Genomic DNA, 57671 nt, shown 5'->3' with positions numbered 1-57671 from the left:
AACGAGCAACAGGTTGCGAAAATCCTGGGCATCGCGGCGAAAGGCTAAATAGTCGGCATCATGGCCCTGGCCTTCCAGTTCAGCAGCATAGTCCAGCCAGTTGCGTGCCTGACCGAAGAGGTCGAGACCCACGTTCATTAAGGCCAGCTCCTCTTCCAGCGCTGGTGCTTTGCCGCACAGTTGTGCGTGGCGCTGGCCGAGTACCAAGGCGTTGTCGCCAAGGCGCAGTAGGTAATCGATCAACGGGGTTTGTTTCTTTTGAGCCATGTTTTGCATCACAGCCTCCCTTACATGTGGCCGACTTCTTTCGGCAGTTTGTAGAAGGATGCGTGGCGATAGACCTTATCGTTAGACGGATCGAACAGCGGCTCTTTCTCATCGGGAGAGGAGGCGGTGATTTCGCTGGCCGGAACCACCCAGATGCTCACCCCTTCATTGCGACGGGTGTACAGCTCACGGGCGTTTTCGATTGCCATGCGGCGATCGGCTGCGTGCACACTGCCGACGTGCTTGTGATTAAGGCCGTGTTTGCTGCGTATAAAAACTTCGAAGAGGGGCCAGTCAGCCATGAGGAAAGCCTCTGTGGTCAAAGGAGCCCCGCGTCGCAGGGCTCTCGATTGTTTTAAGAATCAGGCTGCTCGGTGTTGACGCTTGGCGGCGTGGGCCACGGCGGCTTCACGTACCCAGGCGCCGTTATCGATGGCGCTGCGGCGTGCTTCGATGCGCTCGCGGTTGCAGGGGCCGTTACCCTTCACTACGTCGAAAAATTCCTGCCAATCGATTTCACCGAACTCGTAGTGGCCGGTCTCTTGGTTATATTTGAGATCCGGATCAGGGGCGGTGCAGCCCAGCAGCTCTAGCTGCGGTACGGTTTGGTCGAGGAAGCGCTGTCGCAGCTCATCGTTGCTATGGCGCTTGATCTTCCAGGCCATCGACTGAGCGCTGTTGGGAGAATTTTCGTCGGATGGCCCGAACATCATTAGCGAGGGCCACCAGAAGCGGTTAATGGAGTCCTGCACCATGGCTTTCTGGTCGTCGGTGCCCTCTTGCATCATGGTCAGCAGAATCTGATACCCCTGGCGCTGATGGAAGCTCTCTTCCTTGCATACGCGAATCATGGCGCGCGCATAGGGGCCGTAGGAGGTGCGTTGAAGCGGCACCTGGTTGACGATGGCTGCGCCGTCGACTAACCAGCCGACGGTACCCATGTCTGCCCAGTTGAGTGTTGGGTAGTTGAAGATACTGGAGTACTTGGCGCGACCGTCGTGGAGCTTGTCGATCTCTTCATCGCGGTCGACACCCAGGGTTTCCATGGCGCTATAAAGGTATAAGCCGTGACCCGCCTCATCCTGAATCTTGGCCATTAGCTGCAACTTGCGCTTAAGGGTTGGCGCACGTGTCAGCCAGTTGCCTTCCGGCAGCATACCGACGATCTCGGAGTGGGCGTGTTGAGAGATCTGACGGATCAACGTCTTGCGGTAGGCGTCCGGCATCCAATTTTTGGGTTCTATTTTAATTTCATCATTGATGCGCTCCTGGAACTGGCGTTCCTCAGGGCTCATCTCATCAAGCGTTTTGAGTTTGTTAGAACCGGTTTCAACGAGCTGCGCGTACATAGAGACCTCCGCGGCGTCGATATATCAGGGAGTGTGGCTTATTTTTCCTAAAGTATAGTGATACGAAATATTTTATCAATAGGTATTTTTATGTGTCACTTTAATACTTTGTGATAACAGATGTAGATAGGGCTTGGCCTTAAAAGGAAAAAAATAGCTAAAACAAGTGATTCAAAAATGCCTGCAGAGGGAAAAATTATTTACGCTAATATGCAGAACCTCTTTTGTGGACGCTAGGTGCGGCCTGAACAGTCGGATCGAAAGTAAGGCTCTAACAAGGGCTGGCGCTGCCGTTACTTGTGGCGCTAAATTTCAGTGGAATACTTGCCTGGCTGCTTTGAATTTCCAGCCCTTTAACGTGGGGGACGGCGTAGACTCGTGATCAATTCACGGCGGTGGGAGCCTGGTATCGTCAGGTCTATAGTGGTTGCCAGGATGTTGCATGCTGTGTCTCTTCTGTTGGTAAAACAGAAAGTGAGTCAGCGCTGCTAACCTGTTGTGAAATGCTCTTCGCCGATGCGGGTCATTGCAATGAGAAAAACAAGGTAGCTGTATGCTCGAAACACAACAAGATATTAAGAAATTCTTTAAACATGATTTGAAGCTCAGACACCTCCGGATCATTGCCATGCTTGCCCAGTTGGGGCAGGTCAGTCATGTGGCGAAAGCAATGAACGTGACTCAACCGGCGATTTCTAAGCAAATCGGTGAGATTGAGCGTTCCCTGAACAGCCCAATCATTCAAAGGCAAGGTAACCGCGTTGTTTTCACCCCTATCGGCGAAAGGTTGGCAGCCCATGCGACTGAAATCGTACAATTAATTGAAAGGGCTGAATTTGATGTCGATGCTGTCCACCGGGGGTTAGGAGGCCACGTTGTAGTGGGTGTGGTCGCCTCACTTGCACCGACACTGTTGCCAGAGGCCATTAAGCGGCTCAAGGTAATTGCTCCTTCTGCAGTCGTTTCTATCACTGAAGGCCACTTTAATCAGCTATTACCTCTGCTGGAAAATGGCAATCTAGATATCTTGATAGCTCGGGCATGGGAGCCTTTCTTTCGCGAGGGTATCAGTAAAACCTCGATATTAAAGGAACCTATCCTGGTGGTAGCCGGCTCTCAGCACCCGCTTGCGGTGCGAGCAACAATCGAATGGAAAGACGTTGTAGCTTGGCCATGGATTAGCCCCGCAGAAGGGTCATTAGCGAGGCAGGCCGTTGACACATGCCTTGCCAAAGCCGGTTTAGCATTCCCTTCCAGTTATATCGAATCTACATCACTACTGCTCAACTTTGAGCTGATGCGGATCGCTCCGTTCATCAGCCTCATGCCTGAGTGGTTGGCCAGACATCATGCGGGAAAGGGAGATCTAAGTATCCTGCCGTTGCAATTTGATGAAATTCTTTCGGAAGCCTACTGCTATTGGAGAAGCAATTCATCTAATGCAACTAGCAAGCTATTTCAAGAATGCCTGGAGCAGGCAAGCCACCAGTCTCGTTTTACTTCCCATTGAGTCAGAATAAAGTGAAGCGCTCTCTTCGTATTACTGTTTGGTTATACGAAGAGAGTAATTTGTCATTTGTCTGCCTTCACATCACTGAGTATTCTCAAATAAAGACAAGTATAAGTTCTGTTAGTAGCAACGCCTTCGGAGCCTTGTATGGCCTATGCTATCGTAGCTTTTTGTGTATTCCTGTTTTCGGGTACAGCATTCGCTTATCTAGTAGGTGCCACTGCGGTCATCGCATTTTTGACGACTGGCTATCCGCAATACATAGCGATACTTCCTCAACGTATCTTTGCTCAGTTAGATGTCTTTGCTTTTATGGCTATGCCCTTGTTCATACTCACCGGAGAGCTGATGAATCGTGCTGGTGTGATGGGGTCTCTGATCGATTTTGCTATGGCTCTGCTTGGTCGTTTCAAAGGTGGTCTGGGGCATGTCAATATTATGACGAGCCTATTCTTTTCTGGTATATCAGGTTCCGCGGTGGCCGATTCAGCAGCTGTATCCAACTCTTTGATTCCAGCTATGCGCGAACGTGGTTATCCACCATATTATGCAGGAGCACTAACCGCCGCTTCATCAATGATTGGGCCGATTATTCCGCCTAGCATCATTATGATCATTTACGGAGGGCTAACAGGCACCTCCGTAGCAGCGCTTTTTGTGGCTGGCATTTTGCCTGGTTTGCTACTGGCCTGTTTGCTCTTCGCATTTAATGCCTGGATAGCACATCGAGACGATCATCCCGGTGGTAGCACTATTGATATTCCTCCACTGTTCGCTAGCTTTAAAAGAGCGTGGCCTGCTTTATCTATACCCATCATTATCCTTGGCAGTATCGTCTTTGGGCTTACAACTCCAACTGAAGGCGCAGCACTTGCTGTTATTGCGGCTATATTAGTAGGTTGGTCGATGGGAGGGATGTCTTGGAAAGTGCTCTATTCAGCCGTGGAGGCGACAGCACGTTTAACAGGCTCTATCTTTATTATCATTTGCTCTATCGCAGTACTTAGTTATCTTGCAGGACTGCTGGGTTGGCCTCAATTATTGGCAGGCTGGATAGCCTCAATGGGGCTTGCCGGAAATAATTACCTTTTGTTACTTATTTTTGTGCTTCTTGTTGCCGGTATGTTCATGGACACACCTGTGGCACTCACATTACTCGTACCATTGCTTGTGCCTACAGCGCTGTTACAAGGTTTCAATCCGGTACATCTAGGTATTATGGTTTGCTTCAACCTTTGTATTGGATTGATAACACCTCCTTTTGGGAAATGTTTAATTGTGGTTTCGGGGATTGCGAAAATAAATTACTGGAACCTTGCTAAAGCAACACTACCCTTTATTGGAATACAGTTAGTAATATTGTTGATAATTGCCTTTTTTCCGAATATTAGTCTCTTGCTTCCACGGATATTCGGGTTCAACGTGCTCTAGATTAAAAAATCACAACTTCTATCGATAACAAGCATAATGGAGACACTGTATGAAATTGCTAAAGATTCTCGCAATGGCGTCAGCCCTAATTGCATTTCCTATGTCGGTTCTTGGTAGCGAAATCAAGGTTGCTCTGGATAGTCCAACGGACTTAGAAAGGTCAGGCTCCTATGTTTGGGCACATAATTTTACTGAAGCTCTCAAAGAGCGCGGCTTAAATGCTCGAGAAATACCTCGAGATGCTATGGGGGGAGAGGCAGAAAAACTCGACCAACTTTCAATGGGCCTACTAGAAGTATCTTTGTCGGACGTAAATTCAGTCGCACGCATCGATCCGTTTATTTTCGGCGTACGTTTGCCTTATCTTTTTGATGGAGTGAGCCACATGGATCGAGCTCTCACTGAAGGTGATGTTCTGTCACGCATCAATGAAAATATTAAGCATGCTGGGGTTCGTTTATTGACGCTCGCACCGCTTGGCCCTCCCTCCGGTATTATCACAACACGCAAGGCTGTCACTCAGCCTGAAGACATGGCCGACCTGCGGATGCGTGCCATCGACGATGTACAAAACGCGCTCTATAGAGCTTGGGGCGGAAGCGGAACAATTGTTGCTTGGGGAGAGGTGGCGGCAGCAATGCAGACAGGTATTGTCGATGGCTATATTAATACTTCACTTGTCCCAATTATGTTTGGACAAACGGACATCATAAGCTATTACACTGATACTAATGTTATGAACGCTTTACGTGCGGTTCTGGTTTCTGACGACTGGTACCAGGGTCTGAGTGAGCAGGAAAGAAGTATTGTCGATGAATCCGTTGGTATTGCTAATCAGGCCAACCGGGCATGGCTTCAAGATATTACACCCAAGGTTTTAAACGAGCTTAGGGAAAATGGTGTGGAAGTAACAACATTGTCGGCAGAATCGCGTGATAGATTTCGTGAGTTATCTCGCTCGGTTTACGATCAGACGGAGCTGACACCCGCACAAGTCGAGACGTGGACTGATCTTGCCGAAAAGACGCGCTAAATCCAGTTGTTAGTTGCCCTATCCAGTTATATTAACCTGGGTGCAGGGGGGGGCTTTTCTAGTGATTATGCTGAGCGTAAGGTGTATACAATATGTGCCGTTCAATAGTTATCCTCAGTGATTGTCTAGATTGGCTTGCTCGCCGAGTATCAGTATTGTGCTTAGTGTTGATGCTGCTATTCGTAGCAATCCAAGTGGTGGCTCGATACGCTTTTAACGCACCGCCATCATGGACAGAAGAAATGGCTCGTTACATGATGGTGTGGGGCGGGCTGCTCGGAGCTACGCTTTCTTTTAAGTCGAAAGATGACCCTGCGCTTTTTCAGGGGGCCATGCACTTTAAGAGCTTTCCATTGAGGCTGTTTTCGGCACTGTTGCGCGGTGTGGCAGTGCTCATCTTTTTTGTTCCTATTATCTATTTCAGTATCTTGGGGTCTGGAATGGATCCGTCACGTGGTTTTATCGCACGTCAGTCACAGATTAGTGCAGATACGTTGGGATTTCCGATGTCATGGGTGGTGTTATCTGTGCCAATTTGTGCAGCTATTATTTTGGTGCATCTGCTTGCTCGTGCTTGTGAATCGAAAATTAGCAAGGAAGGATCTACTTTCTATCATTAATGATTTTCTATTAATTGTTAAGTGGAATTGTGGTTTTTTTAACTTTATTACCCATGTTTTAAATGATCGTTGAGATAGTATTTTGATGTCAGTCATGCTGAAAAAGATAAAAGTGACGTTCTATTGGTGATTGTTTTATGTGTCGTAAAGATTTTTGTCATTGTTAATGATGGTGACTATTGTTTTTAATAAAAACCTGGTTATATCGGGTGTTTCTTTTAATAAGTTACATAAAGGAAGATGTTTGAATGATACCTTGTGATTTGAGTGCTACTCAGGCTCGTCGCCTGCTTTCTTCAAAACAGCTCTCTGTTGTCGAGCTTGCTGAGAGCTGTATTGCCCGAGCGGAAGCTGTGAACCCGGCAGTAAATGCTTTAGTTAGCTATAATCACGACTTAATGCTTACTCAAGCTCGCGATGCTCAAAGGGAAATCGACCAAGGTAAGCCTCTTGGTGTACTGCACGGTCTGCCATTGTGTGTAAAGGATATGGTCGATGTAGTTGGTTTTCCTACAACTTATGGTAGTGAGTTATATGCCGATAATATAGCTACGTCAGATGACCCGATGATCACCCAGCTACGCCAAGCAGGTGTCGTCATTATGGGTAAGACAAATAACCCTGAGTGGAGTGCTGGAGGAAATACTCGAAATGCGGTGTATGGCGTCACTGCGAATCCCTTTGATTTATCTCGTTCTGCAGGTGGTTCATCGGGAGGCTCGGCCGTGGCTGTTGCCTGCGGCATGGCACCTTTGGCGACTGGTTCGGATACCGGCGGTAGCCTGCGAAGCCCAGCGGCATTCAATGGTGTTGTTGGCTTTCGTCCCTCGCCTGGCGTAGTTCCTGGATCGCAGCGTTCATTAGCACTGCTTCCTTTATCTACCAGCGGGCCAATGGCACGGACTGTAGCTGACACCGCACTCATGCTATCAGCCATGATTAGACCTGACCGAAGAGATCCATGGGTATCGGTAGTTGAGGAAAAAAGCCACCATAACCCTGACTCTTACACGCATTTACCCTCTTCTGATCTGAGTAGTGCTAGAGTTGCGGTTACCCATGATTTTGGTTTTGCGATAACAGAGTCGCTTATTGCTGAAACCTTCCTTGATAAATTACATCGGTTCGGTCATGTATTTGCTTCCTTAGAGCACACCCACCCGGATTGCCATGGTGCAGATAGGGCTTTTTCAGTTTTAAGAGGATTGTTGTTTTCCGGCCATCATCGTGAGTTGGTTAGAAACCATCCAAGTAAAGTGGGCCCGAATATCAAGGCCAATGTTAAAGAGGGGGCTTCATTCTCTGCGTTAGATGTCGTGGAGGCCATGAATTTGCAGACCCAAATATACCGGCGCTGGCAAACATTTTTCGAACGGCATGATTTTATTATTGCGCCGACTACGACTATTAGTCCACGAAACTGGCATGAGCTTTACCCCAGTGAGATAGACGGAAAACCGATGGAAAGCTATTACCATTGGCTTTCAATGGCTTATGCGTCGACGTTGGTTGGCCACCCATCTATTACGTTACCTGCCGGACGGGATCTAAATGGTCTTCCTTTTGGTTTGCAGATCATTGGCCGCCGTGGCGAAGACCTGGCTACGCTTGCTTTTGCTCAGGAACTAGAAGCCTTGTTCAATACTGTTCCAGAGCTCTCACGTCCTCAGGTCGATACTAAATCGCTTTGCAATGCCCAGCCACTGAGCTTCTCTGAAGGCTTCCTCGGCTTCGGTTAATTGATTTTCAATAAGTATCAGGAGATACGCTATGAACATGCCATTTTCTAAGTTTCGCGAAGTCAATGATCTAATCGTGCTTTCCGGAGAAGTTCCTTTAGATGAAGAAGGAAGAATACCGGAGGGAATTGTTGCGCAAACTGATCTAGTAATGAAGCGCATTTCTTCAACACTGGCCCAGAGTGGTCTGGGGTTAAGTGAGATTGTATCAGTCACTGCCTATCTCACTGATAAAAGTGATTTTGAGCTTTTCAACAGTACTTATAAGAACTATTTTTCTGCGCCTCTGCCGGTTCGTACTACTGTATGTTGTGAGCTTTTTATCGATGCTAAGGTAGAGCTAACAGTGGTGGCCGCTCGTTCACTTTCAGCTTCACAAGCCTAAAGCTTAAAAGCCATGAATAATAAGTATTCGGGGGCTGATATCATTGCCCTAGGCTCTGTCTGAAAAGAGTTAACGCACGTCTTTGACCCGCTTGGCCTTACCCATCGAACGCATAACACTTTCTACCGGGCACACCTCGACCTTGGTGCTGATACCAATGTGCGTCTTGATGGCATGCTGGAGCTGTTTCGCGGCTTCTTCACAAGCCACGGGGTCGCGGGCGATGTCATGATGATTCGCCTCTACACGAACAAGCACCATGTCCATATTGCCTTGGCGGCTGACTTCGATCTCGTAGTGGGGAGAAAGCGACGCGATTTTGAGCAGTTGTTCTTCGATCTGGGTGGGGAACACATTCACCCCGCGAATGATCAGCATGTCGTCGCTGCGGCCAGTGATCTTGTCGATGCGTCGCATGGGGCGCGCGGTGCCCGGTAGTAGGCGGGTCAGGTCACGGGTGCGGTAGCGAATCACCGGTAGGCCTTCTTTGGTTAAGGTGGTGAACACCAGCTCGCCGTATTCGCCGTCTGGCAGGACGTCACCACTGACCGGGTCGATGATCTCGGGGTAGAAATGATCTTCCCAGATGGTCGGGCCATCTTTGGTCTCCAGGCACTCCATGCCTACGCCCGGGCCCATTACCTCAGAGAGACCGTAAATATCGAGGGCGTCGATGCCCAGGCGCTGCTCTAAGGCTGTGCGCATGCTGTCGGTCCAAGGTTCGGCGCCGAAGATGCCAGTACGCAAGGGCAGCGTATGCGGGTCGATGCCTTGGCGCTCCATTTCGTCCGCGATGTTGAGCATATACGAGGGGGTGACCATGATGATGTCCGGCTCGAAATCACGGATCAACTGAACCTGTTTCTCGGTCTGGCCGCCCGACATGGGAATCACCGCGCAACCCAGGCGTTCAGCACCATAATGCGCGCCCAGCCCACCGGTGAACAGACCATAGCCATACGCCACATGCACCTTGTCGTTGCGGCTGCCGCCGGCGGCGCGGATCGAGCGCGCCATCACATCAGACCACACATCAATATCGTTCTGGGTGTAGCCGACCACCGTCGGTTGCCCGGTGGTGCCGCTGGAGGCATGGATGCGAACGATCTCGCTCATCGGTGTGGCCAACATGCCGAACGGGTAGTTGTCGCGCAAATCGGCCTTGGTGGTAAAAGGTAGTTTGGCGAGATCCGCCAGCGTCTGGATATCGTCGGGATGCGCCCCAGCCTTGTCGAAGGAGTGGCGGTAGAAGGGCACATTGTCGTAGGCGTGCTTCAGGCTCCACTTCAGGCGCTTGACCTGAGTGGCGCGCAGCTCGTCGACGCTGGCGGTTTCCAAGGGGTCGAGAGTCGCGGTGTTGATACGCGTTGCGGGCTGATTCATCAGGGGTCTCCGATCAAGCTAGTTGTTATTGGACTAGTTTCTAAATGCACCATGGTCTATGGAATGGCTTTAGTAATGGGCTTATAAGCGCTCAATGATCAACGCGCCTTTCATTGGCTATCTCCAGCAGCGGTGTCTTCCAGGCGGAGTACGCTGCCGCGAATTTTGTAGGAACGCCCGCGGAACAAGGCAACGGTATCTCCGTGCTGATTGCGCAACGTAATGTCGTAAATGCCGGTACGCCCGCGGCGGCTGCGCTCTTCGGCGGTGGCGGTGATCTCGTCGCCCAGCTGGCCGGGGCCGAGGTAGTCGATACTGCAGCCAGCGGCCACGGTGGCTTCATCGTAGCTGTTGCAGGCAAACGCAAAGGCGGAATCGGCGAGGGCAAACAGAAACCCGCCATGGCAGTTGCCGTGCCCCTGCACCATGTCCTGGCGCACGGTCATGGTCAGTTCGGCGAAGCCGGGGGCCACGCGAGTAATACGCATGCCCAGCCCTTGGCTGGCGTGGTCACGGGAAAACATTGCCTCGGCGCAGGCTTCCGCCAGTTGCTGCGGGTTCAGTTGGGAATCACGCATGAAAGCTTTCCTCGTATAGGGCTTCGAGCCGAGCAAACACCTGACGCTTGGCCTCAAGGTTCTCGACGATAGCCTCGATAACCAAACGGCTATCGGTCAAGGCATTAATGGCGCCTGTGCTGATGATGCTAATAGTGGCGGTAGAGAGAAGGGTTGGCATATCACTCTCCCTTGAAGGTGGGGCGACGTTTTTCCATAAAAGCACTGACGCCTTCGCGGTAATCTTCGCTGCGCCCAGCAAGGCGTTGCAGGTCGCGTTCCAGGTCGAGCTGCTCGTTGAAGCTGTTATCGCTGCTGGCATGTAGGGCGCGTTTAATCAGCGCTAGGCCATGAGTGGGTTGAGTGGCCAGGTGGCGAGCCATGCTCATGGCTTCTTCTTGAAGCGCCTCATCGTCGACGCAGCGCCAGATCATGCCCCACTGTTCGGCGGTCTCGGCGGGCAGCTTGTCGCCCAGCATCGCCAGGCCCTTGGCGCGGGCCATGCCCACTAAGTTAGGCAATGTCCAGGTGCCGCCGGAGTCTGGAATCAAGCCGATCTTACAGAAGGCCTGAATAAAGCTTGCCGAGCGCGCGGCCAATACGATGTCGCAGGCCAGGGCGATGTTGGCACCGGCACCTGCGGCCACGCCGTTCACCGCACAAATGGTGGGGAACGGCATGTCTTTAAGGGCGCGCAGCATGGGGTTGTAACGTTTCTCAAGCGACTCGCCGAGGTCGGGGGCTTCTGCGTCGGGCGCGACGCTACGGTCGGAAAGATCCTGGCCGGCGCAGAAACCTCGACCGCTGCCGGTCAGCAGCAAAGCGCGAACGCTTGAATCCTGGCGCACGGCTTTTAGCACCTTGCGCATCTCGGCATGCATTTCGGTATTGAAGCTGTTCAAGCTTTCGGGGCGGTTCAGCGTGATGCAGGCGACGCCGTCTTCCACGCTGTAAAGCAGGGGCGCTTGGCTCATGGGTAATGTCCTTGTGTCAGTGCCCTTGAAAAGTGGCAGGTCGTTTTTATTGGAAGGCGCATGCCCTTTTCGCGGTCGGCGGTGCCCGCCAGTGACCGTTCGGCCTGTGATCCACAGGATGAATCTCTGCCGAGTATAGATTTATTTTGATACACATCAATATTATATGGGTGATTATAATGTGTCGCTTGTTGGTGTTGTTGGTAGTTTGTTATTTATTAACAATAACTTGTGTGACTTTTTTGCGAATATAAGATAATTGTTAGACGATGGTATAAAAAAACCAAGGTCGTCTAAAAAACTGACTTACAGCAGGGTGCGTCGAGTTTTTAGATAGCGGTGTGCCCATTCTTCAGTAGACGGCGACAGGTAAAGTGTTTGATGTTTTGTTACGCAAAATATAGTCTTTGTTTATATGGTGTATCAAAAAAGAGTGAGTGGAGGAGCGCCCCATGACGCAATCAGTGCAGCAAAGGCGCGATAACTCTAGGTGGCTACACAACTAATAAAGCAGTGGCCGAGCAGTTCGAAGAACTGGCGGTGGGGGCAACACCCCACACGGCCAATCAAGCTAACGGAGAGTGTTATGCCTTACTATCGACTTGAAGGGGTGACGCCGGTGGTACACCCGACGGCTTATGTCCACCCAACGGCAGTGTTGATCGGGGATGTGATCGTGGGCCCCAACTGTTATGTAGGCCCTGGCGCGGTGATGCGCGGCGATTTCGGCCGTCTTGTGCTGGAAGAGGGATCCAACCTTCAGGATACCTGTGTTATGCACGGCTTTCCTGGCTGCGTCACCAAAGTTGAGAAGGATGGCCATATCGGCCATGGCGCGGTACTGCATGGGTGCGTGATTGGGCGTGATGCCATGGTGGGTATGAACGCCGTGGTGATGGATGGCGCCAACATTGCTGAGAGGTCTATCGTTGCGGCAGCAGCGTTCGTTAAGGCGGGCTTCGAGTGTGAGCCCCAGTCGCTGGTGATGGGGGAACCCGCAAAGGTTAAGCGCGCGCTGAGTGATGAAGAGTTCGCCTGGAAACAGCAGGGTACCCAGGAGTATCAGCGCTTAGTGGGCCGTTGTCGGGACAGCCTGGAGCCCTGTGAGCCGCTGGCAGAACTCGATGCTGATCGTCCAACCTTGCTGGCTGGTGATACTCAACCCAAGCAGCAGACGCTGGATCAGTCGCCACAGCCATAAGGTGCGTTATGCCCGATGTGACGGCTGATTAAGCAGTCTCGTTAGGCGTTCAATCCAGCCCGCCGAAGCGCTGGTAGAAGCTGGGGCCAGGGGCGGGTAGTGGGCCCTCGGCGGTTTCCAAATGTTGATCCAACCAGCGTTCTGCACGTTCGTAGAGCAAACGATAAAGGTTGCGGCAGAGCTGATGGGCGTAGCGTCCTTCCCACGCCGTGGGGAGTAGTTCTTCAGGCAGGAGGGGGTCGCGTAATTGAACCTTGCGATACTCGTGAATAAGCAAAGTTCGGGCAATGAAGCACTCTTCTTGGCCTAAATGGTTCTCTGTGTTGAGCGCGTTCCAAAGGGGGCGAAACTTAACCAGAAAACGTTGGTAGAGCTCGGCTAATTCGTCGAGGTTCCAGCTCTCTCTGACCTGGAGACGCAGCGGCTTACTGGTCATGGGCTCCATGGTCTGCGTTTGCATTACAATCGTATCGTCTGCTGCATCTAGTTCTTGCAAAGCCGCCATGGTCTCTGCACATGACAGCGTGGGATGCGCCAGCACACCCTGAGCAAAACTACCAAAGCCTAGCCATTCGAGCTCGTCACGAATCTGCTGGCGCCGGTCTGGGGGAAGCTGTGTCAGCAATACCAATGTCCACTGTCCCGACCAAGCTGGCTGGGTGCCGTGATAGACACGCTTGAAGGCTTGTTCGAAACGACGCCGACCAGGGCCACTCAACCGATAGTAGCTGCGACGACCAATCTTCTCTCCCCGTAGCCAGGTTTCATTGGTCAGCCGGTAAACCGATGTACGCACCAGCCGCTCATTGATACCGATGGGCTCCACCAGTTTCGATAGACTGCCTAACCACACAGTGCCGCCCCGCGGAACGATAGAGTCGCCATAGACGGTAATAATCAATGAACCGGCGCGAATTGGCCGACGCTTCTGGAAGTCATCAATAAGCGTAGCGACGCAGTCTTTAGCTGACGACATGGTGAAAGTTGATTCCCTTTGCGGTGAGGTTGTCGCTAAAAACGACAGAAAATATGACGAATACAAAAGATTATCGTATCACGTTTTTTTTGTCGTTTGGCCTGAGACGATCCTCTCTTGATAGGAAGTCGCTGCGTCCACTTCCTGGCGTAATGGCGTCTATGAGCGCTGTAATGCTTTGCCAATTCAGGTTTTAAGGTAACCGTCCAATGTGTACATTATCACTGGAAGAATTGTGAAAAGTACCATGGCTATGACTAATAGCAGGGACGGTGTGTTTAATGCGATAAAGAGCCGCTTAGTTATAGTCTTCCGAAGGGGGTATGTGAAAGCTGAGGGCGCCCTGAATAGACCCTCTTTATGTGGATTAAGTGGGCGAAGAAAATAGCTGACTTAATCATGAGCTAGCGGAGCCAGCTCACTCTTTATCGCGTCTTATCGGTGGAATTGCTTTTCGCGTTCGGGCTGCCAATAAATAGCATCGATGCGGAGTCGTGCCTCGGTATTATTGGGTAACGGCCATTCGATGATGTCGCCCACTTTGAGGCCGATCAATGCAGCACCAATAGGTGCCATGACCGAAATGCCGTCCGCTACGCTTTCCAGGGAGTGCGGATAGACGAGGGTACGAATCATCTTAAGCCCTCGGGTAAGGTCGGTGAAGCGAACCTGGCTATTCATGCTGACCACGTCATCCGGAATATCCTCGGGATCGCAGACTTCACCTCGTGCTAGCTCTTCCTCAAGTAGCTGAGCCACGGCCATGTCTTTCTCGGATGCATTGTCGATCAAGCGCTGGAGGCGTTCGGCATCAAGACGGTTAATAATAATAGCAGGACGTTGTCCCATGATTACTCTCCTTAGAAAGCAATAAGTTTAAACCAATAAAAAACAGCCCTTCCCCAATAAAGGAAGGACTGCGTGCTTTTTATAGTATAAGCGATTTATAAAATAAAGACGATCAGGTGACCCCTTGTTCAATCATAGCATCAGCCACCTTTCTGAAACCTGCAATATTGGCGCCTAGTACCAAATTGGTTTTATCACCAAACTCTTCGGCTGTATCGGCGCACTGGCGGTGAATATTGGCCATAATCTGTTTTAATTTTTGGTCGACTTTCTCCAGTGGCCACTGCTCCATGCTGCTATTTTGTGCCATTTCTAACTGACTGGTAGCAACGCCACCTGCATTGGCCGCCTTGCCGGGCCCATAGGCAATTTTAGCGTCTAGAAAAAGGTCGACGGCCTCTTTGGTAGAAGGCATGTTGGCCCCTTCACTGATACACGTTATGCCATTAGCGAGCAGAATTTCCGCATCGCTTTCGGTCAGCTCATTCTGCGTCGCGCAGGGGAACGCAACATCGGCTTGAATACGCCATACGGCATTCCCGCCCTGAGGATAGTCACGGGCAGAAATGTAGTGCGCGTCAGGGTGCTCATGTAAGTAGGCTTCTAAAGAGGTGCGCTGCACTTCTTTGAGCTGTTTGAGTAAGCCTAAATCAATACCGTTTTCATCGTGAATGGTGCCACGTGAATCGCTGCAGGTGACTGGTTTAGCACCCAGTTCGTATAGCTTCTCAATGGTATAGATGGCTACATTGCCAGCGCCGGAAACTAGGCAGGTCTTATCGCGCAGTTCTTCTCCCCGGGCAGCCAGCATGTTTTGTGCAAAGTACACCGCACCGTAGCCGGTGGCCTCTTTACGGCCTAGCGAGCCTCCCCAATTTAGCCCCTTACCTGTTAGCACGCCCTCATAGTGGCCAGTGAGTCGTTTGTACTGGCCAAAGAGATAGCCAATTTCACGCGTGCCGACACCGATATCGCCTGCAGGTACATCGCAGTGAGGACCAATATGGCGGTAGAGCTCGCTCATAAACGCCTGACAAAAGCGCATGATCTCGTTATCTGATTTTCCTTTGGGGTCAAAATCGGCGCCGCCTTTACCGCCGCCGATTGGCAAACCGGTTAACGCATTTTTGAAAATTTGCTCAAAGCCGAGAAATTTGATGGTGCCCGAGGTAACGCTGGGATGGAATCGTAAGCCACCCTTGTAAGGGCCAAGGGCAGAGTTGAACTGAACGCGATAGCCTTTGTTGACCCGCACTTTCCCAGCATCATCTACCCAGCTTATCCGGAACATGATTTGTCGTTCGGGCTCGACTATTCGCTCAATAATGCTGTGGTGATGATAGTAATCACTTTGCTCAAGTAGCGGGCGCAGGCATTCGAGCACTTCTTCAGTGGCTTGATAAAATTCTGACTGTGCAGGGCTGCTTTTATTAAGGCGTGTCAGCGTATCGTGAACGTAGGGCATCGGAGCATATCATCATAGTTATTCAACAGAGTATTGGCTGGCCAGAGCGTTAGAATATTTAACTGGCAGCATGCTTCTGTGCATAGCCTATGCCGGTTCGGTATGGGCAAATATGATGGGGGGTTTAGACTAAAGTATGCGTTTGAAAGGTTCGCCTCGCTTATTTTACACAATCTAATAAACGATGGATAAACGTTTTGAATTGGTTGAGGTTTTTGTATAGCGTCTAGATAGATGTGCTACCGGCCGGAAACTTGGTCAATCCCCATTTCTTCGCTGCAGCCTTCTATCGAAATAGCTATCAACAGCAGTGTAGACTCTTTTCGAGCTATAATTAATTTAATAGAAGCGCTTTATCTATTGCTATAAACCCACTGGCCGCATTTATTAGCGACGCTGCCGTCAGTTGGGGAACGCCATAAACTTCGACTTTTTTGCCATGCTTAGCACGGATTTTTTGGACTAGTAGATCAAAGTCGCCATCGCCGGATACCAGCACGATTACATCTGCCTGTTCTGCGTACTCCATGGCGTCAAGCGCGATGCCTACATCCCAATCGCCTTTTGCGGAACCGTCTGACCGCTGAATAAAAGGCTTTAATTTCACCTCAAAACCAATCGCTCTGAGTATGTTTTGAAACTCTCGCTGCTTTTGGTCACCTCGATCGATGGCATAGCAAACAGCTTTAATAACCTCTCTGTTAGCGGTTACTCGTGCCCAGAATTTGTTGTAATCAAAGTTTTTGCCATATGCTTCGCGCACGGTGTAATAGACGTTTTGAATATCAACAAATACGGCAACGGTGGTCATCAATTCGCCTTTTCAGGAACATATTAGAAGAAGCCGGGTTAGCTAACACCAGTCTAACACTCAGCCGGTTGTCGCCCTTCATCCGTTGGGCGCAAGGCTATAGAAGATCATTTTTGTACAATTATCGGTAGCTTTTGTATGAATTTTTGATTTTGAATGTCGTCATATGTTGACCTATGCCAACCTCTACCTCGTATGCGCTAATGCGGCTTTGTCTCATTTAGTGAGATGAACTCGTGAATTTGTCTTGTTATGTTTTAGCTCACATAGACAAATAACGATAAACATAATGCCGGTAAATGAAAGCATCACCTCATCAGGCCCTACCACTCTCGTTCATGCCATGCAGATATTGCAGGTTACTGCACGTGGCGGCCACCGGGGTGCAAGTGTAGACGATTATCTGAATGAATTGAGTTTCAGCCGTCCTACTCTCTATCGGTTGTTAAAAGGTCTCAAGCAGCAGGGATTTTTACGATCTTCTCCCATTCGTGGGCGTTACCTGCTGGGTTATGAGCTGCTGGTGCTTGGCGCCCAAGCGGGAAATGGTGCTGGGTTGCGTGATTTGGCCCGGCCAAGGTTGCTGACACTCGCGCAGCGCTGGGGAGACAGCTTCTATCTGTTCGCTCGCGATGGCGTCAATGCCGTTTGCCTGGAAGTGCAGAACGGCGCTTATCCCGTGGGCAGCTTCGTTAGGGCGACGGGTGGACGTTTGCCGCTAGGCGTTGGCCAAGCGTCGATTGCCTTACTTGCCTACCTGGGGGCTGATGAGCGAAGCGAAATACTCAACCATAACGCTGAGCGTCTGATAGACGAATACTCGATTGCCATCGCTGACATCGAAGCCGAAATTGCCCATCAACTGAAACATGGTTACGCCCGTGGAGTAGAAGGTTCTTTACTTCCGGAATACAGCGGCCTGGCCATTCCTATCCTCGATCATAGCGGCCACCCCCTGGGTGCCATGAGTTGTTCGATGCTCAAATCGCGTATGACGAAGCGCCATAAGCTGGACGTACTCCAAGGCATGCAGGAAGAAGTGGCTGCCATGGTCAATCAGGCCCATGGCCTGCTGTATCTGGATTAACTCTCTATGCCACACACTACGCACCCAAGCCATCAACGCCCTTGCGGCTGGAACGCTTGGCTAACCGAGCGCCAGCCGCGCCCCGCCTTAAGTGGTCAATCTGAGGCAGATGTCGTCATCATCGGGGCTGGTTATACCGGTTTTGCGGCAGCCTCGGCCTGGCAGCAGGCGCGCCCTGAAGACCGCATCAAAATCCTCGAAGCTGACCAGGTAGGTGAAGGGAGTCCAGGGCGTAACTCCGGCTTTATGCTGGAAATTGCTCTAGCCAACGATGCTCGCCCCGAAGAGCTTGAGCGCATGGAGAAGCTGAACGCGTTAAGCCGACAAACCATGGCGTTACTGCGCGAGCGTGTCGAACGCCTAGGCATTGACTGCCAACTCGAGCGTAGCGGCACCTATCGCGCTGCCCGTAGCACGATAGGCCAACGTGCCTTGAGCCAGTATGAGGAGTTTCTGAAAGCTGCCGGTCTGTCTTGCCAGACCTTGAACGGCAGCCAACTCGCTGAGCGAATCGGTACGCGCTACTACACACAGGGTATTTATTCACCGGACTGCTATCTCGTCCAGCCTGCAGCATTGATTGTTGGCTTAGCGGATTCATTGGAAGCCGGCATCGAGCTGCATGAACACTCGCCCGCGACTCAAATAGTGCCAGATGGCAAGAAGTGGCGCGTTACGACACCCGAAGGTGAAGTGACGGCTGGTCAGGTGATTCTGGCCAATAACGCTTTCTCTAGGGCTTTGGGTGCAGACAGTTCGCGGCTAACCGCTATTTATACCTATGCCGCTATTACCGATCCTTTACCGCAGCCCGAGCGCCAACGCATCGCCGAGACGACGTGGGGGCTGCTACCTGCACACCGCTTAGGTTGTACGCTGCGCACCACCGCTGACGGACGTTTGATGATCCGCTCGCGTTACAGCTATGAGCGCGAAGCGGATAACGCCCGTATCGAGGCCGAACTGAAAGCGAGCCTTGAGGCCCGCTACCCCGAACTTACCCCAGTGCGCTTCGACAAGGTTTGGGGAGGTACCACCGGGCTGACTTATAACGGCGCTCCGCTCTGGGGCGAGATCCAGCCCGGATTATATGTATCAGCGGGGTGCAATGGCGGCGGTATCGTCAAGGGTACCTTTCTGGGTGATGCTTTGGCTCGCCACGCGCTCGGCCAACCGGTTGAGGATATTGCGTCTTTATTCGGCAAAGCGAGCTGGATGCCGCCCGATCCCGTACGTCGGTTGGGTTTCTACCTGACCAGTGAAATGGAGCGCCGTAAGGCAAAAAACGAAACCTGACTCCACCCACCACTATAAAAAAAGAGAGATGACAATGGATCCTCAAGATCATATCGGGCTGCTGTCCGTCATGCCGGCGGCATTGGCCATCGTGCTGGCATTTGTCACCCGTAATACGGTTTTCTCGCTGGCTGTTGCTTGTTTCGTTGGGGTGATTACCCTGGGCAATGGATTGATGGGGTTTCCGACGCTGCTCAAGGAAACCCTGGGCACCACCAGCTTCTCCTGGATACTGCTGTTGGAGCTATTCATTGGCACGGTGATCGCTTTTTTCCAGCGCACCGGGGCGATTCAGAACTTTACCGCCTGGGTGGAACGCCGTGCCTTATCGCGGGTGCGGGTTCAATTGGTTGCCTGGGTGATGGGCATGTTCGTTTTTTTCAGCGACTACTTCAGCCCTCTGTTTGTCGGCAGTACTATGCGTGGACTGACGGATCGTTACCGGGTCTCGCGGGAAAAGCTGGCGTATATCGCTGACTCCACCTCGGCTCCGGTGAGTGTAATGGTGCCTATCACTGGCTGGGCAGTGTTTATCTCCGGTTTGTTGATCGGCATGGGCCCCATCGAAAATGCTGCCCAGGCGATGGGGGTATTTCTGCATGCCATACCTTTCAATCTCTATGCATGGCTATCGGTGTTGGTGGTCGGGCTGGTGATCGTGGGCGTCATTCCGCTCTTCGGGCCGATGCGTGAAGCTGAGCGTCGGGCTCAGGAAGAGGGCAAAGTGCTACGCGATGGGGCAGAACCGCTGGTGGGTGAGGAACTGACGGAAATTCCGCCTTATGAAGGAGCACGTACCAGCCTGTTTTGGAATTTTTTCGCCCCGGTGCTGGTAGTGATCGGCGTTGCGGTGGGCACCTTTATCGTGATGGACTCGGCCAAGACCATGGAGGCATTTCTGGCGGCTTCCGTGTTTCTCGGTATCGTTATGCGCCTTCAGGGCATCCCCTTCAACGACATTATGAAAACCTCGATGGCAGGGATGAAGGGAGTAATGCCAGCCATTATCATTCTGGCGTTAGCCTACTCGTTGAATCAACTTTCCAAAGACATGGGCACGGCCAACTATATCGTCGAAGCCACAGCTGGCTGGCTAACACCTGCTTTGCTTCCGGCCATGACGTTCCTTATTGCCGCCGTTATCGCTTTTTCCACCGGCACTTCATGGGGCACTTTCGCTATCATGATGCCACTCGCCGTGCCGCTCGCCTTTAACTTTAGCGGCGATATGGTTACACCGCTGGTGTATGCCACAGTGGCCGCTGTGGCAGGAGGCGGTGTCTTCGGGGATCACTGCTCACCCTTGTCGGATACCTCTGTGCTCGCTTCGACCGGGGCCGCCTCTGATCATATCGACCATATCAAAACGCAAATTCCCTTTGCGCTAGCCGTCGCCTTGCTTTCCCTGGCCATGTATCTGTTGCTCGGCCTTACCCTGTAACCCTCTCCGCCCTGCGATAACAGAGAGGGCGTTGTCGTAGGGCTAACATCATTTGATACTACCCGGCTGGGCGGCATATCAAGTTCATCAATATTCTTTCTGCTGCGTCTTACGCATCAATGCTATCTTGATCGCTATCCGAACTCATGGGTCAGTCTATGAGTCCGCAACTGAACGCTATTGCAGCAAGTTAATGAGCTGGCCTTTCTGGCTAAATCAATAGAAAGGGAGTGGCGAAAGCCTCGATGGCAGTTCTACTCAAATAAGCATTGATGGCTTAAACAGTTCCGTACGGTCGATGGATTGACCCGACAGCATGAACTCTCCCATACCCCGGTAGTGCAGCGATTCTTCCTCATCTGCCGAAGGCGCTGCGTGGGCTTTAACGACCTCAAAAATAAACAGGTTGTAGCGTTCAATCATGGCGTCATCGTGCAAGCGGCACTCGAAAGACGCATAGCACTCCTCTATCCGTGGCGCTCTGACCTTTTCTGACTTGCCTGGGGTTAGCTCAAACGCTTTGAACTTGTCGATCTCGCTTCCTGAACAGTTACCGATACCCACGACCTTATCGACAAGTGATGCCGAAGGAATATTGATCACGCATTCACCGCTGTTGCACACCAGCGCATGGGAGTGATTCCCGGCATCAATAACGCAGCCTAGGAGTGAGGGGGAGAACGCCATGACCATGTGCCACCCCATGGTCATGATGTTGGTTTGTTGTTGCCATTGTGATGACACCAGCACAATCGGGCCAGGTTCAAGAAAGTGCCTGACGTTGGAGACAGGAAAATCCTTCTTCGCTATCGGGTGTGGCATAAATAATCTCCGATTAGATCAGCTAGGCAGTCGGGCGGCGCATTAAGGTCATCAATACCCCAGCGCCAATCAAACTACCGGCGCCGCAGCGGTGTAAGAGGCGGAGAAACTTGGCGGTCATCAGCTGTCGGCTAGTGGTCGACAACAGTGTGTAGCCGAGATCTGAGATGACACCTATCACAAGAAACGTAGCAAACAGAATCGCCAGCTGGGGCGCCAGAGGTTGGGTTTGGTTAATAAACTGCGGCATGAATGCCATGAAGAATAGAATGCTTTTGGGGTTTAGCAGCGTCACCCAGAATGCTTTTGCGGTGCTTTGCTGAACGTTCACCCCAGAGGCTTCCAGGTCATTCAATTGGCCAGATTCACGCCACATCTTGATGCCTAGATAAAGCAGATAGAGAACCCCTAGCCATTTAACCATGGCGAATAGCTCCGCCGATGCCATCAGCAACGCGCCTACGCCGGCAAACGAAAGTGACATCGCCACCAGGTCACCCAAGAAAAAGCCAGGCAACATCGCCAGAGCAGCTTTGCGGCCTTGATTGATACCGGTCACTATCAGTAGAGCAACGGCGGGGCCGGGGGACGCGATGAACAAAAACGAAGCCAACACAAACGATAGCCAAAGCTCAATCGACATAGCGTTAATCTTCCTGTTGTTGAATTATTAACTTTATCTCGCCGTATAGTTGTAAGCCCTGGAACGCCGCGTGGCAATTATGTTCAGTGGTCATTCTCTCACCTATGTGAGTGAGGGAAGATATGGCTGGTAGTCCTTGGTGGAGGCTTCCGTAAGCCTGAAAGCGGACATTCAACAAAGGCTGCCTGCTTAACTCCACTTATCGTTCTGATGATCACTGGAGATTACCCGCTACCTGTTCAAAATCTGCATTGCTCATCGCGGAAGTTGCGAAGACAATGCTCATAGCGACCTTGTATACATGCAGCCAATGGCAGTGGAGGACTCCGCATGAAAGCGTTGTCGAACATGGGGTTTGCCCTATTTGGAGCCGCGCTGGTAGCGATCAGTTACGGGCTTGCACGTTTTGCCTTTGGTCTGTTTGTACCTTCTATCAGTGCCGAGCTTTCGCTGACGTCTTACTTGGTCGGCATTATCGGGGCGCTGCCGTTTATTAGCTTTGTGCTTTCCACACTGGTCGCGCCGCTTGCCGCTGATCGGCTCGGTGCGCGCAACTTAGCCATTCTCTCAGGGGCTTTCGGTGTTGGCGGTTTAGCATTGATCAGCCAGTCGTCAGACGCGCTATCGCTTGGTATTGGTGTGTTTATCTGCGGGATCTGCACTGGTTTAATGATGCCCGCGCTGACCGCTGCGATGCAGGCGCTGGTGAGCCGTGCAATGCATGGGCGCGTCAGCTCGATTATGAATGCCGGTACTAGCATCGGTATTATCGTGGCGGTACCGACCGTTGTGTTCTTGTCGGATGCATGGCGACTGACCTACACGATATTTGCTGCTCTTACCGCTATGGGGGTCGTGGCGGCATGGTACTTCATCCCTTCAGTGTCACGGGTCATTCCAGCTAATGCTGCACCACCACCGCCCATCACTAGGTCGCAATGGTCGCGCCTCATTCGGCTTACGATTTTTGCCTTCGCAATGGGCTTTGTATCTGCGCCGTACTGGCTTTTTGCTCCCGATCTGGCGGTTACCCTTGGCGCGCTCTCTCCAGGGCACACCGGATGGCTATGGTTCGCGGTAGGTATCGCCGGGCTCGGCGGTGCCGTGATAAGTGATTTGGCCGACCGTAATAATCCACCCATCACCCAGGCGTTGATGTTGATGATGCTGTCTTCAAGCTTGGCGTTGCTGGCCGCTAGCCCTGGTCAATTAGCGCTGGCGATATTTTCCGCGATGGTTTTCGGTCTCGCTTACATGAGCTTAACGGGGCTGTACCTGATGACCGGCATCCGACTGCTGCCTGGGCGGTTATCGATGGGGCCGGTATTACCCTTTATGGCCTGCGCGCTTGGGCAGGCGGTGGGCTCGCCGGTGATTGGTGTGCTGGTCGACAGGCTTGGGTATGCGGATGCGTTTTCGATCTTTTCTGTGGTCGGCATCCTGGTCGCGGTGCTATCACCGCTTTATCCGGGCCACATCGACTATTTGACAGAAGAAGAGCCGCAACCGACAGAGGTTGAAGATACTGGCCTTCAGGCCGCTTACGATCATCAACTGCTGGATGAAAACGGTGACCCCATCAAACCTGTTGCTGAAGATGCCGAGGCCCCTTAGCTGAGTAAGCTACTAGCCAGCTTAGGCGCTTGGCGAGAGGCTGCATTGCATTATCCTCCGTGACTTTACAAAGGTTTCGGAAACGACCTCCAGTGTTGCATTTGCGACGGAGAGCCAAGTTCGCGCAATCGTTTTGTCGCTATCCGCCCTATTCGTGCCAATATACGACCAAAGAGCAATGCCACCCCTGAACTAGTGAGTATTCACGCTAGTAAAGGGAAACTAAAAGACGCCAGCGACGCCTACATACTAATAAGAAAAAAAAAGATGATTAAAAGGTGACGGAGGGTAAAACCATGACATCAAATCTAGCAAAAGACCCGGCAGCAAATACCAATCGTGCGGGCGAACCGCAAACCCTTGGTTTTCTACTATTAGATAATTTCACACTGATTTCCCTGGCGTCGGCGATAGAACCTTTACGGATGGCCAATCAACTGGCCGGTCGTGAGTTGTATCGCTGGTTTACCCTGACCCAAGACGGTCTGCCCGTACGCGCCAGCGATGGGCTGCAGGTGACTCCTGATGCCTCTATGCAGACCCCGCTCTCGCTTGAGTGGGTGGTCGTTTGTGGCGGGGTAGGTCCGCAGCACAGCGTTACCCGTGACCACATACGCTGGCTTCAGTCGCAGTCACGCCAGTTAAAACGATTAGGCTCGGTATGTACGGGCAGTTGGGCGCTAGGGCAGGCCGGATTGCTGGATCACTATGAAACCAGTGTGCACTGGGAGTGTCTGGCCTCCATGCAGGAAGCGTTCCCCAACGTTATTCTGACCCCGCACCTTTTCTCTATTGATCGTGATCGATTCACCGCTTCAGGCGGCACAGCGCCGCTCGATATGATGCTCAACCTGATTGCTCACGACCATGGGCGCGAGCTTTCGGCAGGCATTTCCGAGATGTTTATCTATGAACGCGTGCGTAACGAGCAGGATCAGCAGCGGGTACCTCTTAAGCACGTGCTGGGCACCACTCAGCCTAAGTTGTTAGAAATTGTGGCGTTGATGGAATCCAACCTTGAAGAGCCCATCGAGCTCGACGAACTGGCAAGCTATGTGAATGTTTCACGGCGCCAGTTGGAGCGGTTGTTCCAGCGCTATTTGCTTTGTTCACCGTCTCGTTATTACCTCAAGCTGCGTTTAGTGCGCGCTCGTCAGTTGCTCAAGCAAACGCCTCTGTCGATTATCGAGATTGCTTCTGTTTGCGGTTTTGTGTCCACGCCTCATTTTTCCAAGTGTTATCGAGAATATTTTGGTGTGCCGCCGAGAAATGAGCGCTTGGGTGTGCACGACCGTCAAGGAAATAACCCTGCTAAGTCGCCATCGTTAATTCAGCGATGGGGGGGCGAGCCTTACAAAAGCGAACCTCTTTCGAGTGCCCAGCAGGCGCTTGCCCATGCTCAGGGTGAGCCTACCTTTGCCAGCGTGCCGCTACTGAGCTGATAGGTACTTCGTCACCACTATTCCAAACCTGCTGTCCACCTCCGGGCAGCAGGTTTTTTAATAGCTGCTATCTCTAACGTACTCCACCTCTGCGAAGTGAGCGGGTGCGCGGGTAGTTGTCGTGTTCACGACACCATGACGCTTTTGGAATTTCCGCCGTCGTTTCCAAGAGCAGTCCAATCCAACGTCAGCGCTATGCTCGCTACATTAATCAATATTGGAGCTTAGCTATGACCCCCTCTGAACTGCACAATGACGCCATCGTCATTGATGGTCTGATCATCGCCAAATGGAATCGCGAGCTGCTTGAGGACATGCGTCGCGGCGGTCTTACCGCTGCCAACTGCACCGTCTCCGTGTGGGAGGGGTTTCAGGCCACGGTCGATAATATCGTCAAATCCAACCAGCTGATGGCGGAGTGTAGCGACCTGGTGCGCCCTGTTCGTACCACTGCTGACATCACGCGGGCGAAAGAGGAGGGCAAGACCGGCATCATCTTTGGCTTTCAGAATGCTCATGCTTTCGAAGACCAAATTGGCTACGTAGAGATTTTCAAGCAGTTGGGCGTGGGCATCGTGCAGATGTGTTACAACACCCAGAACCTGGTGGGTACCGGCTGCTACGAGCGGGATGGCGGCTTATCCGGGTTTGGCCGTGAGATCGTCGCCGAGATGAACCGCGTGGGTATGATGTGCGACCTCTCCCACGTTGGTGCCAAAACCTCCGAGGAAGTCATTCTCGAGTCCAAAAAACCAGTCTGTTACTCCCACTGCCTGCCCTCCGGCCTCAAAGAGCATCCTCGCAACAAATCTGATCAAGAGCTGAAGTTCATTGCTGACCACGGCGGTTTTGTAGGTGTCACCATGTTTACCCCGTTCCTCAAGAAAGGGGTCGATTCCACCATCGATGATTACTGTGAGGCCATCGAGTACATCATGAATATCGTCGGTGAGGATGCTATCGGCATCGGTACCGATTTTACCCAAGGGCACGGTCAGGAGTTCTTCGAGTGGCTGACCCACGACAAGGGCTACGCACGCCGCCTGACCGACTTTGGCAAGATCATCAATCCCGAAGGAATCCGCACCGTGGGAGAGTTCCCCAATCTCACCGAAGCGCTGCTCAAGCGCGGCATGAGCGAAACTCAGGTGCGCAAGATCATGGGCGAGAACTGGGTGCGCGTGCTCAAGGATGTGTGGGGCGCCTGATCAAGCGCAGGCGGCTGCCTCCGAAGCGAGGGGCGCCGGGAGCATGCCGTAGAGGAGGTCCGACGCCAGGGATGGCGTCGGTAGCGTCCAGGGATGGATTCATAGCGCCTCCTCATAGGCATGCTCCAGGGGTAGCCCCGTCGATAACCTGACATAACAAAGATTTGAGGAATATAACCGTGACCAAACTGGCCCCCGCACTGCCCATCGAAGTGGATAGCGAAACTGGCGTCTGGACGACCGATGCGCTGCCTATGCTCTATGTGCCACGGCACTTCTTTATCAATAACCACGTAGCCGTCGAAGAGGCGCTGGGTGCCGAGAAGTATGCCGAAATTCTTTATCACGCAGGTTACAAGAGCGCCTGGCACTGGTGTGAGAAAGAGGCCGAGCTACACGACATTAGCGGAGAGGCGGTATTTGAGCACTACATGAACCGCCTTTCCCAGCGCGGTTGGGGGCTATTTATTACTGAACAGATCGATCTCGATTCGGGCACTGCCCAAGTACGACTTGAGCACAGCGCTTTTGTTTACCAGCTTGGCAAAACCGGGAACAAGGAGGAGTACATGTTCACCGGTTGGTTTGCCGGCGCCATGGATCAAATCCTCGCGGCCAGCGGTAGCTCGCTGCGCACTGTGGCCGAGCAGACCCAGAGTGCCGCCGAAGAGGGCTGTGACGTCGGTCTCTTTACTGTCCAGCCGCTGACCGACGCCGCCCGTTAGCCAGGGGGAGAGGAGAGACAAACATGGCATTCGACGCAATTTTCCAGCCGATCGAGATCGGTAAGCTGACTATCCGCAACCGTGTGGTCAGCACCGCTCACGCTGAGGTGCATGCCACCGACGGCGGTATGACCACTGAGCGTTACGTCAGGTACTACGAGGAGAAGGCCAAAGGGGGTTGTGGCTTATGTATTTGCGGCGGCTCATCGGTGGTGTCCATCGACAGCCCACAGGGCTGGTGGAGCTCGATAAACCTTTCTACTGATCGCATTATTCCGCATTTTCAAAATTTGGCAGACGCTGTGCACAAGCATGGCGGCAAGATCATGATCCAGATTACCCACATGGGCCGCCGCTCCCGCTGGGACGGTTTCGACTGGTCGACGCTGGTCTCTCCCTCTGGTATCCGTGAGCCGGTGCACCGCTCTACCTGCAAGACCATTGAGGAAGAAGAGATCTGGCGTATCGTTGGCGACTTTGCCCAGGCCGCGCGCCGAGCCAAGGAAGGGGGCCTCGACGGCGTTGAACTCTCCGCCGTGCACCAGCATTTGATTGATCAGTTCTGGAGCCCACGAGTTAATAAGCGTGAGGACGAGTGGGGCGGTAGCTTCGAGAATCGTATGCGCTTCGGTATGGAAGTGCTTAAAGCCGTACGTGCTGAAGTGGGTAACGACTTCTGCGTCGGCATGCGCATTTGCGGCGACGAGTTCCATCCGGATGGTCTTTCTCACGACGATATGAAGCAGATCGCCGCCTACTACGATGCCACCGGCCAGGTCGACTTCTTCGGCGTCATCGGCTCCGGTTGCGATACCCACAACACCCTGGCCAACGTCATTCCTAATATGTCCTACCCGCCAGAGCCTTTCCTGCATCTGGCGGCGGGGATCAAGGAAGTGGTGACCGTGCCGGTGATCCATGCTCAGAACATCAAGGATCCCAATCAGGCCCAGCGTATCCTCGAAGGGGGCTACGTAGACCTGGTGGGCATGACCCGGGCACATATTGCCGACCCTCACCTGATCGCCAAGATCAAGATGGGCCAGATCGATCAGATCAAGCAGTGCGTGGGCGCTAACTACTGCATCGACCGACAGTACCAGGGCCTTGACGTACTGTGTATTCAAAACGCCGCTACATCCCGTGAATACATGGGGTTGCCCCACATCATTGAGAAAACCGAGGGCGCCAAACGCAAAGTCGTCGTGGTGGGCGGTGGCCCTGGTGGCATGGAAGCGGCGCGCGTCGCCGCCGAGCGTGGCCATGACGTCACGCTGTTTGAGGCCGCTGACTCCTTGGGTGGGCAGATCACGATTGCCGCCCAGGCACCCCAGCGTGACCAGATCGCCGGTATCACCCGCTGGTTCCAGCTGGAGCTGGCGCGGCTAAAAGTCGACCTGCGTCTGGGCACCCGCGCCGATGAGGAAACGCTGCTCGATCTGCGCCCGGATATCGTGGTGCTTGCCACCGGTGGCCAGCCCTTCCTTAGCCAGCACCCCGAGTGGGGTTACTCGGAGAATGCTGAGGAGAGCCTGGTAGTCAGCACCTGGGATATTCTCTCTGGCAAAGTGGCACCAGGTAAAAACGTGTTGATTTATGACGCCATCTGCGAGTTCTCCGGCGTCTCGGTGGCGGATTTTATCGCCGATAAGGGCGCCAAGGTGGAGATCGTCACCGACGATATCAAGCCCGGTGCGGCGGTGGGCGGTACCACCTTCCCCACCTACTACCGCAGCCTCTACGAGAAGGAGGTGATCATGTCCTCCGACCTGATGCTGCATAAGGTTTACCGCGAGGGCGATGGCTTGGTGGCGGTGCTCGAAAACGAGTACACCGGGGCTCTGGAAGAGCGCGTGGTGGATCAGGTGGTCGTTGAGAACGGTGTACGCCCTGATGAGGCGCTTTATTACGCGCTTAAAGAGCAGTCCCGCAACAGAGGGCAGGTGGATCTGGAAGCACTCTATGCAATCCAGCCGCAGCCTTGTCTGAGCGAGTCAGGAGATGGTTTCCTGCTGTTCCGGCTAGGCGACTGCACGGCACCGCGTAACACCCATGCGGCCATTTACGACGCCCTGCGAATCTGCAAGGACTTTTGACTTAGGCGAAAGCCAACAATAATGCGGGGCGCCAGAGCAGCCCCGCCGCCGAAGCCAATGGCACCAAAGATGAGGTGAGCACCATGCTCGAAACGCTCTTGCCGATACTGATTTTTACTGCCCTGGCCCTGGCAGTAATCGGCGCTGTACGCCGTATACGCCTGTGGCGTCAGGGGCGCCCCTCGCGGGTGAGCCTGTTCAAGGGGTTGGTGGCCCTGCCGCGCCGCTATTTGGTGGATCTTCACCATGTAGTGGGGCGTGACAAAATGATCTCCAACACCCACGTGGCCACCGCCGGTGGCTTCGTGGCCGCCGCCGTGCTGATGATCCTGGTGCACGGTCTGGGGATCGCCAATCCACTGCTAGGCGGATTACTGCTACTGGCGAGCACCTCCATGTTCGTCGGTAGCCTCTTCGTGGCGCGGCGGCGGCTTAACCCTCCAGCTCGGCTCTCCAAGGGCCCCTGGATGCGCTTGCCCAAGAGTCTGATGGCGTTCTCGATAGGCGTCTTCCTGATTACGCTGCCCACGGTAGGTCTGCTGCCCGAAGGTCTGCTTGAAGGGGGCAGTAGCTGGTTGCTGGCGCTGGTATTAGCGGGCGTCGTGGCCTGGGGCCTGGGGGAAATGTTTTTTGGCATGACCTGGGGCGGGCCCATGAAGCACGCCTTCGCTGGCGCCTTACATCTGGCTTTCCATCGCCGCGCCGAGCGCTTTTCCACGAAAAAAGGCGGCGCTGGTCGCTCAACGGGTCTCAAGGCGCTAAACCTTGAGGATGAAGCGGCGCCTCTGGGCGTGGAAAAGCCTGCCGACTTTACCTGGAACCAGCTGTTGGGCTTCGACGCCTGCGTGCAGTGCGGTCGCTGCGAAGCGGTCTGCCCCGCGTTTGCCGCCGGTCAGCCGCTCAATCCCAAGAAGCTGATCCAGGACATGGTGGTGGGTATGGCGGGGGGCAGTGATGCTGCCTATGCTGGCTCCCCGCACCCTTCACAAGGGCTTGGGGGCAAGCCGGTAGGTGAACACGCAGGCTCTCCTCATGGGCCCATTGTGGCGCTGCAGGGGAAGGCTCTGGTCGACGCTGATACCCTATGGTCGTGTACGACCTGCCGTGCCTGCGTGGAAGAGTGCCCGATGATGATCGAGCACGTGGATGCGATTGTCGATATGCGCCGCCACCTGACCCTGGAGCGTGGCAAAACGCCCAACAAAGGCGCCGAAGTGCTCGATAATCTGATCGCCACCGACAATCCCGGCGGTTTCGACCCTGGCTCGCGGCTCAACTGGGCGGCGGATCTTAACCTACCGCTCATGGCGGATCTTAAGCAGGTCGATGTGCTGTTGTGGCTAGGGGATGGCGCTTTTGATATGCGCAATCAGCGCACCTTGCGCGCATTGATCAAAGTGCTGCGCGCCGCTGAAGTAGATTTCGCGGTATTGGGCACTGAAGAGCGCGATAGCGGCGATGTGGCCCGGCGTCTGGGCGATGAGGCGACGTTTCAATCCCTGGCGAAGCGCAATATTGCCACTCTGGCTCAGTATCGCTTCTTGAAGATTGTTACCTGCGACCCACACAGTTTTCATGTGCTGGGCAATGAGTACGGTGAGCTAGGGGGACATTATGAGGTACGTCACCACAGCACCTTCATTGCCGAGCTGTATGAGGCCGGTCGACTGGCGTTCGCGCCCTGGAAGGGTGGCAGCGTCACCTATCACGATCCCTGCTATCTGGGCCGCTATAACGGTGAATATGAGGCGCCTCGCAACGTGCTCAAGGCGCTGGGTATCCAGGTACAAGAGATGGAGCGCTCCAGTTACCGCTCGCGCTGCTGCGGCGGCGGCGGCGGGGCACCGATTACCGATATTCCCGGCAAGCAGCGGATTCCCGATATGCGCATGAATGACGTCAAAGAGAGCGGCGCCGAGCTAGTCGCAGTGGGCTGCCCTCAATGTACCGCCATGCTGGAAGGGGTGGTGGATGCCAGCGCCGAAGTGCGCGATATCGCCGAGCTGGTGGCCGATGCCCTGGTAGAGCGTCCCGCAGGTGATGCGTCTGATGGGCCCCGCCGACCTGCTGCAACGACGACGGCTGAAGAGGTGACCGTATGAGCGAGATTATTCGCCGCGACCCACGTCGTGAGTGGATCGCCCGAAATCGTCTGCACCCCGACAACGCCGCGGTGCTGGCCTCCCTGGGTGTAAACAGGGGCGGCGGAGCGGTCAGCGAATGGATGGGCCCCAACGGCGTGGTGCGCAAGGATCCTCGTGCCATCGGCTTTATCGGCCCCAATGGCGTCAAACGGATTGACCGCAGTGGCCTCCAGCAAGGGGGGCAGGCCACCGCGACCACCACGGCGGCCCGCGATAGCCGCCGCACGGTGACCATTGATCAGCCCGCCTTCCTGGTGGCCGTGGTGCCCGACCTGACCGGCGGGCGTCTCTCCGGACATGACAAGGATCTGCTGGGCCTGGCCCGGCGTGTGGCGGATGCCGACGCCGAACAGCCCGGCGCTGTGGTGGCGATCCTATTTGGTGAGTATAAGGGCGAGGGTGGCGGCGAGCTTAAGGAGCGGGCGCTGGGCGAAGCTGGGATCGATCGCGTCGTGCATCTTGATGATGAGTTTTACGCGGGGTTTGCGCCTGAAGCGCGTCTGGCGGCTTTAAGCGCCGTCGAACGGGAGATGACGCCGCGCTTCTGGCTGTTGCCAGACTCACCCCTGGGCGGAGCCGATCTGGGGCGGCGGCTTGCCTTACGCCTGGGTGAACGCGCTGCCACCGGGGTGTGGCAGGTGGAAGCTGATAATGAGGCCACTTTGGGTTGGCGCTGCACGGCCCGTGGTGCCGCTGGGAGCCTGGATATCCAGCGCCCTCTGCCGCGGGTTGCGCTGGCGCTGGCCGAGTGCGCCGAGCCGGTGGACGAGACGCGTCACGCGGCCGAGCACCTGAGTCTGGTGGCAACAATCCCCACCACCCTATCGCGTATAGAAGATCTGGGGCAGGTGGCAGTGGATCCCGCCGGCGTGGCGCTGGCCGAGGCTGAGTTCATCCTATCCGGCGGCAACGGCGTCAAACAGTGGGACGCCTTCCACCATGCCGCGAAAGTCCTCGGCGCTACCGAAGGGGCCTCGCGTGTCGCGGTGGACGACGGCTTTATGGCCCGCGATCGTCAGGTGGGCGCGACGGGCACCTGGGTGACCGCCCGAGTGTATATGGCGGTGGGTATTTCAGGCGCTATCCAGCACCTGCAGGGCATTCAGCGCTGCGACAAGGTGGTGGCGATCAATCTCGATCCGGGGTGCGACATTATCAAGCGCGCCGACCTGGCGGTGATTGGCGACAGCACGCAAATTCTGGCCGCGTTAGTGGCCATGGTGGAACAGCAGCGGGGAGGGCAGCGCGATGCAGCCTGATCGACAGCAACAACAGCAGGGAATCGACGTGGCAGTGCTGGTCTCCATCGGCCGTCACCCGACAACCGGACGCGCGCGGCGCGCCGAACAGGATGCCCGGGGCCTGGAGCTAGCGCTGGCCATGGAGGCCGAACTGCCGGGCACTCGGATTAGCGTACTGCATGCGGGGCCCCAGGCGGATGACAGCGAATTGGCGCTACGCAGCTACCTGGGCATGGGGCTCAAGTCCATGACCTTGCTCGAACAGCCCGCGGGCAGCGATGCCATTCTGTCCCTGGTGGAACATTTAGCCGCTACCTCGCCTCAGCTAGTGATCACCGGTGCCCGGGCAGAGCGCGGTGAAGGCTCTGGGCTTTTGCCCTATGCGTTGGCAGAACATCTCGGCTGGCCATTGGTTAATAGTTTGGCGTCGGTAGAAAAGGTGGAAAATGGCGTGGTAACGCTGCTTCAGGCGTTGCCAAGGGGCCAGCGTCGCCGTCTCAAGGTGCGCTTGCCCGCCATCATCAGCGTGGATGATGCAGCGCCGGTGGCGCGCCAGAGCGCCTTCGGCCCGGCGCGTCGAGCCACCTTTGCGATCACGCCCACTACCCCTGAAGCCGACAGCGAGCTGGCCCAGTGGCATCTGTCCCCTGCACGTAAACGGCCTAAGCGTCTGAAAATTGTCAAAGCCGCTTCGGCCAGAGATCGATTCAAGGCGGCAGCGTCCAAGTCAGAGGGCAAAGGCGGGCAGGTGCTCACCGATGTGTCCCCCGAGCAGGGCGCCGAGGCGATCTACAAGCTGCTCAAGGAAGAGGATGTACTGCGCTGACGCCAGCCGGTGCATCACACCGCGAACCATCACTCAAGCCCACCTTTTTCAGGTGGGCTTTTCTATTGACCGATAAAGCCCGGATAAAGCCGTAGGCGCTGCCTTTCCAGACGCAAGCCTATCCAGGCATGCACTACCAGCACCAGGATAACCACAGCACCACCGAGTAACGTTGAGGTCGTGGGTGTCTCCGCTAACAACCACCATACCCACAGCGTGCCCAATGCGGTTTCGACCAAATAAAACAGCGCCACCTCAGTAGACGACAGGTAACGGGTGGCGCTGTTGATCAGCACCGTGGCCAAGGGCATCTGCACCAGCCCCATCAGCGCCAGTACACCATAACGCTGGGCATCCAGATCCAGCGGCGAGGCCATGGGTAGGGCAACCGCCGCGGAGAGCAGCCCGCCACCGGCAATCACCGTCATAGGGTCAATGGCTGGAAAGCGGCGCAGCAGGGTCAGGTTGCCACCGATAGCTGCCGCGGCCGCCAAGGCATACAGGTTGCCTACCAGCATCCCCATGGCCCCCTCGCCCATGAACACCAAACCCATGCCCAGCATGCAGACAGCAATGGCCACCAGCGTACGCAGCGCGACGTTTTCGCCCAGGAAAATCCGCGAAAACAGCGCCGCAAACAGCGGCGCCGTACTTAGAATCACTACTACATTGGCCACGTTGGCGTTCATCACCGCCAGCACAAACAGACTGGAGATCAGGCCCAGCAGCAGCGCCGAGGCCAGTGAGGAGAGCGGGTTGCTGCTCAGTGTTGCCAGCCGCTTGCCTGCCCAGCATAAAAGCCCCAGCACGCAGAACATCAATAGACCGCGCCAGAACACGATGGTCCAGCCGTCGGCGCGCGCTAGGCGGATCAGCAACCCGTCGAAGCTGAGAAATATGACGCCCAGCACCACCATGAGCAGACCGCGCTGGTAAGGGCTTGACTGCATTGTCTTACTCCCGGCTGACACAAAAGGAAACCGCCCGCCGGATAGGCGGGCGGTTTAGCGTTGATTAGCTCGCGATTCTGGGCACCGCGTTGAGCTCGCGCCACTCTTTGTGGAGCCCCCTATAGAGGCTAAAACACATCAGTAACAGCACCAGCGTAAAGGGGAGTCCCGTAGCGACTGCGCCCGCCTGCAGGGCGCTGAGTGCTGTGCTCCCTCCGCCATACAGCAACACACCCGCAATAATACCCTCCAGCGTCGCCCAGAACACTCGTTGACTCTTGGGTGCATCTGTCTTGCCGCCGGCGGTGATGCTATCAATCACCAGCGAGCCTGAGTCTGATGAGGTAATGAAGAAGACCAGCACCAGAATAATCGCCAGCGTCGAGGTAATGCTGGTCAGGGGCAGCTGCTCCAGCATATGGAACATGGCCAGAGAGACATCGCTAATGCCGTTGGCCAGTTCACCCACGCCATTTTCAGCTTGATAAAGCGCCGTGCCGCCAAAGGCGCTCATCCAGACCAGTGTGACCAGCGTTGGTACCAGCAGCACCGCGATCAGGAATTCACGCACCGTGCGTCCCCGGGATACGCGGGCAATGAACATGCCGACAAACGGAGACCAGGAGATCCACCACGCCCAGTAAAAGATCGTCCAGCCGTGGTACCAGGTGTCGTCCTCGCGGCCAATCCAGTTCGACAGCGGCAGAAGGTGGCCCACGTAGTCCAGCGCCGTGGTGCCAATGCCTGTCAGAATCATCAAGGTAGGCCCCGCTATAACCACAAACAGAAGCAGCGCCGCCGCAATGACCATGTTGATATTCGAGAACAGCTTAACGCCACCGTCGATTCCCCGCCATACCGAGAACAGCGCGATCACCGTGACCACTAGGATTATCGCCAGCTGTGTGCCGATGGTATTGGGAATGCCGAACAAATAGGCGAGGCCTCCAGCCGCTTGGGTAGCGCCAAAGCCAAGCGAAGTGGCCAGGCCAAAGATGGTGGCCAGCACGGCAAGAATATCGATGATATGGCCTGCCCAGCCGCGGGTTCGCTCGCCAAGGATCGGGTAAAAGGCGGAGCGAAGCGTCAGTGGCAGGCCTTTGTTATAAGCAAAGAAAGCGAGTGAGAGTGCCACCACGCCATAAATGGCCCAGGGGTGCAGTCCCCAGTGGAACATGGTTGCCCCCATGGCGGCGCTGGTGCCCTCCGGCGTCCCCGCCGGTGCATTCAAGGGCGTTCCATACCAGTCGGTGTAGTAGGCTACTGGCTCTGCAACGCTCCAGAACATTAGGCCGATACCCATGCCCGCTGCAAACAGCATGGCGAACCAGGAGGTGCGCGAGTATTCCGGCTTTGCATCTTTGCCGCCTAGCCGAATCCGCCCGAGTGGCAGGCAGATCAGTACAAGGCAAAACACCACAAAAATATTGCCAGCAATCATAAACAGCCAGTCGAAGTGTTCAATCGACCAGTTTTTGGCAAGCCCTAAGTGAGTATTAGCAGCATCTGGATAGACCAGCGCGTAGATAATAAACAGTAGGATGGCTAGAGCGGAAAGCGGAAAAACGGGGTTATGAAAGTCCAACCCCAATATCTGGGTATTGTCCTGTCCAGGCGACAGAACCGGGTCGTCATTGTTTTTCATTGGGTTTCCTTGGTGGCTCTTATTAGATGTCGGCGGCGCCTTACATTGCCGACGCTATGAATTGTTGAGCCTGTTGCAAAGGAGGAGTGTCGTGAAAGCGACCTCTATCTATCCATCTTGGTTAGGATGTCTTGAATAGATACGTGAGTGCCTTTTTGGGGTAAGTCTCCAGGCGCGGAGGGGATAGGGTGGGATAGCGCAATCAACCATCATGAACAGAACAATAAGCCACAGGAGCCAGCCATGAATGCAGCCAACCGCGGAGTGGTCTACAAGGGGCCGGGAGAGGTCGCCGTTGAGTCCATTGCCTATCCTGAACTCGCCCTCGGCAATCGCAAGTGCGATCACGGCGTGATTCTCAAGGTAGTTACCACCAACATCTGTGGCAGCGACCAGCATATGGTACGCGGCCGCACCACCGCACCATCGGGCCTGGTGCTTGGCCACGAAATCACTGGCCTGGTCGTCGAGTGCGGGCGCGACGTCGAGTTTATTCAACCCGGCGACCTGGTTTCTGTGCCGTTCAACATTGCCTGTGGTCGCTGCCGCAACTGTAAAGAAGGCCGCACCGGTATCTGCCTCAACGTCAATCCAGCCCGTCCTGGCGCCGCCTACGGCTACGTGGATATGGGCGGCTGGGTCGGCGGCCAGACCGAATATGTCATGGTTCCCTATGCCGACTTTAACCTGCTGAAGTTCCCGGATGCCGATCAGGCCATGGAGAAGATCAAGGATCTGACCCTGCTCTCCGATATCTTCCCCACTGGGTTCCACGGCTGCGTTACTGCCGGTGTCGGCCCTGGCAGCACTGTCTATATTGCCGGTGCTGGGCCCGTAGGTCTGGCGGCCGCGGTTTCCGCTCAGTTGCTGGGGGCGGCCTGCGTGATCGTTGGCGATATGGTCGAAGAGCGTCTTGCCCAGGCACGCAGCTTTGGTTGCGAGACCATCGACCTGACCCAGGACGGCGACATGGCCGACAAGATCGAGGTGATCCTCGGCGAGCGTGAGGTCGATGCCTTTGTCGACTGTGTCGGCTTCGAAGCCCACGCCTGTGGCTGCAATCACGGCAAAGAAGCGCCCGCGACCGTGCTGAATTCGGCGATGTCGTTGACCCGTGCAGGTGGTCAGATCGGTATTCCGGGCCTCTATGTGACCGAAGACCCGGGTGCGGAGGACGAGGCCGCCAAGCAGGGGGCTCTGAGCATGCGCTTTGGTCTTGGTTGGGCCAAGTCTCACAGTTTCCATACTGGACAGTGCCCGGTGATGAAGTACCATCGACCACTGATGCAGGCTATTCTGTTTGGCAAGGTCAATATTGCCGATGCGGTGAATGTCCAGATGATCACTCTGGATCAGGCACCCCAGGGCTACGCCGACTTCGATGGCGGCGCTGCTAAGAAATTCGTCATTGACCCCCATGGCAGCGTGGCTTAATAACTTATTTAATAAGTACTGAGCAACAAGACCTGATCCCTGCCTGAGGGCAGGTTAGTGCGACCCTAGACGGCGCCCCGCGGGGTGCCGTTTTTGTTCATCCGGTATAAAACCGATCAAGATAATAATGAGTACCCCATGACCGTCCAGACCGTGACCCCCAAGCGCCGCTTTCGCGGCAAGCCCCGCGGCCGTGATCTCGATCCCAGTCTTCTTGAGGGGTTGCGAGAACTGCTGGGCGACGAACGACAGAACGCCACGCTGCGCCGCCGCGACCTACTCATTGAACATTTACACAACATTCAGGACACCCGGGGCCATCTACTGCTGGCGGATTTGCGTGCCCTGGCGGCGTACATGAACTTGCCCATGGCGACCGTCTACGAGACGGCCACTTTCTATGCGCACTTCGATGTCATCCACGACGATCAGTTGCCGCCGCCGGCAGTGACTATTCGCGTTTGCGATTCCCTAACCTGCCAGCTAGCCGGTGCCGAGGCGCTTAAGGCACAGCTGGAGGCAAACGTGGATATCGAGCAGGTGCGGGTGCTGAGGGCCCCCTGCATGGGGCGATGCGACGCAGCGCCGGTAGCCGAAGTAGGACACCATCATGTGCTGTTCGCCACCCAGGCGCGGATCGCGTCGGTGATCGAAAAGGGCCACTTTCACCCGGATCCCGTCGACTGGCAGCGATTGGACAACTATCGCCGCGAGGGCGGTATGGCGTTGCTCCAGGCCTGTCACGACGGCAGCGTTACAGTAGAAGCGCTCATGGAGGCGATGCAGCAGGCCAATCTGCGCGGTCTGGGCGGTGCGGGCTTTCCCACCTTCAAGAAGTGGTACTTCGTGCGCCAGGAGGCCGGCCCCCGTTACTGCACTATCAACGCCGACGAGGGCGAGCCCGGTACCTTCAAGGATCGCTACTACCTGGAGCGCTCGCCCCACCAGTTTCTTGAAGGGGCCTTGGTGAGTGCCTGGGCGGTAGACGCCGAGGCGCTGTATATCTATCTTCGCGATGAGTACCCAGCGTTACATAGCGTGGTGCGCGAGGCGATTGGCGAGCTTGAGGCTGCTGGCCTAGTGGCGCCGGGTTACATCGTGCTGCGCCGCGGCGCGGGCGCCTATATCTGCGGCGAAGAGTCGGCGATGATCGAATCTTTGGAAGGCAAGCCGGGCAAACCCCGCCACCGCCCGCCGTTTGTGGCTCAGAAGGGGCTCTTTGATCGGCCGACGCTGGTCAATAACGTCGAGACCGTCTACTGGATTCCCATGATCTGGCAGCGCGGCGCGGAGGCCTTCTCCAGCCAGGGCCGCCATGGCCGCGTGGGGCTGCGCAGCTTCTCGGTTTCAGGCCGGGTCAAGCGTCCTGGTGTGTATTTAGCGCCCGCAGGGATCACGCTCAACGAGTTGGTTGACGAGTATTGCGGCGGCATGGCCGACAGCCACCGCTTGGCGGCCTACCTGCCCGGCGGCGCCTCCGGTGGAATTCTGCCCGCGGGCAAGGCCAATATTCCCCTCGACTTCGACACCCTTCAGGAGCACGGCTGTTTTATCGGTTCCGCTGCGGTAATCGTACTCTCCGATCAGGACGATCTGCGCGGGGTGGCTACCAATCTGCTGGCCTTCTTTGCCGATGAGTCCTGTGGCCAGTGCACACCCTGCCGGGTGGGCACGGAAAAAATGCTCACCCTGCTCGAACGCAACGAATGGGATGCCGGGCTGATGACGCAGCTTTCCCAGGTGATGATCGATGCCTCCATTTGCGGGCTCGGCCAGGCGGCGCCTAACCCGGTGCTGGGGCTGCTCAAGGATTTTCGCGGTGAACTTGCCGCCCAGAACGTCATCGTCAAGGGATAAAGGAGGCCAGCATGAGCGAACAGAACGCAAACAACCGCTTTACCCTGATGCTGGACGGCGTTGAGGTCAGCGCTTACCCCGGTGAAAGCCTCTGGCAGGTAGCCAAACGCGTCGGCGAGACCATTCCCCACCTGTGTTTCAAGGATGCCAGCGGCTACCGCGCCGACGGCAACTGCCGCGCCTGTATGGTGGAAATCGAGGGCGAGCGTACCCTGGCCGCCAGCTGTTTGCGCGAAGCAGCCCCCGGTATGGTGGTCAATAGCGCCAACTCCGAACGCGCGCACACGGCCCGCAAGATGGTCATGGAGATGCTGCTGGTCGACCAGCCTGAGCGGGAAGAGAGCCCCGACAGCTCAAGCCATTTCTGGGCCATGGCTGACCAGCTGGCCATTGATGCCACGGCGGTGCGCCGCAAGCTGCCCAGGCGCGAAGAGCGTGAGACGGCTACCGTGCACCATGTGGCGTCCCGGGCGGACAGCCTGGCGCAGGACAGCAGCCACTCTGCCATGCGCGTCAATCTTGACGCCTGCATCGAGTGCAACCTGTGTGTGCGCGCCTGCCGCGAAGTACAGGTTAACGACGTTATCGGCCTGGCTCACCGTGGGGCGGCGTCCAAGATCGTGTTTGATTTCGACGACCCCATGGGCGATAGCACCTGCGTGGCCTGCGGCGAGTGCGTTCAAGCCTGCCCCACCGGCGCCCTGATGCCCGCTACCCTGGTCGACCAGGCGGGTCGCGGCGATTCTGCTGTCGCCGACCGTAAGGTCGACTCGGTATGCCCCTACTGCGGGGTGGGTTGCCAGCTCACCTACCATATCAAGGACGATGAGATCCTTTATGTGGAGGGGCGCGACGGCCCCTCTAACGAGAACCGGCTATGTGTTAAAGGGCGCTTCGGCTATGACTATCCGCGCCATCCATCCCGGCTGACCACCCCGCTGATTCGTCGCCAGGGCGTTGCCAAGGGCATCGATCCGGACTTTGATCCCGCTCAGCCCCTGACGCATTTCCGCGAGGCGAGCTGGGATGAAGCCCTCGAGGTTGCCGCCAGCGGGCTTGTAAACCTTAAAGCGGCCCATGGCCCTGATGCCCTGGCGGGGTTCGGCAGCGCCAAGTGCTCCAACGAAGAGGCATGGCTGTTCCAGAAGTTGGTGCGTACCGGCTTTGGCTCCAACCATGTGGATCACTGTACCCGCTTGTGCCACGCAAGCTCCGTGGCGGCACTCATGGAGTGTATTGGTTCAGGCTCGGTCACCGCCTCCTTTATGCAGGCCAGCCAGGCCGACGTGGTGATTCTTACCGGCTGTAATCCCGCAGTAAACCATCCGGTGGCGGCCACCTTCTTTAAACAGGCCGCCAAGCGCGGTACCAAGATAGTGATAATCGACCCCCGTGGTCAGTCGCTGGATGCCTACGCCCACCTGAGCGTGCGCTTTTCACCGGGCGCCGACGTGGCCCTGTTTAATGCCATGCTGAATGTGGTCATCAGTGAAGAACTTTATGATACGGCTTATATCGCCGAGCATACCGAGGGCTTTGAGGCCCTTAAAATGCACACGGTGGACATGACCCCCGAAGCGATGAGCGGCCTGTGCGGCGTTGAGCCCGAGACCATCCGCGAAGTGGCCAGGCTCTATGCCAACGCCGAGCGGGCAATGATCTTCTGGGGCATGGGCATTTCCCAGCACACCCACGGTACCGATAACGCCCGGTGCCTGATTTCGCTGGCGTTGGCCTGCGGCCAGACCGGTCGCCCTGGCACCGGCCTGCATCCTTTGCGGGGGCAGAACAACGTTCAGGGGGCTTCTGATGCCGGGCTGATTCCCATGGTCATGCCCGACTACCAGCCGGTCAATGATGATCAGGTTCGTGCGGCGTTCGAAGAACTGTGGAATACCAAACTGGATCCCACGCCGGGTCTCACCGTGGTGGAAATTATGGACGCTATCACCGCGGGCACCATTCGCGGCATGTATATCCAGGGCGAAAACCCGGCGATGTCCGACCCGGATCTGGCCCATGCCCGGGCCGCACTGGCCAAGCTGGAACATCTGGTGGTACAGGATCTGTTTGTCACTGAGACCGCCCAGTTCGCTGATGTCATCCTGCCTGCCTCCGCCTGGCCTGAGAAGAATGGTACCGTTACCAACACCAATCGCCAGGTGCAAATGGGGCGTGCGGCGCTGCCGCTGCCGGGCCAGGCAAAGCCGGACTGGTGGATCATTCAGGAGATTGCCAAACGCTTTGGACTGGGTTGGGATTACCAGCACCCGCGGGACGTCTTCGCCGAGATGAAACAAGGCATGGCCTCTCTCGACCATATTTCCTGGGAGCGTTTGGAGCGCGAGCAGTCGGTGACCTACCCCTGCCCAGCGGAAGACGCGCCGGGGCAAGACGTAGTCTTCAGCGATGCCTTCCCCACCGCCAGCGGCCGGGCGAAATTCGCACCCACGCGCCCGCTGCCACCGGATGAGCCGGTAGATAACGACTACCCAACGGTGCTGACTACCGGGCGCCAATTAGAGCACTGGCATACTGGTTCCATGACCCGACGTGCCAAAGTGCTCGATGATCTGGAGCCGGAAGCCGTGGCGAGCTTGGCGCCCGCTGAGCTTATCCGGCTTGGGATGGTGCCAGGCGATGATCTGACGATCACCACCCGGCGAGGAGCCATCACCCTCAAAGTGAGGACGGATCCGGGCATGCCAGAGGGTATGGTCTTCGTACCCTTCTGCTACGGAGAAGCGGCGGCCAACCTGTTGACCAACCCGGCGTTGGATCCTTATGGCAAGATTCCGGAGTTCAAATATGCGGCCTGCAGCCTTGCCTCTGCCGGAAAGTTGCCCGCTGATGGTGGAACTATATAGATAGTGGATCGGCGCTTGTATTAAAGGTCTTTAACCAACCTGAGCGCGTCGTAGATGGCCGCGTGGGTGTTCCGAGACTCGACGGCATCGCCGATCCGAAAGAGCTGGAAGCGGCCATCCGGGTTGCTAGTCACGCTCTGGGGGGCGCCCACGATCAGGTCATCGTAATTCACCTCGCCGCGGTTGCTGGCGTGCGGTTTTAGCTCGAAATAGACATCGGCCATCGGTGTGATGCCGTAGTTGACGACCACTTGGTCGATACGCCGCTCATGATCCATATCCTGCTTGCCATGAATGGCATAATCGCTGGTGATTTCGGCGATCAGTTCACTGCCGTCGCGCTGCACGGACTTCAGCCGGTAAGTCGGCGTGAAGGTGACGTTGGCACGCTGCAGGGAACGCATGTAGGGCACCAGGTTCATGGCCATAATCTCTGCGGAGAAGGTGCGATCCGGCGTCATAACCTCGAGCTCGGCCCCCGCGGCGGCAATGATCTCAGCCGCCTGCAGGGCTGCATGGTCGCCTGCATCGTCGAACAGCAATACCCGTTTGCCCGGCGGCACGTGCCCAGACAGAATGTCCCAGGTGTTGACGACTAAGTCGCTACCCATCGCGGGCTGATCTTCCAAGGGATAGCCGCCGGTGGCTACGATCACCACATCGGGTTTTTCGGTGAGCACGTCCTCGGCTTCGGCCCAGACGTTGTAGCGGATCTCGACGCCGAGTGCTTCGCAGCGCGCCAGGCGCCAATCGATGATGCCCAGCATCTCGCGACGTCGCTCACTCTGCGCCGTGAGACGTATCTGCCCTCCAGCATCGCTGGCGGCTTCGAACACCACCACCGAATGACCACGCTCACCGGCAACACGAGCGGCTTCCAACCCTGCTGGCCCTGCGCCGATAATCACGACTCGCCGTTGCTGTGCCGCCTTGGGAATGGTGTGGGGCATGGTGGTTTCGCGCCCGGTGGCGGCGTTATGGATGCAGTAGGCGGCACCGCCTTGATAGATGCGATCAAGGCAGTAGTTGGCGCCGACGCAGGGGCGGATCTCTTCCTCCCGCCCTTCGGCGATCTTGCGCACGATGTGCGGGTCGGCCATGTGGGCACGGGTCATGCCGATCATGTCGACCTTGCCTGAGGCGATGGCATAACGGGCAGTGGCGACATCCTGGATTTTGGCGCCATGGAAGGTGGGGAAGTCGATCTCACGGCGTATTTCGCCGGCAAAATCCAGGTGCGGGGCGCTGGGCATGCCCTGGATGGGAATCACGTCGGTGAGCCCTGCATCGGTGTCGATGTGGCCGCGAACCACGTTGAGGAAGTCGACCAAGCCGCTACTCTTCAAGCGTCGCGATATCTCCATCCCATCGCCGGAGGTCAGCCCGCCCGGCAGCATCTCGTCGCCGGTGTAGCGCACGCCTACGATAAACGCTTCACCCACCCGCTGGCGAATAGCGCGCAGCACGTCGAAGGTGAAACGTAGTCGGTTATCGAGATCGCCGCCATAAGGTTCCTCAAGGGTATTGGTCAGCGGCGACCAGAACTGATCCATCAGGTGACCATAGGCCTGTAGCTCGATGCCATCGAGACCGGCGGCGTGCATACGCTCGGCGGCATCGGCGTAGTCGCGGATCAGGCGCTCAATATCCCAATCCTCTACCTGCTTGGGAAAAGCGCGGTGGGACGCCTCACGACGATGAGAAGGCGACACCGCTGGCAGCCAGTCGCCCTTATCCCAACGGGTGCGCCGGCCCAGGTGGGTGAGCTGAATCATCACTGCGGTGCCGTGCTCGTAACAGGCGTCGGTCAGCTCACGCATCCAGGGCACTACTTCATCCTTATAGGCGAGGATGTTGTTGAACACTGGAGGACTGTCCTTGGCTACCGCCGCGGATCCGGCAGTCATGGTCAGGCCAAGGCCTGCCTTGGCGCGCTCGACGTGATAGGCCCGATAGAGTGCCTTGGGCATCCCATCCTCAGGGTAAGCGGGCTCATGGGCTGTCATCATAAGCCTGTTTTTCAGGGTTAGATGCTTGAGCTGGAAGGGCTGCAGCAGCGGATCGTTAACCATGGGTAGCGCTCTATTTTATTGTGTATTTAATAAATCTAGGTGCTAATGTTCATTGTTGTCAATTAAATGTTCAATGATGTACATTTCGAGGCGAGCATGTTTAACCGCTGGCACGGCTGGGAGGTAGGTGGTGTTAGCCGATCAGGCTTGCTGTGGGCTAGTAAGTACCGGTTGGAGAATAATATCCATGGCGGGCATGGAAGCGTTGCAATTCCCTGGATCCAGGCGGCTGGCCGGTGAAGATTTCGACATAGGCGGGGATGCGCTGCATGCGCACCTCGAGCGGTTCCTGGGTCTTCATCGAGATATAGCCGATCTGGGTTAGGTAGATGGTGCGGCCACGAACGTTGGCCGCCAGCGGATCATAGCCGTAGCGCTGGAACATGCGCGCCAGTGCTTCGATACGGGTGGCATCAGCCGCATCGATTTCACTCACTACTGACGCTGACTGTAGCGCCCAACTGCGCATGGCGAACTCTAGCGGAGAGTCGAACAGTTTAGGATCCAGCCAGCAGTCGAAGACATTGAGCATCGCCTCGACGATATTCTCGGCATAGGCTTCGGTTTGATGCACTAGCCCTTGGGTATTCTTTTCACGCCAGCGTGCGATCAGTGCCTCCAGCAGTGCCTCGCGATCCTTGAAGAACCAGTAGAAACTGGTTCGAGAAAGCTTTAGTCGCTTGGCCAGGGAAAGAATGCGTACGCTATCGACGCCCGATTCCAGTAGTAGCTCAAACGCCGCATCAAGCCAGACGTCTTGAGAACCCTTGGCAGCGGGAATATCGGTGGATGGCATTGAGCAGATCTCTAAGAATAGTCTAGGAATAGTGTGGCAAAGTGTACACAGGTGTCTCTTATGTGTACACGTTGTCAGCTACTCTGGCTAAGTCCTAGTGACGGTAAACGTCGCTGCCTTGATCCTTCAAGTTTTAACCTTGGGCTAAGTGTAACGTCGGCGCATCATATCCTAGGTTCTCGAGCATGCGGGCGGCGTACCAGTCGATAAAGTCGATAACGCCGAACTCATAGGTCTCGGAGTAAGGGCCGGGTTGGTAAGCCTTGGAGTTAATGCCACGCTGGTTCTCTTCGGCGAGTTGGCGATCCTGGTCGTTGGTCGCATCCCACACCCGACGTAGTTGGTCGGGGTCGTAATCAACGCCCTCTACGGCATCTTTATGAACCAGCCACTTAGTGGTCACCACGGTTTGCTGCGGGCCAAGCGGTAGCACGCGAAATACCACCGCGTGATCGCCCATGAAGTGATTCCATGAATTGGGCAGATGCAGAATGCGCAGTGAGCCCATATCAGGGCTTGTTAATCGGCCCATTAGTTTCTTACAGCCGGGTTTACCGTCCATTGTCATGGAGACAATGCCATCCAGCAGCGGCGTGCGGGTCAGTCGATTGCGTTTGCCAAAGCGCTTCAACTGATAGGGAACTTGTTCCTCATCCCAATCTGCTTGTTTGCATGCCACCAGTTCCTTATAGGCAGGCGTTGCACGCGGATCCTCGGTGTCATCAAACTCTTGCAATGAGTTCAGCAGCTCAGGATGAGCGCCGTTGCAGTGATAGCACTCGCGGTTGTTTTCGATGACGAGCTTCCAGTTGGCTTGCTCGACGATACTGGACTCGACGGCAACCTTGACGTTGTCCATTTGGTACGGCTCAAGGTAATGCTCAAGCGTTTGCAGAAAATCATCAATCGCAGGCGGTTCATCGCTCAGGTTGATAAAGATGAAGCCTCCGGCTGTATGCACGTTGACCGGTTTGAGGCCAAATTGATCGAGATTGAAGTTAGTGCCCATATCGCTACCGGCAAACAACAAGCGGCCATCAAGTTCATAGGTCCACTGGTGATACGGACAGACGAGCTTTGCAACTTTACCCTTATCCTTTACACAAAGGCGCGAACCGCGGTGGCGGCAAACATTGTGAAACGCATGAATAGCGCCTTCACTGCCGCGCACAATGACGATGGGATTATTGCCAATATCCAATGTCATGAAATTACCCTTGGTAGGGATCTCGCATGTCATGCCGGCAAACAGCCACTCCTTTTCGAAGACCTCTTGCACATCAAGAGCGAACAGGCGGGCATCGTTGTAAAACGGCTGTGGAAGCGAAAAGGTACGTCCTCTTTCTTGCAGCATCTGAACCGTTGAGTCACGAGCTGCAGTGAGTGGATCATCCATCCGATTAGAAACATTTTTTTCCATTACCAGTATCCTCGTAAACCTCCGCTCCCCCCTCAAGGGCTGCGAATCGGCCGATAGTCAAGACTGCGTATCTTGTTGTTCTGTTGCGTAACCTGGCGTTTGATTCAAATGTGGCCTGACGTCAGGCTCCGATTGTGTTGCAGGCGCTGGCCTGCCAATTGTCTGCCCGCGACATTAGATGGCGTAGTGGCGACGAAAAAAGAGGTTTCTAAACGATAAAGAGTGGCACGAGGTAAGTGCGAGTCGCTGTCAGGTAAGTCGGTCGGCAGGCGCGTCCCCAAAATGCAGCTCAAAGGTGCTGACCGTATCGCAAATACGGTTCGGCGATGCATGGTGATGAAGGCTGGTCAGGCAGAGGCGACAATGACAACTAATTTTTTCAATCCGGTCACGACCCAAACCTGGACCAACGGCCGCCACCAGGTGCGTTGCGTCAAGGTGATTCAAGAAACCCAGGATGTGCGCACGTTCTGCTTCATGGCCGAGCAGCCCGTGCTGTTCTTCTTCAAGCCCGGTCAGTTCGTGACGCTGGAGCTGGAGATTGATAATCAGCCGATCATGCGCTCCTATACCATTTCCAGCTCTCCCTCCATCCCTTACAGCTTTTCAATCACCGTTAAACAAGTGCCAGGGGGCAAGGTATCCAACTGGCTGCATGCGAACCTAAAAGTGGGCGACGAGCTGGTCGTGCATGGCCCGGTAGGCAACTTCAATTCCATTGATTTTCCTGCCGAAAAAGTGTTGTTTCTCTCTGGCGGGGTGGGCATTACCCCATTGATGTCCATGACGCGCTGGCTGTTTGATACCAACGCCGCTGTTGACGTTGAATTTATACACAGCGCCCGTGCCCCTCGCGATGTGATTTATCATCGTGAACTGGTGCATATGTTTTCGCGTATTCCCGAGTTCAAGCTGCATATTATTTGCGAGAACAAAGAGGATATCGGCGAGGCCTGGGCCGGCTACCGTGGCTACCTTACCCAGCCGCTGTTCGAACTCATTGTGCCGGACTTTATGGAGCGGGAGATATTCTGCTGCGGCCCGACCCCTTACATGAACGCCATCAAAAATATTCTTCGTGCCAACAACTTCAACATGGATCACTACCATGAGGAGTCGTTTGGCGCTACGCCGGTTGAGGTACGTGAAGATGTCCTTGAGCTGGCCGAACAGGCAGAGGTTGATGCCGAAAATGTCGACACCAGCGACTTGTTTAGTATCGAGTTTGCCTCTTCAGGGAAAAGTGTGCGTATTCAGCCGGGGGAGACGGTTCATGCGGCGGCGGCCAAGCTGGGTCTGCATATCCCCAAAGCTTGTGGCATGGGGATTTGCGGTACTTGCCGAGTGGAGCTCAAGTCGGGAGAAGTGGAAATGGAGCATAACGGCGGCATTACCGATGAGGATGTCGAAGAAGGCTATATCCTGTCGTGCTGCAGTCGGCCGAAGGGGGATTTAATCGTCGATTTTTAGCCCCGGCAAGCACCTTGCTGCCTAGTTTTAAGCGCCCTAAACGGTTACTTCCCGTCTAGGGCGCTTTGCTTTTTGGGCGGCGTCAGCCGTGTTATTGGCTAAATCTTGCCGATGTCGCAAATACATCGCGTGGTGACGTCGGCAAGCATCTTGGGCCCGGACTCCAACGATAGTATCGCGGTAAGAACGCGTTGATAGGGACTTTGGTTAGCGGCCGGGGTTTATCAGCATTAAAGAGTATATCCAGCACTTAATAAAAAAGTGACTAAAGAGGAGGCGGTAATGCTTCAGAATAATTTTTCCCCCAATGCACGTTTGGCCAGTTACGACACGTTGCTTGCTGAAGCAATTGCTGAAGAAACGGTTCGCCAAGAAGCGCATATTGAATTAATCGCCTCCGAAAATTATACCAGCAAACTTGTCATGGAAGCGCAAGGTACACAGCTGACCAACAAGTATGCAGAAGGCTATCCAGGTCGCCGTTACTACGGTGGCTGTGAGTTCGTTGACAAGGTTGAAGCCTTGGCAATTGAGCGGGCTTGCCACCTTTTTAGTGCCAATTATGCCAATGTGCAGCCGCACTCCGGCGCCCAGGCCAATGCCGCTGTGTTCATGGCACTGGTATCGCCGGGCGATACGGTATTGGGTATGAGTCTGGCCCACGGCGGCCACTTAACCCATGGTGCTGCACCCAACTTTTCGGGTAAGCATTACAACGCCGTGCAGTATGGCCTCAAGCCGGAAACCGGCGAGATCGATTACGAAGAAGTCGAGCGCTTAGCTCGCGAGCACCAGCCGAAGATGATCATCGCGGGTTTCTCCGCTTACTCTCGCGTGGTGGATTGGCGGCGTTTTCGCGCCATCGCCGATGAGGTAGGCGCCTGGTTGATGGTCGATATGGCCCACGTCGCTGGCCTGGTAGCCGCTGGCCTCTATCCGAGCCCGCTCCCTTACGCTCATGTGGTAACTACCACCACCCATAAAACGCTGCGCGGCCCCCGCGGCGGCTTGATTCTCTCCGCCGATGGCGACGAAGCGCTGTATAAAAAGCTTAATGGCGCGGTTTTCCCAGGCCAGCAGGGCGGCCCGCTGATGCATGTTATTGCCGCTAAGGCGGTGGCGTTTAAGGAAGCCATGAACCAGGAGTTTGTGCGCTACCAGCAGCAGGTGATCGATAACGCTCAGGCCATGGCCAAGGTGTTTATGGAGCGTGGCTACGACGTGGTGTCCGGCGGCACCGACGACCACCTCTTTTTGGTTTCGCTTATCCGCCAGGGCATTACCGGTAAAGATGCGGATGCAGCCCTTGGCCGCGCGCATATCACCGTTAATAAGAATACGGTGCCTAATGATCCCCAAAGCCCCTTCGTGACTTCCGGCCTGCGTATCGGCACCCCTGCGGTCACCACGCGCGGCTTCGATGCTGAGGAGTGTAGCGAACTAGCGGACTGGATTTGCGACATCCTGGACGAGCTGGCTGCAGGCAAAGACACGGCTTCCATTGAAGCCGAGGTGCAAGCCAAAGTGACCGACGTGTGTGCCCAGCATCCTGTCTACGCTGAGTCCGCCGCTGAAGCCGTCGAATCCATTGCTTGAATCGGCTTGCCGGCAGGGCCCGGCGCGGCTGAACTGAGGAGACCACTATGCAACGCTATTCCGGCTTCGGCCTGGTCAAGCACGCGCTGAGCCACCACGAGAACTGGGAGCGCCAGTGGCGCAACCCCACACCCAAGAAGCAGTACGATGTAATCATCGTCGGTGGTGGCGGTCACGGCTTGGCCACGGCCTACTATTTGGCGAAAGAGTTCGGCGTCAAGAACGTGGTGGTGATTGAGAAAGGCTGGCTGGGCGGTGGTAATACCGCCCGTAATACCACCATTGTGCGTTCCAACTACTTATGGGACGAATCCGCTGCGCTTTACGAACACGCCATGAAACTGTGGGAAGGGCTTTCCCAAGACCTTAACTACAACGTCATGTTCTCCCAGCGGGGGGTGCTCAACCTGGGGCATACCCTGCAGGACATGCGCGATATCCAGCGTCGGGTGAATGCCAATCGGCTGAATGGCATTGACGGTGAAGTTTTAGACGCCAAAGGAGTGCAGGAGCTAGTGCCGATTATGGACTGCTCCAAAAGCGCGCGTTACCCGGTAATGGGTGCCTCCTGGCAGCCGCGCGCGGGGGTGGCTCGCCACGATGCCGTGGCCTGGGGCTATGCTCGCGGTGCCGATGCCCACGGCGTGGATATTCTCCAGCAGACCGAAGTCACCGGCTTCAAAATTCGTGATGGCCAGATCTACGGTGTACACACCAACCGTGGCGATATTGAAGCCAAAACCGTCGGTTGTGTGACTGCCGGTAACTCCTCCGTGCTGGCCAAAATGGGCGGCTTTAACTTGCCGTTGGAGTCCCATCCGCTGCAAGCCTTAGTCTCTGAGCCGATCAAACCTATTCTCGATACGGTGGTGATGTCGAACCAGGTGCATGGCTACATCAGCCAGTCCGACAAGGGCGACCTGGTGATTGGCGCAGGCATCGACGGTTATAACGGCTATGGTCAACGCGGCAGTTATCCCACCGTGGAGCACACGCTCCAGGCGATCGTTGAAATGTTCCCGATCTTCTCTCGGGTACGCATGAACCGTCAGTGGGGCGGTATCGTCGATACTTGCCCGGATGCCTGTCCGATTATCTCTAAAACGCCGGTGAAGGGTCTGTACTTCAACTGCGGCTGGGGTACCGGCGGCTTCAAAGCCACACCAGGGTCGGGGCATGTATTCGCTGCCAGCCTGGCCAAGGGGGAAATGCACCCCATCGCCGAGCCGTTCTCCATGTTCCGCTTCCATAGCGGTGCGCTGATCGACGAACACGGCGCTGCCGGCGTGGCCCACTAGGGTTCATACGAGAGGAGTATTCGCATGTTCTATATCTACTGCCCCTACTGCGGCGAACACCGTGAGGAAGAGGAATTCCACCCCAAGGGCCAGGCGCATATCGAGCGCCCCAAGGAGCCCGAGGCGTGTAGTGACGAAGAGTGGGGGGATTACCTGTTCTTCCGTGACAACCCCCGTGGCGTTCACCATGAAATGTGGGTGCATGCGGTGGGTTGCCGCAAGTTTTTCAACGTGACGCGTCACACCGTGAGCTACGAGATTCTCGAGACTTACAAAATGGGCGAGCAGCCGTCGATTACCGCTGATAGCCAGAGCCAGGCCCGCGAGGGCGCTGCGGTAAGCCAACAAGAAGGAGTGCGGGCATGAGCCAGTCCAAGCAACAAGTGTACCGCCTTAACACGGGTGGCCGTATCGATCGCTCCCGCACGTTGAGCTTTACCTTTAACGGCCAGCGATACCAAGGGCATCCCGGGGATACTCTGGCCTCGGCGCTGTTGGCTAACGGTGTGGATATCGTTAACCGCAGCTTTAAATACTCGCGGCCCCGCGGCATTGTCGCTGCGGGCGCCGAGGAGCCCAATGCCATCGTACAGTTAGGCAGCAGTGAAGCGGCCCAGGTGCCCAATGTACGCGCCACCCAGCAGGCGCTATATGACGGCCTGACCGCCAGCAGTACCAATGGCTGGCCGAACGTACAGCGCGACCTGATGGGCCTGTTCGGCAAGCTGGGCGGGCAGTTCATGCCGCCGGGCTTCTACTACAAGACCTTTATGGCGCCGGCCTCGATGTGGCTGACCTACGAGAAGTACATCCGCAAGGCGGCGGGGCTGGGTCGCAGCCCCATGGAAGCCGATCCGGATAACTATGATCACTTCAATCAGCACTGCGATGTGCTGGTCGTCGGCGCAGGCGCCGCGGGTCTGGCGGCAGCGCTGGCCGCCGCGCGCAGCGGCGCTCGGGTGATGGTGGCCGATGAGCAGGAAGAGATGGGCGGCTCGCTGCTGGCCAGCCGCGAAACCCTAGAAGGCAAGCCGGCGGATCAGTGGGTTGCCCGGGTGCTGGACGAGTTGGCGAGCTGCGAGAACGTCACGCTGCTGCCGCGTACTACGGCCAACGGCTATCACGATCACAATTTCGTTACCCTGCATGAGCGGCGCACCGAACACCTGGGCGATACGGCGCCGGTGGAAAATGGCCACCGTCAGGTACGTGCGCGCCTGCACCGGGTACGCGCTGGCCAGGTGATCCTGTCCACGGGTGCTCACGAGCGTCCGCTGGTCTACGCGGGCAATGACGTGCCGGGCAACCTACTGGCTGGCGCTGTGTCGACCTACATCCGACGCTATGGCGTGGCACCGGGCCGCAAGCTGGTACTCTCCACCAGCAACGACTACGGCTACCGCGCTGCCCTGGACTGGAAAGAGGCTGGCTGTGAGGTCGTCGCTATCGTGGACGCCCGCGAGGCGCCGGTGGGCGATTGGGTCGATACCGCTCGCGCCCAGGGCATCAAGATTATTACGGGCAGCGCCGTTATCGAGGCGAAGGGCAGCAATAGGGTTACTGCAGCGCGGGTCGCCAAGATTGATATTGACGCTTTCAAAGTGACCGGCCCGGTTCAGGAGTTGGCCTGCGACACCATCGCCAGCTCCGGCGGCTACAGCCCGGTGATTCACTTGGCATCCCACACTGGCGCTCGGCCTACCTGGCGCGACGATATTCTCGGCTTCGTGCCGGGGCTGGTGAAGGGCGTTCAGGCGTGTGGCGGTGCCAACGGCTGCTATGCGCTGGGAGACGTGCTGGCGGAAGGTGTCGAGGCGGGCATCAAGGCAGCGGCCGCCATGGGCCATGCCGTTCAGACGGTCACTCTGCCGAGCGCTGAACGTCTGCAGCAAGGGCCTGCGGTGGCGCTCTTCCAGGTGCCTCACGAGGAGCCCACGCTGCGCGGCCCCAAGCAGTTCGTCGACCTACAGAACGACGTCACCGCGGCGGGCATCGAGCTGGCGACCCGGGAGGGCTTCGAGTCCATCGAGCACATCAAGCGCTATACCGCGATGGGCTTCGGTACGGATCAGGGCAAGCTGGGCAACATCAACGGCATGGCGATTGCCGCCCGTTGCTTGAATCGCTCCATTCCCGAGGTGGGCACCACGGTGTTCCGTCCCAACTATACCCCGGTGACCTTCGGCGCCATCGTCGGTCGCCACTGCCGTGATTTGTTCGATCCCGAACGCTACACCGCGCTTCACCAGTGGCACGTGGAGCGTGGCGCCGAGTTCGAGGACGTCGGCCAGTGGAAGCGCCCCTGGTACTACCCACAGAAGGTGAATGGCAAGACTGAGACGATGCACGAGGCAGTGGCTCGTGAGTGTCTGGCCGTGCGCGAGAAGGTCGGTATCCTCGATGCCTCGACGCTTGGCAAGATCGATATTCAAGGGCCAGATGCGCGTGAGTTCCTGGCGCGGATTTACACCAACAAGTGGGAGAAGCTGGCAGTCGGCAAGTGCCGCTACGGCCTGATGTGCAAAGACGATGGCATGGTCACCGATGACGGCGTGACCAGCTGTCTGGCTGAAAATCACTTTTTGATGACCACCACCACCGGTGGCGCGGCGGCCATCCTCGAGTGGCTGGAGTTGTGGCATCAGACCGAATGGCCGGAACTGGATGTCTACTTCTCTTCAGTGACTGACCACTGGGCCACCATGACGATCACCGGCCCGGAAGCGCGCAAGCTGCTCGCTGAGATCAGTGATCTCGATCTTGACCGCGATAGCTTTAAGTTTATGGATTGGCGATCCGGGAAAGTGGCGGGGGTGCCTGCACGGGTCTTTCGCATCTCCTTTACCGGCGAGCTGACCTTCGAGATCAACGTTCAGGCAAACTACGCCATGCATGTGTGGCAGACCCTGTTCAAGCATGGCGAGAAGTACGGCTTGACGCCCTATGGCACCGAAACCATGCACGTTCTGCGCGCTGAAAAGGGCTTCATCATCGTGGGTCAGGAAACCGACGGCTCGGTTACGCCGGAAGATCTGGGCATGCAGTGGTGCGTTGGCTACGACAAGCCCTACTCATGGATTGGTAAGCGGGCCCTGACACGCAGTGACACCAAGCGTGAGAACCGCAAGCAGCTGGTGGGGCTCAGGCCGAAAGACCCGAAGGTGATTCTCGAAGAGGGGGCCCAGATCGTGCTTGATCCCAAGCATGCGATCCCTATGCCGATGGTGGGCCATGTTACCTCCAGCTACTACAGCCCGATTCTGGATTCAGGCTTTGCGCTAGCGGTGGTCAAGGGTGGCCATCAGAAACTAGGCGAGACGGTCTACCTGCCCATGGCGGATGGACAAACCCATGAGGCTGAAATCGTCAGCACCATTTTCTACGACCCCAAGGGAGAGCGCCAGCATGTCTAACGCGGCCACCTTCGACACCCGTACTGATACCGCTATCCCGGTAGAATCCCCGTTAGCCTATAGCTATCGTCGCAGCGGTGCGCCCCAGACCGGCGGCCCAAGCCGGCTTCAGCTGCGCGAGCGGGCAATGCTTGGGCATTTCATCCTGCGGGGTGGTGCCATCGTGCTCGACGAGGCGGTGCGCGAAGTGCTGGGAATCAGCTTGCCTGGGCAACCCCAGGCGTTGGTACAAGATGCCAGCGGTGAACGTTCTATCCAGTGGCTCTCCCCGGACGAGTGGCTGGTCATCGTGCCAGGTGGCGAAGAGTTTCCACTGGAGACCAAGCTGCGCGAGCAATTGGGCAGTGCCCACTTCGCGATTAGCGACGTCAGCGGCGGCCAGACGCTATTAGAGCTTTCCGGCGAAGCAGCCCGAGAGCTATTGATGAAAACGGTGATCTACGATGTTCATCCCAGCAATTTCCCGGTGGGGAAAGGTGTCACTACCGTCTTCGCTAAGGCGACCACTATTCTTCGTCGTCCCAGTGACGAGCGCTGGGAGTTAGTGGTGCGGCGCAGCTTTGCCGACTACTGCTACCGCTGGTTGCTGGATGCCGGGGCAGAATTCGGCATTAACGTACAACAATAAGCGGGCAGGCCGGAGCGCTGTTCCGGCCGCTATGATCTTCCGCAACGGTCTGCCGCTAACTGAGAAGCATGCACTATGAGCCGAATGAGCGATACCTGGATACTTGCCGCCCAATGCCCTAGTCGCTTGGGAACGGTGGACGTCGTCACCCGCTTTCTAAAAGAGCAGCAGTGCTATATCACTGAACTCAACTCTTTCGATGATCGGCTCGGCGGGCGCTTTTTCATTCGCGCCGAGTTTCGCCCAGAGCAAGATGAGTTTCATGAAGAGCGCTTTCACACCGATTTTTCAGCGCGGGCAAGCGAATTCGATATGCAGTTCGAATTGACGGCCCCTGGCAAACGCACCGGCACTGTGATTATGGTCTCCAAGGCCGATCACTGCTTGAATGATCTGCTCTACCGTTATCGGACAGGGCAGCTTCCTCTGGATATCAAAGCGGTGATTTCCAATCATCCTGATCTGGAGCCATTGGCAGCATGGCACGATTTGCCCTACCACTACCTGCCGATCACGCCCGAGACGAAATTGCAGCAGGAAGCCCAGGTACGCGAAATCATCGCGGATACCGACGCTGAATTGGTGGTGCTAGCAAGGTATATGCAGGTGCTTTCCCCCTCTATGTGTGAACTATTAGCCGGACGGGCGATCAATATTCACCACTCGCTGCTGCCCGGTTTTAAAGGCGCCAAGCCTTATCATCAGGCATATGAGAAAGGGGTTAAGCTGGTCGGCGCAACGGCGCACTACATTAATAATGACCTTGATGAAGGGCCGATTATTGCCCAAGGTGTCGAGCCTGTGGATCACACCCATTACCCGGAGGATCTGGTTGCCAAGGGGCGTGATATCGAGTGCCTCACCCTGGCTAGAGCGATTAGCTATCACTTAGAACGCCGCGTGTTCTTTTATTCAGGGCGCACAGTCGTTTTTGGCAACTAGTTTTTTGGTAACCAATGCTTTTTGCCTAATGCTGTTGTTAATAAACGCAAACAGTTTGAGCGCGCTTTTATAACTGGGTTGCTGTCGTTGCTAAGCTTTTGCCAGAGCGATACGTAACCCTTTGTTATTTGTGACAAATCGTGCCTAAAAGTATCATTTTATAAATATAAAAATATCATCAATAAAAGATAGATTAGTTTTATTTATCATCACATCAATAACTTATTGAAATTGTCAGGCACCGCCTGATTTTTCCCCTGTTTATACGTCAAGAGGTGCTCCAATGCCTATCAGTGTTTTCGACCTTTTTAAGATTGGAGTAGGCCCCTCCAGTTCCCATACCGTCGGGCCCATGCAGGCGGCTTTTAAGTATGTCACAACCCTGCGCGAAAACAGCCAGCTCGATGAGGTAGGGCATCTTGAAGTCCATCTTTATGGCTCGTTGTCCGCCACGGGTATCGGACATGCCACCGATAACGCAATTATTATGGGATTGATGGGTGAACGCCCTAGCACAATAGATCCCTCGATTATTGAGCCAGCCATTCAGGCGCTTAAAGAGAGTCAGTCATTACAGCTTGGTCGACAAAAAGAAGTGAAGTTTGTTTGGGAGAGTGACCTGTATTTTCATGAAGAGAGCTTGCCTCATCACCCTAATGCCATGAAGCTGGCGGCTTTTACGCATCAGGGCGACTTGGTGTATGAAAATACCTATTACTCGGTGGGCGGCGGCTTCGTGGTTGAACAGGCCCAGGTGGATATGCTACTGGACGATTTGGGTGGCGTTACCCTTCCTTACAACTTCGATACGGCAGACGAGCTCTTGGCGCTATGTAAAAAAGAGCAGCTAAGTGTCAGCCGGCTGATGCTGGAAAATGAGAAAGTCTGGCGGACGGAGGAGGAGGTCAGAAACGAACTGTGGCGTATCTGGAAAGTGATGTGTGAATGCATCGACAATGGGCTAACCCACGAAGGGATACTGCCGGGTGGGTTAAAAGTTAAGCGCCGGGCCAAGCTGCTTCACCAGCGCCTTCAAGCAGCCGAGCAGAATGAGTGCCTGATAGCCTCGACGTTCTCAGCGATGGAGTGGGTGAATATCTTTGCCCTCGCCGTCAACGAAGAGAATGCCGCAGGGGGGCGCATGGTCACGGCGCCGACCAACGGCGCCGCGGGCATCATCCCCGCTGTCTTGCACTACTATATGAAGTTTCAGCCCAACGCCTGCGAGAAAAACGTGGTGGATTTTTTGCTGGCGGCCGGCGCCATTGGCATTCTCTGCAAGAAAAATGCTTCGATCTCCGGCGCTGAAGTGGGCTGCCAGGGAGAAGTCGGATCGGCATGTGCCATGGCAGCAGCGGGCCTGGCGGATGTGATGGGCGGTACACCCGAACAAGTCGAGCATGCGGCCGAAATCGGCCTGGAGCACAATTTAGGATTAACCTGTGACCCCGTTGGGGGGCTGGTTCAGGTTCCCTGTATTGAGCGCAACGCCATTGCAACGGTAAAGGCGATCAATGCTGCTCAAATGGCCCTACGCGGCGATGGTACTCACTTTATCTCGTTGGATAAGGTGATTCGTACCATGCGGGATACCGGCAGAGACATGCTGGATAAGTACAAAGAGACGTCTAAAGGTGGATTAGCCGTGAATGCCATTGAGTGCTAAACAGCGTCTGCTGAAGTAGATGTAAATGCTGGATCCTTGCTGAGAAAGGGTTCAGCATTCTCTTTTTGAGCTATGGGTGCAAAAGAGGTCGTTAGCTGGTCAATCCCGCCATTCCCATCACAAACTTAAGTCCCAATGAAATCAGCAAGAGAACACCCACACTCGAAAGCCAGATGGTGACTAACCAGCCCAGGCGCTTGGCGAGAGGCTTCATTGTCTTACTCCTCAATACACAGGGGATAGGGGGTTAATGATAAGCATCGCCAGGTTTCACCTTGCCGCGGAAGACATAGTAGCTCCAGGCGGTGTACATCAAGATAATCGGCAGGATTAACAGCGTACCCACTAAGGCAAAGTAAGCGCTCCAATAACCCCATCTAGGCAGTCATTGCCTAGACCGGTAAGGTCTCTTTCCACTGCCAGGGCAGTAGCGTGTTGAGGTCATCGTCGTTGAGAGAGGGTAGCGTCTCAAAGACGTGCTG

Annotated in this window: 48 protein-coding genes and 1 pseudogene (1 of these 49 running past the window's edge); 29 read left to right on the top strand and 20 right to left on the bottom strand. The window is 55.6% G+C overall.

Translation table 11 applies throughout. The features are described from left to right. The 3 genes in view from paaC to paaA are tightly spaced (at most 60 nt apart) and all read right to left on the bottom strand, a layout consistent with a single transcriptional unit that may run on beyond the window. On the bottom strand, nucleotides 1–276 hold the 5' end (the start) of the coding sequence (gene paaC / locus E0L35_RS14715) for a 1,2-phenylacetyl-CoA epoxidase subunit PaaC (RefSeq protein WP_138800675.1). 504 nt of this gene lie to the left of the window's left edge; only the first 276 of its 780 coding nucleotides appear in the window; it begins with the start codon at nucleotides 274–276; its stop codon lies off the left edge, out of view. 11 nt (nucleotides 277–287) lie between these two features. Then, nucleotides 288–569, bottom strand: coding sequence for a 1,2-phenylacetyl-CoA epoxidase subunit PaaB (gene paaB, locus E0L35_RS14710; protein WP_022521442.1), 282 nt, complete (start codon nucleotides 567–569; stop codon nucleotides 288–290). Between the two features lie 60 nt (nucleotides 570–629). Next, entirely contained in the window at nucleotides 630–1616 is a 987-nt protein-coding gene (paaA, locus tag E0L35_RS14705; protein WP_138800673.1) for a 1,2-phenylacetyl-CoA epoxidase subunit PaaA, read from the bottom strand. Nucleotides 1617–2169: 553 nt separating this feature from the next. On the opposite strand from paaA, the gene E0L35_RS14700 reads away from it, so the two are divergent. From E0L35_RS14700 to E0L35_RS14675, 6 genes are all read left to right on the top strand, one after another. Next, nucleotides 2170–3126 (top strand): LysR family transcriptional regulator, encoded by a 957-nt coding sequence (locus tag E0L35_RS14700; protein ID WP_022521444.1) that lies wholly within the window; start codon nucleotides 2170–2172, stop codon nucleotides 3124–3126. A gap of 147 nt (nucleotides 3127–3273) precedes the next feature. Further along, nucleotides 3274–4557 carry a TRAP transporter large permease gene (locus E0L35_RS14695; protein ID WP_022521445.1) on the top strand — a complete coding sequence of 428 codons (1284 nt, stop codon included), beginning with the start codon at nucleotides 3274–3276 and terminating at the stop codon, nucleotides 4555–4557. 49 nt (nucleotides 4558–4606) lie between these two features. Beyond that, nucleotides 4607–5590 carry a TRAP transporter substrate-binding protein gene (locus E0L35_RS14690; RefSeq protein ID WP_022521446.1) on the top strand — a complete coding sequence of 328 codons (984 nt, stop codon included), beginning with the start codon at nucleotides 4607–4609 and terminating at the stop codon, nucleotides 5588–5590. Nucleotides 5591–5682: 92 nt separating this feature from the next. Beyond that, complete coding sequence (locus tag E0L35_RS14685) at nucleotides 5683–6210, top strand: TRAP transporter small permease subunit (protein ID WP_022521447.1); 528 nt, start codon at nucleotides 5683–5685, stop codon at nucleotides 6208–6210. 248 nt (nucleotides 6211–6458) lie between these two features. Continuing rightward, nucleotides 6459–7949: an amidase family protein gene (locus tag E0L35_RS14680; protein ID WP_138800672.1), complete on the top strand. Its 1491-nt coding sequence runs from the start codon at nucleotides 6459–6461 to the stop codon at nucleotides 7947–7949. A 31-nt stretch (nucleotides 7950–7980) separates the two neighbouring features. Next, complete coding sequence (locus E0L35_RS14675; RefSeq protein WP_138800671.1) at nucleotides 7981–8334, top strand: RidA family protein; 354 nt, start codon at nucleotides 7981–7983, stop codon at nucleotides 8332–8334. A 69-nt stretch (nucleotides 8335–8403) separates the two neighbouring features. Here the strand turns inward: E0L35_RS14675 and paaK are convergent, their stop codons facing one another. From paaK to paaG, 4 genes are all read right to left on the bottom strand, one after another. Continuing rightward, the gene (paaK, locus tag E0L35_RS14670; protein ID WP_138800670.1) at nucleotides 8404–9717 is read right to left on the bottom strand and encodes a phenylacetate--CoA ligase PaaK; all 1314 of its coding nucleotides are present in this window, start codon (nucleotides 9715–9717) and stop codon (nucleotides 8404–8406) included. A 110-nt stretch (nucleotides 9718–9827) separates the two neighbouring features. Continuing rightward, nucleotides 9828–10295, bottom strand: coding sequence for a hydroxyphenylacetyl-CoA thioesterase PaaI (gene paaI, locus E0L35_RS14665; protein WP_138800668.1), 468 nt, complete (start codon nucleotides 10293–10295; stop codon nucleotides 9828–9830). Beyond that, a complete protein-coding gene (locus E0L35_RS26665) occupies nucleotides 10288–10455 on the bottom strand; it encodes a 3-hydroxyacyl-CoA dehydrogenase NAD-binding domain-containing protein (RefSeq protein WP_230804431.1) in 168 nt (55 codons plus the stop codon). Before E0L35_RS26665 ends, paaI begins: the two co-directional genes overlap by 8 nt. A 1-nt stretch (nucleotide 10456) precedes the next feature. Further along, nucleotides 10457–11248, bottom strand: a complete 792-nt coding sequence (gene paaG / locus E0L35_RS14655) for a 2-(1,2-epoxy-1,2-dihydrophenyl)acetyl-CoA isomerase PaaG (RefSeq protein WP_138800667.1) — start codon at nucleotides 11246–11248, stop codon at nucleotides 10457–10459. Between the two features lie 586 nt (nucleotides 11249–11834). Here paaG and paaY point away from each other — a divergent pair. Further along, the gene (paaY, locus tag E0L35_RS14650) at nucleotides 11835–12449 is read left to right on the top strand and encodes a phenylacetic acid degradation protein PaaY (RefSeq protein ID WP_138800666.1); all 615 of its coding nucleotides are present in this window, start codon (nucleotides 11835–11837) and stop codon (nucleotides 12447–12449) included. A gap of 49 nt (nucleotides 12450–12498) precedes the next feature. Here paaY and paaX read toward each other — a convergent pair whose 3' ends face one another. The 4 genes from paaX to E0L35_RS14630 form a co-directional block, all read right to left on the bottom strand. After that, a complete protein-coding gene (gene paaX / locus E0L35_RS14645) occupies nucleotides 12499–13425 on the bottom strand; it encodes a phenylacetic acid degradation operon negative regulatory protein PaaX (RefSeq protein ID WP_022521455.1) in 927 nt (308 codons plus the stop codon). A 435-nt stretch (nucleotides 13426–13860) separates the two neighbouring features. Next, the gene (gene rnk / locus E0L35_RS14640; RefSeq protein ID WP_022521456.1) at nucleotides 13861–14274 is read right to left on the bottom strand and encodes a nucleoside diphosphate kinase regulator; all 414 of its coding nucleotides are present in this window, start codon (nucleotides 14272–14274) and stop codon (nucleotides 13861–13863) included. A gap of 112 nt (nucleotides 14275–14386) precedes the next feature. Beyond that, the gene (gene gdhA / locus E0L35_RS14635) at nucleotides 14387–15739 is read right to left on the bottom strand and encodes an NADP-specific glutamate dehydrogenase (protein ID WP_022521457.1); all 1353 of its coding nucleotides are present in this window, start codon (nucleotides 15737–15739) and stop codon (nucleotides 14387–14389) included. 334 nt (nucleotides 15740–16073) lie between these two features. After that, nucleotides 16074–16550, bottom strand: a complete 477-nt coding sequence (locus E0L35_RS14630; RefSeq protein WP_138800665.1) for an NYN domain-containing protein — start codon at nucleotides 16548–16550, stop codon at nucleotides 16074–16076. Between the two features lie 289 nt (nucleotides 16551–16839). On the opposite strand from E0L35_RS14630, the gene E0L35_RS14625 reads away from it, so the two are divergent. From E0L35_RS14625 to E0L35_RS14615, 3 genes are read left to right on the top strand one after another with little or no spacing between them, the layout of a single operon-like run. Continuing rightward, on the top strand, nucleotides 16840–17637 hold the full coding sequence (locus E0L35_RS14625; RefSeq protein ID WP_022521459.1) for an IclR family transcriptional regulator: 798 nt from the start codon (nucleotides 16840–16842) through the stop codon (nucleotides 17635–17637). A gap of 6 nt (nucleotides 17638–17643) precedes the next feature. Further along, entirely contained in the window at nucleotides 17644–18933 is a 1290-nt protein-coding gene (locus E0L35_RS14620) for an FAD-dependent oxidoreductase (RefSeq protein WP_138800664.1), read from the top strand. Between the two features lie 34 nt (nucleotides 18934–18967). Continuing rightward, entirely contained in the window at nucleotides 18968–20374 is a 1407-nt protein-coding gene (locus E0L35_RS14615; protein WP_022521461.1) for a Na+/H+ antiporter NhaC family protein, read from the top strand. A gap of 258 nt (nucleotides 20375–20632) precedes the next feature. On the opposite strand, the gene E0L35_RS14610 is transcribed toward E0L35_RS14615, so the two are convergent. Together E0L35_RS14610 and E0L35_RS14605 are read right to left on the bottom strand one after the other, a co-directional pair. Continuing rightward, the gene (locus E0L35_RS14610) at nucleotides 20633–21196 is read right to left on the bottom strand and encodes a flavin reductase family protein (RefSeq protein ID WP_138800663.1); all 564 of its coding nucleotides are present in this window, start codon (nucleotides 21194–21196) and stop codon (nucleotides 20633–20635) included. A gap of 22 nt (nucleotides 21197–21218) precedes the next feature. Further along, a complete protein-coding gene (locus E0L35_RS14605; protein WP_138800662.1) occupies nucleotides 21219–21839 on the bottom strand; it encodes a LysE family translocator in 621 nt (206 codons plus the stop codon). Between the two features lie 330 nt (nucleotides 21840–22169). On the opposite strand from E0L35_RS14605, the gene E0L35_RS14600 reads away from it, so the two are divergent. From E0L35_RS14600 to E0L35_RS14565, 8 genes are all read left to right on the top strand, one after another. Beyond that, a complete protein-coding gene (locus E0L35_RS14600) occupies nucleotides 22170–23453 on the top strand; it encodes an MFS transporter (RefSeq protein WP_138800661.1) in 1284 nt (427 codons plus the stop codon). Between the two features lie 296 nt (nucleotides 23454–23749). Further along, the gene (locus E0L35_RS14595) at nucleotides 23750–24895 is read left to right on the top strand and encodes a GlxA family transcriptional regulator (RefSeq protein ID WP_138800660.1); all 1146 of its coding nucleotides are present in this window, start codon (nucleotides 23750–23752) and stop codon (nucleotides 24893–24895) included. 230 nt (nucleotides 24896–25125) lie between these two features. Further along, nucleotides 25126–26103 carry a dipeptidase gene (locus E0L35_RS14590; protein WP_138800659.1) on the top strand — a complete coding sequence of 326 codons (978 nt, stop codon included), beginning with the start codon at nucleotides 25126–25128 and terminating at the stop codon, nucleotides 26101–26103. 179 nt (nucleotides 26104–26282) lie between these two features. Further along, nucleotides 26283–26828 (top strand): DUF5943 domain-containing protein, encoded by a 546-nt coding sequence (locus E0L35_RS14585; protein ID WP_138800658.1) that lies wholly within the window; start codon nucleotides 26283–26285, stop codon nucleotides 26826–26828. A 23-nt stretch (nucleotides 26829–26851) separates the two neighbouring features. Further along, the gene (gene dgcA, locus E0L35_RS14580) at nucleotides 26852–28924 is read left to right on the top strand and encodes a dimethylglycine demethylation protein DgcA (protein ID WP_138800657.1); all 2073 of its coding nucleotides are present in this window, start codon (nucleotides 26852–26854) and stop codon (nucleotides 28922–28924) included. An 83-nt stretch (nucleotides 28925–29007) separates the two neighbouring features. Further along, nucleotides 29008–31026 carry a (Fe-S)-binding protein gene (locus E0L35_RS14575; protein ID WP_138800656.1) on the top strand — a complete coding sequence of 673 codons (2019 nt, stop codon included), beginning with the start codon at nucleotides 29008–29010 and terminating at the stop codon, nucleotides 31024–31026. Then, on the top strand, nucleotides 31023–32327 hold the full coding sequence (locus tag E0L35_RS14570) for an electron transfer flavoprotein subunit alpha/FixB family protein (RefSeq protein WP_138800655.1): 1305 nt from the start codon (nucleotides 31023–31025) through the stop codon (nucleotides 32325–32327). The genes E0L35_RS14575 and E0L35_RS14570 overlap by 4 nt, the downstream gene beginning before the upstream one ends. After that, nucleotides 32317–33135 carry an electron transfer flavoprotein subunit beta gene (locus E0L35_RS14565; protein ID WP_138800654.1) on the top strand — a complete coding sequence of 273 codons (819 nt, stop codon included), beginning with the start codon at nucleotides 32317–32319 and terminating at the stop codon, nucleotides 33133–33135. The genes E0L35_RS14570 and E0L35_RS14565 overlap by 11 nt, the downstream gene beginning before the upstream one ends. A gap of 62 nt (nucleotides 33136–33197) precedes the next feature. On the opposite strand, the gene E0L35_RS14560 is transcribed toward E0L35_RS14565, so the two are convergent. Together E0L35_RS14560 and E0L35_RS14555 are read right to left on the bottom strand one after the other, a co-directional pair. Continuing rightward, entirely contained in the window at nucleotides 33198–34085 is an 888-nt protein-coding gene (locus E0L35_RS14560) for a DMT family transporter (RefSeq protein WP_138800653.1), read from the bottom strand. 64 nt (nucleotides 34086–34149) lie between these two features. Beyond that, a complete protein-coding gene (locus tag E0L35_RS14555) occupies nucleotides 34150–35730 on the bottom strand; it encodes a BCCT family transporter (RefSeq protein ID WP_138800652.1) in 1581 nt (526 codons plus the stop codon). Nucleotides 35731–35973: 243 nt separating this feature from the next. On the opposite strand from E0L35_RS14555, the gene fdhA reads away from it, so the two are divergent. From fdhA to fdhF, 3 genes are all read left to right on the top strand, one after another. After that, a complete protein-coding gene (fdhA, locus tag E0L35_RS14550; RefSeq protein WP_041159045.1) occupies nucleotides 35974–37164 on the top strand; it encodes a formaldehyde dehydrogenase, glutathione-independent in 1191 nt (396 codons plus the stop codon). A 138-nt stretch (nucleotides 37165–37302) separates the two neighbouring features. After that, on the top strand, nucleotides 37303–39021 hold the full coding sequence (locus tag E0L35_RS14545) for an NADH-ubiquinone oxidoreductase-F iron-sulfur binding region domain-containing protein (protein WP_138800651.1): 1719 nt from the start codon (nucleotides 37303–37305) through the stop codon (nucleotides 39019–39021). A gap of 11 nt (nucleotides 39022–39032) precedes the next feature. Then, nucleotides 39033–41888: a formate dehydrogenase subunit alpha gene (gene fdhF, locus E0L35_RS14540; protein ID WP_138800650.1), complete on the top strand. Its 2856-nt coding sequence runs from the start codon at nucleotides 39033–39035 to the stop codon at nucleotides 41886–41888. Between the two features lie 20 nt (nucleotides 41889–41908). Here fdhF and E0L35_RS14535 read toward each other — a convergent pair whose 3' ends face one another. From E0L35_RS14535 to E0L35_RS14525, 3 genes are all read right to left on the bottom strand, one after another. Then, entirely contained in the window at nucleotides 41909–43960 is a 2052-nt protein-coding gene (locus tag E0L35_RS14535) for an NADH:flavin oxidoreductase (protein ID WP_138800649.1), read from the bottom strand. A gap of 157 nt (nucleotides 43961–44117) precedes the next feature. Next, nucleotides 44118–44756: a TetR/AcrR family transcriptional regulator gene (locus E0L35_RS14530; protein ID WP_027958318.1), complete on the bottom strand. Its 639-nt coding sequence runs from the start codon at nucleotides 44754–44756 to the stop codon at nucleotides 44118–44120. A gap of 133 nt (nucleotides 44757–44889) precedes the next feature. After that, a complete protein-coding gene (locus E0L35_RS14525) occupies nucleotides 44890–46176 on the bottom strand; it encodes an aromatic ring-hydroxylating dioxygenase subunit alpha (RefSeq protein ID WP_138800648.1) in 1287 nt (428 codons plus the stop codon). Nucleotides 46177–46539: 363 nt separating this feature from the next. Here E0L35_RS14525 and E0L35_RS14520 point away from each other — a divergent pair, with 363 nt between their 5' ends. The 8 genes from E0L35_RS14520 to E0L35_RS14485 all read left to right on the top strand — a co-directional run bounded on the left by E0L35_RS14520 (nucleotide 46540) and on the right by E0L35_RS14485 (nucleotide 57189). Beyond that, a complete protein-coding gene (locus tag E0L35_RS14520) occupies nucleotides 46540–47646 on the top strand; it encodes a hybrid-cluster NAD(P)-dependent oxidoreductase (protein WP_027958316.1) in 1107 nt (368 codons plus the stop codon). 282 nt (nucleotides 47647–47928) lie between these two features. Continuing rightward, nucleotides 47929–49242: a serine hydroxymethyltransferase gene (glyA, locus tag E0L35_RS14515; protein ID WP_022521481.1), complete on the top strand. Its 1314-nt coding sequence runs from the start codon at nucleotides 47929–47931 to the stop codon at nucleotides 49240–49242. Between the two features lie 47 nt (nucleotides 49243–49289). Continuing rightward, the gene (locus E0L35_RS14510; protein WP_022521482.1) at nucleotides 49290–50540 is read left to right on the top strand and encodes a sarcosine oxidase subunit beta family protein; all 1251 of its coding nucleotides are present in this window, start codon (nucleotides 49290–49292) and stop codon (nucleotides 50538–50540) included. 24 nt (nucleotides 50541–50564) lie between these two features. After that, entirely contained in the window at nucleotides 50565–50906 is a 342-nt protein-coding gene (locus tag E0L35_RS14505) for a sarcosine oxidase subunit delta (protein ID WP_022521483.1), read from the top strand. Beyond that, the gene (locus tag E0L35_RS14500; RefSeq protein WP_138800647.1) at nucleotides 50903–53953 is read left to right on the top strand and encodes a sarcosine oxidase subunit alpha family protein; all 3051 of its coding nucleotides are present in this window, start codon (nucleotides 50903–50905) and stop codon (nucleotides 53951–53953) included. Before E0L35_RS14505 ends, E0L35_RS14500 begins: the two co-directional genes overlap by 4 nt. Next, nucleotides 53946–54581, top strand: a complete 636-nt coding sequence (locus tag E0L35_RS14495; RefSeq protein ID WP_138800646.1) for a sarcosine oxidase subunit gamma family protein — start codon at nucleotides 53946–53948, stop codon at nucleotides 54579–54581. Before E0L35_RS14500 ends, E0L35_RS14495 begins: the two co-directional genes overlap by 8 nt. Before the next feature lie 75 nt (nucleotides 54582–54656). Beyond that, the gene (purU, locus tag E0L35_RS14490) at nucleotides 54657–55523 is read left to right on the top strand and encodes a formyltetrahydrofolate deformylase (RefSeq protein ID WP_022521486.1); all 867 of its coding nucleotides are present in this window, start codon (nucleotides 54657–54659) and stop codon (nucleotides 55521–55523) included. 283 nt (nucleotides 55524–55806) lie between these two features. Further along, nucleotides 55807–57189: an L-serine ammonia-lyase gene (locus tag E0L35_RS14485; RefSeq protein WP_138800645.1), complete on the top strand. Its 1383-nt coding sequence runs from the start codon at nucleotides 55807–55809 to the stop codon at nucleotides 57187–57189. Between the two features lie 91 nt (nucleotides 57190–57280). Here the strand turns inward: E0L35_RS14485 and E0L35_RS14480 are convergent, their stop codons facing one another. Both E0L35_RS14480 and E0L35_RS14475 read right to left on the bottom strand, forming a co-directional pair. After that, nucleotides 57281–57403, bottom strand: a complete 123-nt coding sequence (locus E0L35_RS14480) for a DUF2474 family protein (protein ID WP_082116842.1) — start codon at nucleotides 57401–57403, stop codon at nucleotides 57281–57283. 33 nt (nucleotides 57404–57436) lie between these two features. Next, nucleotides 57437–57544, bottom strand: a pseudogene (locus E0L35_RS14475) (ubiquinol oxidase subunit II); the annotation flags it as partial. Nucleotides 57545–57671: the final 127 nt, after the last annotated feature.

This window comes from Halomonas sp. ATBC28 (assembly GCF_005937175.1).
Classification (GTDB): domain Bacteria; phylum Pseudomonadota; class Gammaproteobacteria; order Pseudomonadales; family Halomonadaceae; genus Vreelandella; species Vreelandella titanicae.
This window is presented reverse-complemented; position numbering and strand designations above follow the sequence as displayed.

Excerpts from the sequence above, each read along its gene's own strand:
- paaI (WP_138800668.1), bottom strand. The coding sequence starts at position 10,295 with ATGCGTGATTCCCAACTGAACCCGCAGCAACTGGCGGAAGCCTGCGCC.
- E0L35_RS14525 (WP_138800648.1), bottom strand. The coding sequence starts at position 46,176 with ATGGAAAAAAATGTTTCTAATCGGATGGATGATCCACTCACTGCAGCT.
- E0L35_RS14535 (WP_138800649.1), bottom strand. The coding sequence starts at position 43,960 with ATGGTTAACGATCCGCTGCTGCAGCCCTTCCAGCTCAAGCATCTAACC.
- fdhF (WP_138800650.1), top strand. The coding sequence starts at position 39,033 with ATGAGCGAACAGAACGCAAACAACCGCTTTACCCTGATGCTGGACGGC.
- E0L35_RS14530 (WP_027958318.1), bottom strand. The coding sequence starts at position 44,756 with ATGCCATCCACCGATATTCCCGCTGCCAAGGGTTCTCAAGACGTCTGG.
- E0L35_RS14625 (WP_022521459.1), top strand. The coding sequence starts at position 16,840 with ATGCCGGTAAATGAAAGCATCACCTCATCAGGCCCTACCACTCTCGTT.
- paaB (WP_022521442.1), bottom strand. The coding sequence starts at position 569 with ATGGCTGACTGGCCCCTCTTCGAAGTTTTTATACGCAGCAAACACGGC.
- paaY (WP_138800666.1), top strand. The coding sequence starts at position 11,835 with ATGCCTTACTATCGACTTGAAGGGGTGACGCCGGTGGTACACCCGACG.
- E0L35_RS14630 (WP_138800665.1), bottom strand. The coding sequence starts at position 16,550 with ATGACCACCGTTGCCGTATTTGTTGATATTCAAAACGTCTATTACACC.
- E0L35_RS14520 (WP_027958316.1), top strand. The coding sequence starts at position 46,540 with ATGACAACTAATTTTTTCAATCCGGTCACGACCCAAACCTGGACCAAC.
- E0L35_RS14700 (WP_022521444.1), top strand. The coding sequence starts at position 2,170 with ATGCTCGAAACACAACAAGATATTAAGAAATTCTTTAAACATGATTTG.
- E0L35_RS14605 (WP_138800662.1), bottom strand. The coding sequence starts at position 21,839 with ATGTCGATTGAGCTTTGGCTATCGTTTGTGTTGGCTTCGTTTTTGTTC.
- E0L35_RS26665 (WP_230804431.1), bottom strand. The coding sequence starts at position 10,455 with ATGCCAACCCTTCTCTCTACCGCCACTATTAGCATCATCAGCACAGGC.
- E0L35_RS14620 (WP_138800664.1), top strand. The coding sequence starts at position 17,644 with ATGCCACACACTACGCACCCAAGCCATCAACGCCCTTGCGGCTGGAAC.
- E0L35_RS14555 (WP_138800652.1), bottom strand. The coding sequence starts at position 35,730 with ATGAAAAACAATGACGACCCGGTTCTGTCGCCTGGACAGGACAATACC.
- E0L35_RS14600 (WP_138800661.1), top strand. The coding sequence starts at position 22,170 with ATGAAAGCGTTGTCGAACATGGGGTTTGCCCTATTTGGAGCCGCGCTG.
- E0L35_RS14590 (WP_138800659.1), top strand. The coding sequence starts at position 25,126 with ATGACCCCCTCTGAACTGCACAATGACGCCATCGTCATTGATGGTCTG.
- purU (WP_022521486.1), top strand. The coding sequence starts at position 54,657 with ATGAGCCGAATGAGCGATACCTGGATACTTGCCGCCCAATGCCCTAGT.
- E0L35_RS14505 (WP_022521483.1), top strand. The coding sequence starts at position 50,565 with ATGTTCTATATCTACTGCCCCTACTGCGGCGAACACCGTGAGGAAGAG.
- E0L35_RS14570 (WP_138800655.1), top strand. The coding sequence starts at position 31,023 with ATGAGCGAGATTATTCGCCGCGACCCACGTCGTGAGTGGATCGCCCGA.
- glyA (WP_022521481.1), top strand. The coding sequence starts at position 47,929 with ATGCTTCAGAATAATTTTTCCCCCAATGCACGTTTGGCCAGTTACGAC.
- E0L35_RS14485 (WP_138800645.1), top strand. The coding sequence starts at position 55,807 with ATGCCTATCAGTGTTTTCGACCTTTTTAAGATTGGAGTAGGCCCCTCC.
- E0L35_RS14545 (WP_138800651.1), top strand. The coding sequence starts at position 37,303 with ATGACCGTCCAGACCGTGACCCCCAAGCGCCGCTTTCGCGGCAAGCCC.
- paaX (WP_022521455.1), bottom strand. The coding sequence starts at position 13,425 with ATGTCGTCAGCTAAAGACTGCGTCGCTACGCTTATTGATGACTTCCAG.
- E0L35_RS14560 (WP_138800653.1), bottom strand. The coding sequence starts at position 34,085 with ATGCAGTCAAGCCCTTACCAGCGCGGTCTGCTCATGGTGGTGCTGGGC.
- E0L35_RS14680 (WP_138800672.1), top strand. The coding sequence starts at position 6,459 with ATGATACCTTGTGATTTGAGTGCTACTCAGGCTCGTCGCCTGCTTTCT.
- fdhA (WP_041159045.1), top strand. The coding sequence starts at position 35,974 with ATGAATGCAGCCAACCGCGGAGTGGTCTACAAGGGGCCGGGAGAGGTC.
- E0L35_RS14610 (WP_138800663.1), bottom strand. The coding sequence starts at position 21,196 with ATGCCACACCCGATAGCGAAGAAGGATTTTCCTGTCTCCAACGTCAGG.
- gdhA (WP_022521457.1), bottom strand. The coding sequence starts at position 15,739 with ATGCCCTACGTTCACGATACGCTGACACGCCTTAATAAAAGCAGCCCT.
- rnk (WP_022521456.1), bottom strand. The coding sequence starts at position 14,274 with ATGGGACAACGTCCTGCTATTATTATTAACCGTCTTGATGCCGAACGC.
- E0L35_RS14690 (WP_022521446.1), top strand. The coding sequence starts at position 4,607 with ATGAAATTGCTAAAGATTCTCGCAATGGCGTCAGCCCTAATTGCATTT.
- paaA (WP_138800673.1), bottom strand. The coding sequence starts at position 1,616 with ATGTACGCGCAGCTCGTTGAAACCGGTTCTAACAAACTCAAAACGCTT.
- E0L35_RS14480 (WP_082116842.1), bottom strand. The coding sequence starts at position 57,403 with ATGAAGCCTCTCGCCAAGCGCCTGGGCTGGTTAGTCACCATCTGGCTT.
- E0L35_RS14685 (WP_022521447.1), top strand. The coding sequence starts at position 5,683 with ATGTGCCGTTCAATAGTTATCCTCAGTGATTGTCTAGATTGGCTTGCT.
- E0L35_RS14695 (WP_022521445.1), top strand. The coding sequence starts at position 3,274 with ATGGCCTATGCTATCGTAGCTTTTTGTGTATTCCTGTTTTCGGGTACA.
- E0L35_RS14510 (WP_022521482.1), top strand. The coding sequence starts at position 49,290 with ATGCAACGCTATTCCGGCTTCGGCCTGGTCAAGCACGCGCTGAGCCAC.
- paaG (WP_138800667.1), bottom strand. The coding sequence starts at position 11,248 with ATGAGCCAAGCGCCCCTGCTTTACAGCGTGGAAGACGGCGTCGCCTGC.
- E0L35_RS14565 (WP_138800654.1), top strand. The coding sequence starts at position 32,317 with ATGCAGCCTGATCGACAGCAACAACAGCAGGGAATCGACGTGGCAGTG.
- E0L35_RS14575 (WP_138800656.1), top strand. The coding sequence starts at position 29,008 with ATGCTCGAAACGCTCTTGCCGATACTGATTTTTACTGCCCTGGCCCTG.
- E0L35_RS14595 (WP_138800660.1), top strand. The coding sequence starts at position 23,750 with ATGACATCAAATCTAGCAAAAGACCCGGCAGCAAATACCAATCGTGCG.
- E0L35_RS14615 (WP_022521461.1), top strand. The coding sequence starts at position 18,968 with ATGGATCCTCAAGATCATATCGGGCTGCTGTCCGTCATGCCGGCGGCA.
- E0L35_RS14500 (WP_138800647.1), top strand. The coding sequence starts at position 50,903 with ATGAGCCAGTCCAAGCAACAAGTGTACCGCCTTAACACGGGTGGCCGT.
- E0L35_RS14675 (WP_138800671.1), top strand. The coding sequence starts at position 7,981 with ATGAACATGCCATTTTCTAAGTTTCGCGAAGTCAATGATCTAATCGTG.
- E0L35_RS14495 (WP_138800646.1), top strand. The coding sequence starts at position 53,946 with ATGTCTAACGCGGCCACCTTCGACACCCGTACTGATACCGCTATCCCG.
- paaK (WP_138800670.1), bottom strand. The coding sequence starts at position 9,717 with ATGAATCAGCCCGCAACGCGTATCAACACCGCGACTCTCGACCCCTTG.
- dgcA (WP_138800657.1), top strand. The coding sequence starts at position 26,852 with ATGGCATTCGACGCAATTTTCCAGCCGATCGAGATCGGTAAGCTGACT.